50 protein-coding genes and 1 tRNA gene (2 of these 51 only partly in view) are annotated in these 57,671 nt (G+C 29.4%); 28 read left to right on the top strand and 23 right to left on the bottom strand.

Translation table 11 applies throughout. The features are described 5' to 3' along the window. The 3 genes from ccsA to tsaD all read right to left on the bottom strand — a co-directional run. Positions 1–3,067: the 5' portion of a cytochrome c biogenesis protein CcsA gene (gene ccsA / locus BTO04_RS06330; RefSeq protein WP_087563698.1), read on the bottom strand. 68 nt of this gene lie to the left of the window's left edge; 3,067 of the gene's 3,135 nt are visible here — the first part of the coding sequence; its start codon is at positions 3,065–3,067; the stop codon falls past the left edge of the window. Positions 3,068–3,189: 122 nt separating this feature from the next. Continuing rightward, positions 3,190–5,046, bottom strand: coding sequence for an LTA synthase family protein (locus BTO04_RS06325; protein ID WP_087563697.1), 1,857 nt, complete (start codon positions 5,044–5,046; stop codon positions 3,190–3,192). 4 nt (positions 5,047–5,050) lie between these two features. Continuing rightward, the gene (gene tsaD, locus BTO04_RS06320; protein ID WP_087563696.1) at positions 5,051–6,076 is read right to left on the bottom strand and encodes a tRNA (adenosine(37)-N6)-threonylcarbamoyltransferase complex transferase subunit TsaD; all 1,026 of its coding nucleotides are present in this window, start codon (positions 6,074–6,076) and stop codon (positions 5,051–5,053) included. 210 nt (positions 6,077–6,286) lie between these two features. On the opposite strand from tsaD, the gene BTO04_RS06315 reads away from it, so the two are divergent. The 3 genes from BTO04_RS06315 to gap all read left to right on the top strand — a co-directional run bounded on the left by BTO04_RS06315 (position 6,287) and on the right by gap (position 12,912). Further along, positions 6,287–10,687, top strand: a complete 4,401-nt coding sequence (locus BTO04_RS06315) for a translocation/assembly module TamB (protein ID WP_232455963.1) — start codon at positions 6,287–6,289, stop codon at positions 10,685–10,687. Positions 10,688–10,902: 215 nt separating this feature from the next. After that, positions 10,903–11,886 (top strand): 6-phosphofructokinase, encoded by a 984-nt coding sequence (gene pfkA / locus BTO04_RS06310; protein ID WP_087563694.1) that lies wholly within the window; start codon positions 10,903–10,905, stop codon positions 11,884–11,886. Between the two features lie 24 nt (positions 11,887–11,910). Then, positions 11,911–12,912, top strand: a complete 1,002-nt coding sequence (gene gap / locus BTO04_RS06305; protein ID WP_087563693.1) for a type I glyceraldehyde-3-phosphate dehydrogenase — start codon at positions 11,911–11,913, stop codon at positions 12,910–12,912. 93 nt (positions 12,913–13,005) lie between these two features. Here the strand turns inward: gap and BTO04_RS06300 are convergent, their stop codons facing one another. Both BTO04_RS06300 and BTO04_RS06295 read right to left on the bottom strand, forming a co-directional pair. Beyond that, a complete protein-coding gene (locus BTO04_RS06300; RefSeq protein WP_087563692.1) occupies positions 13,006–13,389 on the bottom strand; it encodes a RidA family protein in 384 nt (127 codons plus the stop codon). A gap of 72 nt (positions 13,390–13,461) precedes the next feature. Further along, positions 13,462–16,017 carry a putative LPS assembly protein LptD gene (locus BTO04_RS06295; RefSeq protein ID WP_087565346.1) on the bottom strand — a complete coding sequence of 852 codons (2,556 nt, stop codon included), beginning with the start codon at positions 16,015–16,017 and terminating at the stop codon, positions 13,462–13,464. 218 nt (positions 16,018–16,235) lie between these two features. Here BTO04_RS06295 and BTO04_RS06290 point away from each other — a divergent pair, with 218 nt between their 5' ends. The 12 genes from BTO04_RS06290 (at position 16,236) to BTO04_RS06235 (ending at position 26,264) form a co-directional block, all read left to right on the top strand. Further along, the gene (locus tag BTO04_RS06290) at positions 16,236–17,321 is read left to right on the top strand and encodes an N-acetylmuramoyl-L-alanine amidase (RefSeq protein ID WP_087563691.1); all 1,086 of its coding nucleotides are present in this window, start codon (positions 16,236–16,238) and stop codon (positions 17,319–17,321) included. A gap of 54 nt (positions 17,322–17,375) precedes the next feature. Further along, positions 17,376–18,341 (top strand): MlaD family protein, encoded by a 966-nt coding sequence (locus tag BTO04_RS06285; protein WP_087563690.1) that lies wholly within the window; start codon positions 17,376–17,378, stop codon positions 18,339–18,341. 19 nt (positions 18,342–18,360) lie between these two features. Beyond that, positions 18,361–19,677 carry a (Fe-S)-binding protein gene (locus tag BTO04_RS06280; RefSeq protein ID WP_087563689.1) on the top strand — a complete coding sequence of 439 codons (1,317 nt, stop codon included), beginning with the start codon at positions 18,361–18,363 and terminating at the stop codon, positions 19,675–19,677. Positions 19,678–19,756: 79 nt separating this feature from the next. Next, a complete protein-coding gene (locus BTO04_RS06275) occupies positions 19,757–20,536 on the top strand; it encodes a (Fe-S)-binding protein (RefSeq protein WP_087563688.1) in 780 nt (259 codons plus the stop codon). 2 nt (positions 20,537–20,538) lie between these two features. Further along, positions 20,539–20,919 (top strand): SPOR domain-containing protein, encoded by a 381-nt coding sequence (locus BTO04_RS06270; RefSeq protein WP_087563687.1) that lies wholly within the window; start codon positions 20,539–20,541, stop codon positions 20,917–20,919. A gap of 236 nt (positions 20,920–21,155) precedes the next feature. Further along, positions 21,156–21,374 (top strand): hypothetical protein, encoded by a 219-nt coding sequence (locus BTO04_RS06265; protein WP_087563686.1) that lies wholly within the window; start codon positions 21,156–21,158, stop codon positions 21,372–21,374. A gap of 36 nt (positions 21,375–21,410) precedes the next feature. After that, positions 21,411–21,743, top strand: a complete 333-nt coding sequence (locus BTO04_RS06260) for a hypothetical protein (protein WP_087563685.1) — start codon at positions 21,411–21,413, stop codon at positions 21,741–21,743. An 11-nt stretch (positions 21,744–21,754) separates the two neighbouring features. Then, positions 21,755–22,681: a 1,4-dihydroxy-2-naphthoate octaprenyltransferase gene (gene menA / locus BTO04_RS06255; RefSeq protein ID WP_087563684.1), complete on the top strand. Its 927-nt coding sequence runs from the start codon at positions 21,755–21,757 to the stop codon at positions 22,679–22,681. A 9-nt stretch (positions 22,682–22,690) separates the two neighbouring features. Then, positions 22,691–23,203: an SRPBCC family protein gene (locus tag BTO04_RS06250; RefSeq protein WP_087563683.1), complete on the top strand. Its 513-nt coding sequence runs from the start codon at positions 22,691–22,693 to the stop codon at positions 23,201–23,203. 12 nt (positions 23,204–23,215) lie between these two features. Then, a complete protein-coding gene (locus BTO04_RS06245) occupies positions 23,216–24,253 on the top strand; it encodes an o-succinylbenzoate synthase (RefSeq protein ID WP_087563682.1) in 1,038 nt (345 codons plus the stop codon). A gap of 3 nt (positions 24,254–24,256) precedes the next feature. Then, positions 24,257–25,234: a CPBP family intramembrane glutamic endopeptidase gene (locus BTO04_RS06240; protein ID WP_087563681.1), complete on the top strand. Its 978-nt coding sequence runs from the start codon at positions 24,257–24,259 to the stop codon at positions 25,232–25,234. Next, on the top strand, positions 25,215–26,264 hold the full coding sequence (locus BTO04_RS06235) for an AMP-binding protein (RefSeq protein ID WP_087563680.1): 1,050 nt from the start codon (positions 25,215–25,217) through the stop codon (positions 26,262–26,264). The genes BTO04_RS06240 and BTO04_RS06235 overlap by 20 nt, the downstream gene beginning before the upstream one ends. A 5-nt stretch (positions 26,265–26,269) precedes the next feature. Here BTO04_RS06235 and BTO04_RS06230 read toward each other — a convergent pair whose 3' ends face one another. The 8 genes from BTO04_RS06230 to BTO04_RS06195 form a co-directional block, all read right to left on the bottom strand. Further along, positions 26,270–26,986 carry a YebC/PmpR family DNA-binding transcriptional regulator gene (locus BTO04_RS06230; RefSeq protein ID WP_087563679.1) on the bottom strand — a complete coding sequence of 239 codons (717 nt, stop codon included), beginning with the start codon at positions 26,984–26,986 and terminating at the stop codon, positions 26,270–26,272. Between the two features lie 685 nt (positions 26,987–27,671). Next, the gene (locus BTO04_RS06225; protein WP_087563678.1) at positions 27,672–29,618 is read right to left on the bottom strand and encodes a protein-disulfide reductase DsbD; all 1,947 of its coding nucleotides are present in this window, start codon (positions 29,616–29,618) and stop codon (positions 27,672–27,674) included. A 74-nt stretch (positions 29,619–29,692) separates the two neighbouring features. Next, positions 29,693–31,150: a DUF3570 domain-containing protein gene (locus BTO04_RS06220; RefSeq protein ID WP_087563677.1), complete on the bottom strand. Its 1,458-nt coding sequence runs from the start codon at positions 31,148–31,150 to the stop codon at positions 29,693–29,695. A gap of 19 nt (positions 31,151–31,169) precedes the next feature. Then, positions 31,170–31,382, bottom strand: coding sequence for a DUF4266 domain-containing protein (locus BTO04_RS06215; protein ID WP_087563676.1), 213 nt, complete (start codon positions 31,380–31,382; stop codon positions 31,170–31,172). Continuing rightward, a complete protein-coding gene (locus BTO04_RS06210; RefSeq protein WP_087563675.1) occupies positions 31,375–32,364 on the bottom strand; it encodes an FAD:protein FMN transferase in 990 nt (329 codons plus the stop codon). The genes BTO04_RS06215 and BTO04_RS06210 overlap by 8 nt, the downstream gene beginning before the upstream one ends. A gap of 25 nt (positions 32,365–32,389) precedes the next feature. After that, positions 32,390–32,830 (bottom strand): Rieske 2Fe-2S domain-containing protein, encoded by a 441-nt coding sequence (locus BTO04_RS06205; protein ID WP_087563674.1) that lies wholly within the window; start codon positions 32,828–32,830, stop codon positions 32,390–32,392. A gap of 281 nt (positions 32,831–33,111) precedes the next feature. Beyond that, the gene (locus tag BTO04_RS06200) at positions 33,112–33,552 is read right to left on the bottom strand and encodes a thioredoxin family protein (RefSeq protein ID WP_368356347.1); all 441 of its coding nucleotides are present in this window, start codon (positions 33,550–33,552) and stop codon (positions 33,112–33,114) included. 105 nt (positions 33,553–33,657) lie between these two features. Further along, positions 33,658–34,842, bottom strand: a complete 1,185-nt coding sequence (locus BTO04_RS06195) for a PepSY-like domain-containing protein (protein ID WP_087563672.1) — start codon at positions 34,840–34,842, stop codon at positions 33,658–33,660. Between the two features lie 144 nt (positions 34,843–34,986). Between BTO04_RS06195 and BTO04_RS06190 the strand changes: the two genes are divergently transcribed. The 4 genes from BTO04_RS06190 (at position 34,987) to BTO04_RS15725 (ending at position 39,776) form a co-directional block, all read left to right on the top strand. After that, positions 34,987–35,499, top strand: coding sequence for an RNA polymerase sigma factor (locus BTO04_RS06190; protein WP_087563671.1), 513 nt, complete (start codon positions 34,987–34,989; stop codon positions 35,497–35,499). Positions 35,500–35,533: 34 nt separating this feature from the next. Then, entirely contained in the window at positions 35,534–36,484 is a 951-nt protein-coding gene (locus tag BTO04_RS06185; RefSeq protein ID WP_087563670.1) for a FecR family protein, read from the top strand. Positions 36,485–36,490: 6 nt separating this feature from the next. Then, positions 36,491–38,800, top strand: coding sequence for a FecR domain-containing protein (locus BTO04_RS06180; protein ID WP_087563669.1), 2,310 nt, complete (start codon positions 36,491–36,493; stop codon positions 38,798–38,800). Positions 38,801–39,617: 817 nt separating this feature from the next. After that, positions 39,618–39,776, top strand: coding sequence for a transposase (locus BTO04_RS15725; RefSeq protein ID WP_087565345.1), 159 nt, complete (start codon positions 39,618–39,620; stop codon positions 39,774–39,776). Between the two features lie 128 nt (positions 39,777–39,904). On the opposite strand, the gene BTO04_RS06170 is transcribed toward BTO04_RS15725, so the two are convergent. Continuing rightward, a tRNA-Pro gene (locus tag BTO04_RS06170) sits at positions 39,905–39,979 on the bottom strand. 192 nt (positions 39,980–40,171) lie between these two features. On the opposite strand from BTO04_RS06170, the gene trxB reads away from it, so the two are divergent. Further along, the gene (gene trxB / locus BTO04_RS06165) at positions 40,172–41,119 is read left to right on the top strand and encodes a thioredoxin-disulfide reductase (protein WP_087565344.1); all 948 of its coding nucleotides are present in this window, start codon (positions 40,172–40,174) and stop codon (positions 41,117–41,119) included. A gap of 75 nt (positions 41,120–41,194) precedes the next feature. Here trxB and BTO04_RS06160 read toward each other — a convergent pair whose 3' ends face one another. Beyond that, positions 41,195–41,641, bottom strand: a complete 447-nt coding sequence (locus BTO04_RS06160; protein ID WP_087563668.1) for a KTSC domain-containing protein — start codon at positions 41,639–41,641, stop codon at positions 41,195–41,197. A gap of 234 nt (positions 41,642–41,875) precedes the next feature. On the opposite strand from BTO04_RS06160, the gene BTO04_RS06155 reads away from it, so the two are divergent. Beyond that, positions 41,876–42,646 carry an RNA polymerase sigma factor gene (locus BTO04_RS06155; RefSeq protein ID WP_087563667.1) on the top strand — a complete coding sequence of 257 codons (771 nt, stop codon included), beginning with the start codon at positions 41,876–41,878 and terminating at the stop codon, positions 42,644–42,646. Positions 42,647–42,654: 8 nt separating this feature from the next. Here the strand turns inward: BTO04_RS06155 and BTO04_RS06150 are convergent, their stop codons facing one another. The 8 genes from BTO04_RS06150 to BTO04_RS06115 all read right to left on the bottom strand — a co-directional run bounded on the left by BTO04_RS06150 (position 42,655) and on the right by BTO04_RS06115 (position 51,870). Continuing rightward, entirely contained in the window at positions 42,655–44,331 is a 1,677-nt protein-coding gene (locus tag BTO04_RS06150; RefSeq protein WP_087563666.1) for an AarF/ABC1/UbiB kinase family protein, read from the bottom strand. 10 nt (positions 44,332–44,341) lie between these two features. Next, positions 44,342–44,728 (bottom strand): hypothetical protein, encoded by a 387-nt coding sequence (locus tag BTO04_RS06145; RefSeq protein WP_087563665.1) that lies wholly within the window; start codon positions 44,726–44,728, stop codon positions 44,342–44,344. A 247-nt stretch (positions 44,729–44,975) separates the two neighbouring features. Continuing rightward, positions 44,976–45,341, bottom strand: coding sequence for an arsenate reductase family protein (locus BTO04_RS06140; RefSeq protein ID WP_087563664.1), 366 nt, complete (start codon positions 45,339–45,341; stop codon positions 44,976–44,978). Between the two features lie 20 nt (positions 45,342–45,361). Next, entirely contained in the window at positions 45,362–45,577 is a 216-nt protein-coding gene (locus tag BTO04_RS06135) for a hypothetical protein (RefSeq protein ID WP_087563663.1), read from the bottom strand. Between the two features lie 322 nt (positions 45,578–45,899). After that, entirely contained in the window at positions 45,900–47,696 is a 1,797-nt protein-coding gene (locus BTO04_RS06130; RefSeq protein WP_087563662.1) for an acyl-CoA dehydrogenase family protein, read from the bottom strand. A gap of 26 nt (positions 47,697–47,722) precedes the next feature. Continuing rightward, positions 47,723–48,913, bottom strand: a complete 1,191-nt coding sequence (locus tag BTO04_RS06125; RefSeq protein WP_087563661.1) for an acetyl-CoA C-acyltransferase — start codon at positions 48,911–48,913, stop codon at positions 47,723–47,725. Positions 48,914–48,991: 78 nt separating this feature from the next. Then, complete coding sequence (locus BTO04_RS06120) at positions 48,992–51,397, bottom strand: 3-hydroxyacyl-CoA dehydrogenase/enoyl-CoA hydratase family protein (protein ID WP_087563660.1); 2,406 nt, start codon at positions 51,395–51,397, stop codon at positions 48,992–48,994. Between the two features lie 14 nt (positions 51,398–51,411). Continuing rightward, complete coding sequence (locus BTO04_RS06115; protein ID WP_087563659.1) at positions 51,412–51,870, bottom strand: MarR family winged helix-turn-helix transcriptional regulator; 459 nt, start codon at positions 51,868–51,870, stop codon at positions 51,412–51,414. A gap of 177 nt (positions 51,871–52,047) precedes the next feature. On the opposite strand from BTO04_RS06115, the gene BTO04_RS06110 reads away from it, so the two are divergent. The 7 genes from BTO04_RS06110 to BTO04_RS06080 all read left to right on the top strand — a co-directional run. Continuing rightward, positions 52,048–52,977 carry an ABC transporter ATP-binding protein gene (locus BTO04_RS06110; RefSeq protein ID WP_087563658.1) on the top strand — a complete coding sequence of 310 codons (930 nt, stop codon included), beginning with the start codon at positions 52,048–52,050 and terminating at the stop codon, positions 52,975–52,977. Between the two features lie 4 nt (positions 52,978–52,981). After that, complete coding sequence (locus tag BTO04_RS06105) at positions 52,982–54,301, top strand: ABC transporter permease (RefSeq protein WP_087563657.1); 1,320 nt, start codon at positions 52,982–52,984, stop codon at positions 54,299–54,301. Between the two features lie 5 nt (positions 54,302–54,306). After that, on the top strand, positions 54,307–55,173 hold the full coding sequence (locus BTO04_RS06100; RefSeq protein WP_087563656.1) for a mechanosensitive ion channel family protein: 867 nt from the start codon (positions 54,307–54,309) through the stop codon (positions 55,171–55,173). An 82-nt stretch (positions 55,174–55,255) separates the two neighbouring features. Continuing rightward, positions 55,256–56,419: a sigma-54 dependent transcriptional regulator gene (locus BTO04_RS06095; RefSeq protein ID WP_087563655.1), complete on the top strand. Its 1,164-nt coding sequence runs from the start codon at positions 55,256–55,258 to the stop codon at positions 56,417–56,419. A 143-nt stretch (positions 56,420–56,562) separates the two neighbouring features. Then, positions 56,563–57,204, top strand: coding sequence for a peroxiredoxin (locus tag BTO04_RS06090; RefSeq protein ID WP_087563654.1), 642 nt, complete (start codon positions 56,563–56,565; stop codon positions 57,202–57,204). Between the two features lie 26 nt (positions 57,205–57,230). Next, complete coding sequence (locus BTO04_RS06085; RefSeq protein WP_087563653.1) at positions 57,231–57,539, top strand: co-chaperone YbbN; 309 nt, start codon at positions 57,231–57,233, stop codon at positions 57,537–57,539. Positions 57,540–57,541: 2 nt separating this feature from the next. Next, positions 57,542–57,671 carry the 5' portion of a hypothetical protein gene (locus tag BTO04_RS06080; RefSeq protein ID WP_087563652.1) on the top strand. The gene runs 125 nt beyond the window's last position, so 130 of the gene's 255 nt are visible here — the first part of the coding sequence; it begins with the start codon at positions 57,542–57,544; its stop codon lies beyond the right edge, outside the window.

Below are 57,671 nucleotides of genomic sequence, written 5' to 3'. Positions count from 1 at the left end.
AATAGAACACAGCAGTTGGTGTAATTACTCTATCTCCACTTGCGTAAGAATGCAAGCCAGATAAGTAGAAATTAACTCCAAAATAGGTCATCATTATAGAGAAATAGGCAATAATAGACCACAAATTAAATGTAAATCGACCACGTAAACCTGGTATTAAACGCATGTGTAAAACAAAGGCGTAAATCATAATAGAAATTAATGCCCAAGTTTCTTTTGGATCCCAACCCCAATAACGACCCCAACTTTCATTTGCCCACATTCCGCCAAGAAAATTACCAATTGTTAGCATAATTAAACCAACAGTAACTGCCATTTCGTTTATAACGGTAATTTCTTTAATGTTTAATTCAATTTTTTCTTTATTCTTTTCATTCGTAAAAATCATTAGGAATAAAGCGAAAATTCCAAGAATCATTGCCAATGAAAAAGGTCCGTAACTTGCAACAATAATAGAAACGTGTACTAATAGCCACCAAGAATTTAAAACAGGTTGTAAGTTTGCAATCTCTGGGTCTAACCAATTTTGGTGTGCAAATGCTAAAATAATTGCAGTTAAAAAAGTAGTTGCGGTTATTGTTAATGAAGATTTTCTTCCAAAGAATAAACCAAATAACATTGTTGCCCAAGCAACATAAATGATAGATTCATAAGCGTTGCTCCAAGGTGCATTACCACTAATAAACCAACGAGAACCTAATCCCATTGTATGAAAAATGAATAAGACAATTACAAAAGCAATTAATCCTTTTACAACTAAATTTATCCATTTTTTATTGTTAAAAATTTGAACGATTACAAATACAATTAACAGCAAACTTGCAAAACCATAATATTTAGAAAGTTTAACAAAAGGTTGAATTTTATTATAAGAAATCTCTAAATCAATTTTCTTTTCTGAAGGATGAACTGAAGCGCCGTATTTTTTCTGAAACTTTTTAATTCCGTTTAAAATCTGATTTGCTTTTGTGTAATCTTTTGTTTTTTTTGCTTCTTGTAAAAGCTGAATATAAACAGGCATAGATTGGCGTACAAAAACTGAATCTGTTGCTTTAAAACCAGCGGTAGAGGTTTCTGGTTGTGAAACCCATTTATTGTTTTCATCATTAGGAATTGGGTAAATTCTTAAAATACCACCACCAATTGCACTATATAATAAACCTACACGTCTGTCAATTTTAATTAAGTCTTTTTCAAATTTATTTTGAACATTTTTCTTTTGTGCTTCTGCAACGAGCTCTTTTATTCTATAAACACCCATTGGTGTTATAAAATCTGATAATCTTGCATATTTTGCAACTGCTGGTAAACTTAAAATTTCACGAATTTTAGTATTTCCTCTTTCTAAATAAATAACAGGAACTTCAAACCATAATCTTGGGTTTTCTATAATAGATAATAAAACCTGACTAGGTTGCATACCATTAAATGTTTCTGTCTTACTTACTTTTCTAACCAATTCAGAAGCAAAAGTATGTGCTGGTTTCATTCTACCTCCAGCATCTTGAATTACCAATTTGTTAAAGCTTTCTGCATGAGAAACAGCGACTAAATTTGCCTGTAAAATAGAATCTATCTGATTGTTTGTTATTCTGTTAGGTTCATGATTTGTTTCATGTTGAGAGAAACTGAAACTAGATAAAAAGATAGTTGCAACGATAGACATTGTAATTTTCTTTTTTCTAATCTTTTTTAACGAATTTTTTAAATAATCAAAGCGGGTGTTTTTTGCAAATAAAATGCAAATTAAACCGGTGTAAAGAAGTGAGTATCCTAAGTAGGTAATAAAAGTACCCCAAAAATCATGATTTACAGATAAGTGAGTCTCTTCTCTTTCTCCTGATAAATCATAACTAGATTGAAAGAATTTATATCCTTTATGATCTAAAATGTGATTCATGAAAATTCTAAAATCAAATTTTTCTTCGCCATCAATTACAGTTACTTCACTCGCATAAGAAGCAGCACTTTCAGAACCAGGATATTTTTCTAATTGAAAATCATTTAATTTTATACTAAATGGACTTTCAAGAACTTTTGCTCCATACCACATTCTAAAGTTTAAATCACCAATGCTAATTTCTTTTGCATTATCACTATTGCTATATTTTCCACCTGTAAGTTCTACACGTTTCGTTTCGTTGTTAGCTGTAATATCCAAAAATATTACATCAAGTTTTTTATCATCTTTTGGTCCGCTAATGGTTTTCATAATTCCTTTTTCAGCAGGTCTAGGAATAACAAATTGCAAACCAGCAATTGTATGAAGGGTTAAGTATTGAAAATTCTGAGCAGAATCTTTTGCTACTTTTCCTCTTTTTTGATCTGCCATTCTAAACCAATCTCCATCAGCCTTAGAAATCATTTTTAAATTTCCATTTTCATTTTTAAAGTTGATAGAAGCAGTATTGTCTTCAGTATCAAAACCAACTAAAATTCCATGTATATTTTGTAAAGTTCCTTTTTTAATCCAATGCTCATGACGCGATCCTTCTGAAGATTCAACAAAAAATAAATGTTCAACACCATTTTCATCTTCAACTAATTTTTTTTCAGCCCAAGGAACATAATCAACAAGATTCGCACTATAATTTGTGCCTCTAAAATCATCAGAAAAAGACCAAGAATTTTTTCCCCAAGCAGATAAAAGTATTTTATTATGAGTTGTTTTTTGTTCTTTATTGTTGTCTACAATAAGATTTACATACGTAGTTTCTGATAAAAAGGTATTGGTAGTTTCTCCTTCTTCTATCAACATAATTCCTTCGTAACCAATATAACGGGTAACTCCTGCACCAATAAGGATCAATAAAAATGCTGCATGAAACATAAAAACAGGCCACTTTTCTTTTTTGTATAAACGATATCTAAATATGTTTCCAAAAAAATTAATGACGAAGAAAATCATAATTCCTTCAAACCACCAAGAGTTATAGACTAACGCTTTAGAGGTTTGTGTTCCAAAGTCATTTTCAATAAAAGTAGCAACTCCCATTGCTGTAGCAAATAAAATAAATAAAAATGCAGTTAAACGAGTAGAATAGAGGATATTAAGAATATTTTTCATCCGAATTTGGTTCTTTTTAAAGTCTTGCAAAAATACGGATAAAACCAATAAAAACGATAGTAAGTGAGTTCTTTTTATTATATAAAAATGTTAAAAATAATAAAGATTATAATTTCACCTATCTATTTTCTATCCAAAAAATCTTGAAAAGCATTTTGTGTGATGGCTTTGCCTAAAGAATCTAATTTTGTAGCATTTTTACCTATTTTTAAAATAGGTTTGTTATTTATGTAATCAAAAACAAAAAGACTGTTTTCTGTAAGTGTACCAAACCCTTTATTAAAAATATAATGTGCGTATTGATTTTTAGATGTGTTAAAAATGTTTTTACTAAAAATAAACTCCTTATTATCTCCTTTTAGTAAATCTAACAAAGTGTAAGAGAAATCTACTTGGCTAGCAATAGTATTAATTTTAATTCCTTTTTTATGTAAAGCACCACCTAACCATAACATTGGTATTTTAAATTTTTTTGGAGAGTTAAAGGCTCCTTCATGTTTTGGAGACCTGTGTCCGTGATCTGAAAGAATAACAATTAAAGTATTTTTATACCAAGGTTGTTTTTTTGCGTTTTCTATAAAATTGCCAATCGTTTTATCTGTATATGCATGAGCACTTCTAAATTTATTTATCTCAGAATCTTTACCAAATTTATATTCTTTTGGAAACTCAAAAGGTTCATGACTTGAAAGTGTTAATGCAATTTTAAAGAAAGGCTCTTTTTGCTTTTCTGATAAATCTTTGGTAAAACGTTCCATGAAAACGTGGTCATGCGCTCCCCATTTAGAATTCCAATCTTTTTCTTCAAATTCACTTCCGTCTATAATATCTGTAATTCCAGCATTTCTTAAATAGGTATTCATATTACCAAAATTTAAATCACCACCATAATAAAAAGAAGTTTTGTAGCCTAAATCAATCATTTTTTTAGGTAACATTGGTAAACTTCTGGTTTTGTTAGGCATTTTCATAACGCTTGTATTTGGCTGTGGATAATAGCCACTTAAAATAGCAGGAATTCCTTTATCTGTTCTATCTCCGTTTGCATAAAAATTGGTAAACAGAATTCCTTCTTTAGAAAGTCTATTTAAATTTTCTGTTACATTAGGTTCTCCACCCAAAGCGCCAACAACTTTAGCTGTTAAACTTTCCCATATGATTAAAATTACATTTGGTTTATCAGTATTTAAAATAGGATCTGTTGATGAAATTAAAAGTTCACTTCTAGTTTTGTTTATAATTTTTTTAGCAACTTTTGTCTCAAAATTTTTATAAGGATTTTTACCATCTCTTCTGTGAGTTAAAGCATTAGAAAAGTTCCATATAAAATTGATCGAAGCATGATTTGCAAACATTTTATCAGAAAAATAAACATTACTCTGGTTTACAGGAATGGTCTGAAAACCACCTCGAACAGGAATAATTAAAGTAGCCGCAATTACTAAAAATAAAGGTGCTTGTAACCAACTCCCTATTGTTACTTTTTCTATTTTCTTGTTAATGGTGCTGTTAAACAATTTAATAAAAATAGAAGAACTTATCAATAAAAAAATACCACCAGAAATCATTTGAAAAGTAGTGGTAGAAGCTACCATAATTTCAGGAGTATTAAGATAAGTAAGTAAGGTTGCATCTAAACGAATTCCCCAAGATTGATATAAGCCAGCGTCAATAATTAATAATATATTAATAAATATAATAATTAGAAAAGTGTACCATTTTATAATTTTACCAATATTTTTTGATAAAAAAAACACAGTAAAAATCATTAATAAAAACGGAATAAAACATAAATAAGCAGCAAAAGAACTATCTAAACGGAAACCGTATAAAAAAGTTTTTAGAATAGTTGTAATGCTTAACTCTTGAGTTTTATCAAAATAAAAAAGTAAAAAAAAGAGACGCGCAAAAACAAAATAACCAATCCATAAAAGGAAATAGTTAAGATTAAATAAAAGTCGGTTTTTAAAATTTTTCATACGTTTATTCTGTAACTTTTAATCGTGCTTTTGCTGTTACAGAAATATCTGAATACTCATTATTTAGATATTTCAAATACCCCGTAATGGCAATCATAGCTGCATTGTCTGTTGTGTATTCAAATTTTGGAATATAAGTTGTCCACCCAAAATGTTTTTCTGCTAATAGTAAACGATTTCTAATTTCTGAATTTGCAGAAACTCCACCAGCAATTGCAATATGTTTTATACCCGTTTGTTTAACAGCATTTTTTAATTTATCCATTAAAATTTCTACAATTGTATATTGAATAGACGCACAAATATCGTTTAGATTTTCTTCTATAAAGTTAGGGTTTATTCTTTGTTGTTTCTGAATAAAATATAAAATTCCGGTTTTTAAACCGCTAAAACTAAAGTCTAAATCACCTACTTTTGGTTTTGTAAAAGAATATGCTTTTGGGTTTCCTAGTTTTGCGTTTTTATCAATTAAAGGACCTCCGGGATAAGGTAAGCCTAAAATTTTTGCCGACTTATCAAAAGCTTCACCAACAGCATCATCTATAGTTTCACCTAAAATTTCCATTTCAAAATGATTGGAAATTTTTACTATTTGTGTATGACCTCCACTAATTGTTAAACAAATAAAAGGAAAAGGAGGTTTTTTAGTTCCTTCTTCATCTATAAAATGTGCTAATATATGAGCTTGCATATGGTTAACATCAATCAACGGAACTTGTAAGCCTAAAGCCAACGATTTTGCAAAAGAGGTTCCTACCAATAAAGAGCCCATTAATCCTGGTCCTCTAGTAAAAGCAATTGCAGATAAATCTTCTTTTTTAATATTAGCCTGTTCTATAGCTTGTTGTACAACAGGTACAATGTTTTGTTGATGAGCTCTTGAAGCTAGTTCTGGAACGACACCTCCATATTTTGAGTGTACATCTTGGTTTGCAACCACATTACTTAATACTTTTGCATCACAAATTACAGATGCACTTGTGTCATCGCAAGAAGATTCTATCGCTAATATGTAAACTGGTTTTTCCATTAAAAAGTTCATTTAATGCAAAATTAAGTATAATTTTATCTTAGCGATACTTTTTTAGGAATAGAAATTTAATTGTTTGTTAAATTTGCACGTTCTTTGTATGAATTGGCATTATTTTTGAATAAAAATCGTAGCACATTGTACTCTCTTTAAAAATAAATTGTTATCAAAAAATCTGGAAAAAAAACACTAAAAAGTATAGGGTACATTGTGCTCTTTTTGTTGTTGATTAGTATTCTACTTTCTATACCAGCTGTACAAACTAAAATTGGTGCATTTGCAACCAATAAAATTAATGAAGATTTTGATGTTAATCTAACAATAAAAAAAATAGATTTATCATTTTTAGGAAGCGTACAATTAAAAGGTGTTGAAATTAGAGACCATCATAAGGATACTCTAATTTTCGCTAATAATCTGACTACATCGTTATTAAGTGTTAAAAAAATTCTAGATAGCAAGGTGTTACTAAAAAATATTTCTTTAGAAGGTGCTTATTTTTATATGAAAACATATAAAGGTGAAAGTCAGGATAATATGGCTATTTTTATTGATCAGTTTCAAAAACGAAAACCTAAAGACTCACTTGCAACTCCTTTTGTTTTAAGAGCTTCTAATGTATATGTTAGTGATTTAGATTTTAAATTAATTAATGTAAATAAGAAAGATTCAATATTATTTTCTGCATTACATACAGGAGGTAATTTACAAGATTTATCAATTGTTGGACCAGATTTTTCTTCAAATATTAGAGGACTATATTTTACTGATAATCATAATTTAGAAGTAACAAATTTAACTACAGATTTTACCTATTCTAAAACTGCAATGCATTTTAAGAAGACTAGGTTGCAAACAAAAAAATCAGACATCTATGCTAATATTGATTTTACGTACAAAAGAGAAGATTTAGTAGACTTTAACAACAAGGTAAATATTAAAGCCACTTTTGATAAAAGTAAAATTGCTGTTTTAGATTTAAAGAAATATTATAATGAATTAAGTGGTAATGATTTTATAAAACTTTCTGGAAATCTAAACGGAAAACTAAATAATTTCGACTTAAAAAATCTTAATTTATCATCTGGTAAAGGGATAAGAATTATTGGAAACTTATCATTTGTAAATGCTATTAATCCTGAAAAGGGTTTTGTTTTTGAAAGCGATTTAAAAAATTTAACAGCAACCTATAGAGAATTAAAAGACATACTTCCAAATGTGTTAGGGAAAACCCTTCCAGCAGAGTTTGACAAATTAGGGAAGTTTGTATTAGCGGGTAAAATAAAGGTTACTCCAAATCAAATGTTGGCAAATATAAATGTGCGATCTGAAATAGGTTCTGCAGTTTCAGATCTTCAGATAACAAATATAGATGATATTGATTTTGCTAAATATAGTGGAGAAATTGCTTTAAAAAATTTTGATGTTGGTGTGTTTTTTAACAACCCAATATTTGGTAAAACATCTTTAGATGGTAAAGTTAATGGAAGCGGCTTTAGATTAGCTAATATAAATACCTCTTTTATCGGTGCTATTTCTGAGCTTAATTTTAAAGGTTATTCTTATAAAAAGATTGTGGCAAATGGGCAGTATCAAAACAATAAATTTGATGGAGATATCGTTATTGATGATCAAAATTTTAAAATGAACTTTAATGGTTTGGCTGATTTGTCTTCAGAGGTTCATAAGTTTGATTTTAAATCTGATATTGAGTATTTAAACTTAAAAGAAACGAACCTTTTTACAAGAGATAGTATTGCTGTCTTAAAAGGGGCTATAGATTTAGATGTAGAAGGAAATACATTTGATGATATTACAGGAAAAGCAACTTTTAACAATGTTTTATATACCAACCAAAAAGAAGAATTTATTTTTAAAGAATTTAATGTATACTCTTCATTAAAAGATAGTATTAAAACAATAGAGGTTGTTTCAGAAGATATTGCAAAAGGGTATCTTACTGGTAAGTTTTCGTTTTTAGAATTGTTGCCAGTTGCGCAAAATGCACTAGGAAGCATATATGCAAACTATACACCTTATAAGGTTGAGAATAATCAATTTTTAGATTTTAATTTCACTATTTACAATCAAATTATAACGGTTTTTTTTCCTGATATTTCTATAGATGATAATACTTTAATTAAGGGGAAAATAAAATCTAATAAAAACCAACTGAAACTTACTTTTTCATCACCAAGAATAGCTATTTATGGTAATGAGATAAAAGATATTTTATTAAGAACGGATAATCAAAATCCGCTTTATAATTCACATTTAACAGCCTCAGAAGTAAATACAAAATATTATAACGTAACTAAATTGAATCTATTAAATAGGACTCAGAATGATACATTGTATTTTAAGTCAATTTTTAAAGGGGGTAAGGATAATAATGAAGACTTTAATTTAGATTTTTTCTACACATTTAATCCAGAAGGAAAATCGGTTGTTGGTTTTGAAAAATCATCATTTAAACTTAAAGAAAATATTTGGAAAATTAATCCAGAAAATTTAAATAGTGATAAAATCACATTTAATTTAAAAACAAACGATTTCAAATTTAGTCAGTTTAAATTAATTTCTGGAGAACAAGAAATAGAATTTAATGGAAGTTTAAAAGGTGAAACAGAAAAAATTTTATTGGCAGATTTCACCAAAGTTAAATTAGGTAGTTTCTTACCCAAAATAGATAGTTTAGCTTTAAAAGGAAGGCTGTCTGGAAATCTAGACTTTGTCCAAAAAGAAGGAGTTTATAGCCCTGAAGGCTTAATGGTTGTAAAAGATTTTGAAATAAATAACTTTAAACAAGGTGATTTGTTTATAAATATTAAAGGAGATAATTCTTATGAAAAATACTTAGTAGATTTATCAATTAATAATGAAAAAGTAAAAAGTATTGCAGCTACGGGGTCTTTAGATTTTTCTGCAAAAAGGCCTTTAATAGATTTAGATGTTTATTTGGAGGAGTTTGGTTTAAATGCATTTAGTCCTTTAGGTAAAGATGTTTTATCATCTATAAGAGGAACCGCTTCTGGAGATTTTACTTTACGTGGGTTTTTAAGTAACCCAGAAATGGAAGGAATCTTAAGGCTAAGAAATGCGGGTTTAAAGTTCCCTTATTTAAATGTAAATTATGATTTTGAAGGAGAATCTATTATTTTGTTACAAGAGCAATCTTTTATTTTGGAAGACTTTAAGCTCTTAGATACAAAGCATAAAACTAGCGGTAAGTTAAGTGGGAATATTTCTCATTTAAACTTTAATCAATGGTTTTTAGGTATAGAAATTGAGAGCGATAACTTGTTAGTCTTAAATACAAAAAATACTGAAGAAGCAATGTATTATGGAGCTGCTTTTATAGATGGTACAGCAAGCATATCAGGATTAACAGATCGATTAACAATAGAAATAAATGCTAAAACGCAACCAGGTACTGTTTTTGTAGTTCCTTTAAAAGATGTAGAAACTGTAGATAATTACGGTTTAATCCATTTTAAATCAAAGGAAACTCTTGTTAACAGAGCGCAAAAGGAGATTGCAATAGAAGCTTTAAAAGGGTTGTCTTTAAATATAAATTTAGATGTTACAAAAGATGCAACTGCACAAGTTGTTATAGATGAGGTTTCTGGAAGTCAGTTAAGTGGGAATGGAACAGGAAACCTTCGAATTGAAATAAATACACGAGGTAAATTTAATATGTTTGGAGATTATACTTTAGATAAAGGAGTTTATGATTTTAAATATGGAGGTATAGTTAGTAGACCATTTGTTATTCAAAAAGGAGGAGCAGTTTCTTGGAACGGAAATCCTTATGAAGCAAATTTAGATGTTACAGCAATTTATAAAACGAAAGCAAATCCCGGAGTTTTATTAGAAAATTTCAACTCAAATAGAAATATAGAAATAGATTTAGTAACAAGAATTACTGGTGGATTGTTTAGTTCTAAACAAGACTTAGATATTCAGTTACCAAATGTAGACCCCTCAATTGCAAGTGAATTGGAATTTATTTTAAATGATAATAATGTTAATGAGAAAACAACGCAATTTATATCATTATTAGCTTTTGGTAATTTTGCGAACTTAGACAAAGTAAATTTTGATGCAAATGCAACACTTACCGGAACAGCTTCAAGTGCTGTTGCATCCGCTTTTTCAAGTTTATTAAATAGTCCTGATAGTAAATTTAAATTAGGAGTAGATTATCAACAAGGTCAAAGTAATAATGACATAGATAGGTTAAATACAGATAATCAGGTAGATGTTTCTGTAAGTACACAGGTAAGTGATCGAGTAATCATTAATGGAAAAGTTGGAGTTCCTGTTGGTACAAAAACACAATCTAGTGTTGTTGGAGAAGTAAAAGTTGAGGTATTGCTAAATAAAGAAGGAAACTTTAGAGGAGTAATTTTTAATCGCCAAAATGAAATTCAATATTCAACAGAAGAAGAAGGCTATACTCAAGGAGTTGGGCTTTCTTACCAAGTTAACTTTAATACTTTATTGGGTTTATTAAAGAAAATTGGTCTTCACAAAATAGCGAGACCCACTTTTAAAAAAGATACCTTAAAAAAGGTAAAAAACGATTTAGATAATTTTGAAGGAAATTAAATAGCTTTCTTTTTTAATTAAACTATTTTTTATTACTTTCTACTTCATCGTCAAATTTAAGCTTCAAGAAAATTAACATAAAATTAATTAACTATTATATAAATTTGTTAAAAATGAGCTGTTTTTCGATTTCAAAATAATAAGAATTACTCTAAAACGATTTCGTAAGTATTTTATTTTAAACGATTTTAAAGCATTAATTTTACATCATAAATATGAAGAAAATAAAAAAAATAGCAGTTATGACTTCTGGAGGAGATGCTCCAGGAATGAATGCCGCAATTAGAGCAGTAGTTAGGTCTTGTGCCTATTATAGCTTGAGTTGTGTAGGTATATATAGGGGGTATGAAGGTCTAATTGAAGACGATCTTATAGAACTGAATGCAAGAAGTGTTCATAACATTATTAACAAAGGAGGAACCATATTAAAATCTGCTAGATCAACTGAATTTAGAACGAAAGAAGGAAGGCAAAAAGCCTATGATAACTTAGTAGAACGTGAGGTAGATGCAATGGTTGTAATTGGCGGTGATGGTTCATTTACAGGAGCAGTAATCTTCAATGAAGAATTCGGCTTTCCAGTAATTGGAATACCAGGTACTATTGATAATGATATTTTTGGTACTTCTCACACTTTAGGGTATGACACAGCGCTTAATACAGCTGTTGAAGCAATTGATAAAATTAGAGATACAGCATCTTCACACAATAGATTATTTTTTGTTGAGGTTATGGGGAGAGATGCTGGTTTTATCGCTTTAAATGCAGGTGTTGGAGCAGGAGCAGAAGAAATCTTAATTCCTGAAGAAGACTTAGGATTAGATAGAATGTTAGAGTCTTTAGAAAGAAGTAGAAGAGCAGGGAAGTCGTCAAGTATTGTTGTAGTGGCAGAAGGTGATAAATCTGGAAAAAACGTATATGAATTAGCTAAATACGTTGAAGAAAACTTGCCAGAATATGATGTAAGAGTTTCTATTCTTGGTCATATGCAAAGAGGAGGTTCCCCTTCTTGTTTCGACAGAGTTTTAGCAAGCAGATTAGGAGTAAAAGCAGTAGAGTTACTATTAGATGGGCAAACTAATTTAATGGTAGGTTTAAAAGATACTGAAATAATTAGTACAGATATAAAGGAAGCAATTTCTGGAGGACATACAATTAACTATGAGCTTTTAAGAATTTCTGATATTATAACAACTTAAAGTAATTAAATAAAAATTAGTAAGATGATTAAAATAGGAATTAATGGATTTGGTAGAATTGGAAGATTAGCTTTCAGATCTGCAGTGAATAGAAAAGACGTACAAGTAGTAGCAATTAATGATTTATTAGATGTAGATTATTTAGCGTACATGTTAAAGTACGATTCAGTTCATGGAACATTTGATGGAACTGTTGATGTAAAAGACGGTAAATTAGTTGTAAACGGAAACGAAATTAGAATTACAGCAGAAAGAAACCCCGCAGATTTAAAATGGGATGAAGTTGATGCTGAATATGTAATTGAATCTACTGGATTTTTCTTAACTGAAGAAACTGCTGGAAAACACCTAGAAGCTGGTGCTAAAAAAGTAGTATTATCTGCTCCATCTAAAGATCATACACCAATGTTTGTAATGGGTGTAAATAATACAGAATTAAAAGCTGATCAACAGATTTTCTCTAACGCATCTTGTACAACGAACTGTTTATCACCTATTGCTAAAGTATTAAATGATAACTGGGGAATCTCTGAAGGGTTAATGACAACTGTACATGCTGCAACTGCAACTCAAAAAACGGTTGATGGTCCTTCTATGAAAGATTGGAGAGGTGGACGTTCTGCTATTGGTAACGTTATTCCTTCTTCTACAGGAGCTGCTAAAGCTGTTGGAAAAGTAATTCCTGCTTTAAATGGAAAATTAACTGGTATGGCTTTTAGAATTCCTACAATGGATGTTTCTGTTGTAGATTTAACAGTCAAATTAGAAAAACCAGCTACGTATGCAGAAATTTGTGCTGCTATGAAAGCTGCTTCAGAAAGTGGACCTATGAAAGGTGTTTTAGGATATACTGAAGATATGGTAGTTTCTCAAGATTTTGTTGGAGATACTCGTACTTCTATCTTTGATGCTAATGCAGGTATTGCTTTAAATGATAACTTTGTAAAAGTTGTTTCTTGGTATGATAACGAAATGGGTTATTCAACTAAAATTGTTGATTTAATTGAATACGCTGCTTCTTTATAATATAAAGAATTTAGATATAAAAAACCCTGCTAGTTTTAAAACTAACAGGGTTTTTACTTTTTATTAAATACTATTTTGTTTATTAATAATTACCTAGTATTTAACTGCTATTGCACTAATTTCAACATTTACAAACTTAGGTAAGTTAGCTACCTCAACTGTTTCTCTAGCAGGCGCAGTTTCTTCATTAAAATAAGTTCCATAAACTGCATTTATTTCAGTAAAGTTATTCATGTCTGATATAAATATTGATGTTTTAATGACGTTTTCAAAAGTCATCTCTGCTGCAGCTAAAACTTCTTTTAAATTCTCCATTACTTGTTTCGTTTCTTCTTTGATCGAATCTAAAACCAACTCTCCAGTTGTTGGGTTTATAGCAATTTGGCCAGAAGTATATAGCGTATTCCCACTTAATACAGCTTGATTATAAGGCCCTATTGGAGCAGGTGCTTTACTTGTTGTTATTATTTTTTTCATGTTTTTATAAGTTTCAAAGTTGAAAATTTTTCATTTTTGCTAACTGCTAACTGCTAACTGCTAACTGCTAATTTAAAACAATCTATCTGCAGGTTTGTTTTTGTCCCATTTTAAATCACTTAAAACAGAAGATTTTACACCAATAAAAAAGGTGTAGGAAGAGTTTGTTCCAAAAGGAACCCAGTTAAAGTTAAATTGCCAACTATCTAAGTCTCTTGTAAAATTAAACCTAGAAAAGGTAAATGCGCCATCTTTAATATCATAACCAGAAGAATAACCCATTTTCCATTTTGGAGATAATTCTACATTACCACTAAACATAAGACTATGTATACCAATTTCACCACCATCAACTCCATTATTTCTATAATTAGTAGAATAGGCTAAGTTTACAGACCAAGGTATTTTAGCATTATATAATTCTTCTTTTTTATCTTTATTATCCTTACTAGAATTAACATTGTTTCTTCCTCCAGATCTATCTGTAGGATTTATATCTGCGCCAATTACATCAACATTATTTTGCGCCCCATTTCCGTTCTTGTTTTTTTCTTTGTCTTTATCTTCACCAAAATCAGTACTAGAAATAGAATAATTTGCCGTTAAACTAGCATTTGTTAACCTTAAAACATTAGGGTTAAATTTATTAATTCTAGATCCACTTTCATTTACTTGATAAGGGTCAAAAGAACCACTTAAATTAACTGCTAATTTATCTTTAAACAATCTTGTTCCTGTAGAAAAACTTACTGGAGACCACCTTAAACTATCAGCTGCAATATTATAAGAACTATTAAAATTTAAATTGTTTAAAATTGTTATTTTTTCCTCCTCTTCATCACTGTCAGGATCTTTAGGAGCAACCTTGGCTTCTAAAACATTGTTTAGTGAAATTCCTATAGAATTACTTATTCCAGAAGAAGGGGTGCCATAAATCCCTTGGTCAAAGACAGTATATTCAGCCAAGTCTAAAGGGTCTGTGCTTTGTTGTACTTCTTTAATATATTTATCTTTAAAATCGGGTCTGTAGGAATAAGAAATAGAAGGCCTAAAAGTATGTCTTATCGCTTTTAATCTTCCTTTTTTAAAATTAAAAGTACCATATATATTAGTAGACAGACTCATACCTGTATTATATTCTCTGTAACTTTTAAATCCTCTTAAAGTATCTGTAACAACAACATTGTCTGTAACATCATACTTTTTTTGAATGTAATCAAACTGCCAAGTTTCTTCATAACTAGCACTTGGTGATAACGTAAAAAACTTAAAGAGTTTAATGTTGGTATTGGTTCCTGTTCTGTGTAGCATTCCAGCTCTTGCAGTTTCAAACATTTTTTTTGTAAAAAACTCATCATCATCTGTATTAACTAAATACTGACCTTGTAATGTGTAATTAAATCCCATTTTTTGAAGGGGAGTTTTCTTAATACCACCTTTTCCTGTAAACGGATATATTCTATTCATGTTTACCGTTAAAGAAGGTAAAGTCATGGTGATTTTTTCTGTATTTGTATTTTGTTGATGAGTTGCTGTTAAACTCATATTAAAAGGTGTACCAACAAAAGTTTTACTATAATTAACAGAAGAACTTAACGTATTTGTTTGAGTCTGAGAAACATTTTGCTGATTTAAAGATTCTCTAAAAAACTTACTACTACCTAAGTTTACAGAAGCCGAAAATCTTGAGTTGGGACTGGCTTTAGAATCTTGACTATGAGACCACCTAATATTATAATTGTTAGATTTACTATAGGAATCAAAACCTCTAATTCCGCTAATGTTGTTTTCAAAATTAAAACTAACGCCACCACTAAACTTATACCTTTTATTGTATTTTGATGAGGTTCTAATACCCCAACTTCCATTGGAGTAGATATCTCCTTGTAGTGTTAAATCCAGATAATCACTAATTGCAAAATAATAACCTCCATTTTGAAAACCAATTCCTCTGCGACTACTTCCTGTATCAAAAGCAGGAATTAAAAAACCAGAAACACTAGTTTCTGTCATAGGGAAATAAGCAAAAGGTAAAAATAATGGAGTAGGAACATCTGCTAAAACTAAATTACTTACACCTACTATAATTTTTTTTCCTGGAACTAGTTTTGCCTTATCTGTAGTGATATAATAATCGGGATTATCTTTCTCAGAAGTTGTAAAACGTATTTTTCTGATAAAAATAGTAGAATCATTAACACGTTTTGTCTTTTCTCCATAGGTAAACATTTCACCTTGTTTGGTTTTTAGGCCATAAATTAAAGCACGTTTACTTTTAAAGTTATAGATCATAGAATCCTGTTCAGACTCTTCACTGCCTTGTTTAAAAATTGGTCGTTGAGTATAACCTGTACTATCTTTTATTCCTTTAGCAAAAAGTGTGTTTTTTTTATAATCAATAATTATAATTCCGGCTTTTAAATCAATATCAGTATATACAATACTGGCTTCGTTATATAGTGTAACTGTTTTTTCTTTAGCGTTTTGTATCGTGTAGTCTTTTGCTACATGCAAAATAATATCTTCTATACTTTCTTGTGGTTTAATAGAGTCTAAAGCAATTGTATCCGTTTTCTTTTTCGCCAAAGAATCCTTTTTCATCTTGAATAAAGAATCTTTTTTTTGCATAAAAACAGTGTCCTTAATACCTAAAGCTATTACTGTTTTTTTTAGAGGTTTTATATCTTGCGTAAAACCTATTTCTATAAAAAAGAAACAGAAAAATAAAAGTATGTATGATAGGTTTGTTTGCAATGCTATAAATGCTATTTTTGTATAAAAGTAAAAATATGGTTCAATATTTGAAGCACCAAATTTAAGATACCAAAATTAGTTAAATTTTATTGATGCATTTCCAACAAAACCACAAATTTAATATCAAAACAAAAAATATAGCTGTTTTTTTCTGCTTGTTCTTTTTTTTGACGAGTTCTTCTTCCTCTTTTTTTGCACAGAAAAGGTACACAGTTGTTATAGATGCAGGTCATGGAGGTAAAGACCCTGGGAATTTAGGGAATAATTATAAAGAGAAAAATATTGCATTAAAAGTAGCTTTAGCTGTTGGTAATAAATTAGCTAAGAATAAAGATGTAAAAGTTATTTATACAAGAAATAAAGATGTTTTTATAGATTTATGGAAAAGAGGAGATATTGCAAATCATGCTAAAGCAGATTTATTTGTTTCTATACATTGTGATTCTCATACAACGAGTGCTTTTGGGGCAGGAACTTTTGTTCTTGGTTTACGTGGTAATAAAAAGAACCTTGAAATCGCAAAAAGAGAAAATGCAGTAATCCTTTTAGAAGACAACTATATAGAAAGGTATAAAGGGTTTGACCCAAATTCTGCTGAGTCAGTTATAGGTTTGTCTCTTTTACAAGAAGAAAATTTAGATAAAAGTTTGGCAATTGCAAGTTTAATTCAGAATAATTTTGCTTTCAAATTAAATAGAAACAATAGAAAAGTAAAACAAGATAATTTTCAGGTTTTAAGAGAAACGATTATGCCAAGTGTTTTGGTAGAATTAGGCTTTCTAACGAATAAGAAAGAAGGAAGATTCTTGAATTCTAAAAAAGGGCAGGACCAAATGGGAAATGCTATTTCAGATGCTGTTCTAAATTATATTAGTAATTTAAAACTGAATACTGTAGATACTACTATAGAGATTGCAAATAGTATTGAATATAAAACACAAATTGCATCAGGAAAAAATAAGATTCCAACTAAACCTTATAACTTTAAAGGATTAAAAAATGTACAAAGAGTTAAAATAGGGTCTTTTTACAAGTATTATTATGGTGTAACTTCTAAATATAATACAGCAAAACAATCTTTAAAACAGGCTAAAAATAAAGGTTATAAAACAGCTTTTATGGTTGCTTTTAAAAATGGAGAAAAAATCTCTGTTCAGGAGGCTATTAAAATGCAGTAATTTTGGTGGCTTCTCCCAATAATTATTAGTAATTTTGTTGTTAAATTTTTATTCATGTCTAAAGAATTAAAAACAGGAATTGTTGCGGTATTAATTATTGCTATTTTTGTATGGGGGTATAATTTTCTAAAAGGTAAAAACTTGTTAGACCCAAATTCACGTCAATTTAAAGTTGAGTATAGTAATATTGGTGGTTTAAGTAAGGCTAGCTTGGTTACAATAAATGGATTAAAGGTTGGTAAAGTAGATAAAATTAAATTTAATAAAGAAAATGATAAAAAAGGTCATTTAGTTGTTAGTTTTTCTATGGATAATGATTTTCAGTTCTCTAAAAACAGTGTTGTTAAAATATATTCGCCAAGCCCTTTAGGAGGTTCTAATTTAGCGATTATACCTGATTATGAAGGGGAAACTGCTGTTTCTGGAGATCTACTTAAGGGCGAAATAGAATCTAGTTTATTTACATCAATTGGAGAGAAGCTAGATCCACTTCAAGAAAAATTAGAGCGTGTAATTGTTAGTGCAGATTCATTATTTAAGAACATCAATAATGTACTAGACTTAAAAACTCAAAAAAGTTTAAAAACATCTGTAAAAACATTAGAGTATACATTGTTTGATATTAAAAAAAGCGTACATACTGCAAGTGGTATTTTAGATTCTACAGCTGTAGATTTAAAAGAAACTATTAGAAATACTAGATATATTACTGAAAACTTAGCTAAAGTTTCAGATACATTAGCAAATTCTAATATCGGTGGAGTTATTAGAAAATCAGAAATTACATTAAATTCAGTAAATACTATTTTAGATGGTATTGATAAAGGAAAAGGTTCTTTAGGTAAATTTGTAAATGATAATGCGATGTATGATAATTTAACAAATGTTTCTAAAGAATTAGAATTGTTGTTAAGAGAAATGAAATTGAATCCTAAAAGATTTGTGCATTTTTCTTTATTTGGAAAAAGGGCAAAACCTTATGATCCAAAGAAGAATGAAAAGAATGAGACAAGTCAATAATAATTTATAAAACACTAATATGCAGTATTTACCAAACATGTTTTTTGCCTTAGCACTTATTGTGGGAATTGGTTTTTTTGTGATGAATATTCGCAAATTGTTTAGAAACATCAAATTAGGTAAAGATGTTAATAGAACAGATAAGAAACCAGAAAGACTAAAAAATATGATAAAGATTGCTTTAGGGCAATCTAAAATGGTAAGAAGACCACTCTCAGGGTTTTTACATATTATTGTTTATGTAGGTTTTGTTATTATAAATATAGAAGTTTTAGAAATTATTATTGATGGATTGTTTGGAACTCACAGAATATTTCAAGGCTTTTTAGGTGATGGTTTTTATGGCTTCTTAATTGCAACTTTTGAAATTTTAGCAACGCTAGTTTTTGTAGCAGTAACTGTTTTCTGGTTAAGAAGAAATATTGCAAATATTAAACGTTTCTTAAGTAAAGAAATGAAAGGTTGGCCAAAAAATGATGGAAATAACATTCTTTATTTTGAAATGGTTTTAATGTCTTTGTTTTTAATAATGAATGCAACAGATATTTCATTTCAACAAGCAGGAGTTGGAAATCCAATAAGTCAATTTCTTACACCGCTATTTAATAGTTTTTCTCCAGAAGCAATTCATACTATAGAAAGAACTACTTGGTGGATTCATATTTTAGGGATTTTAGTTTTCTTAAATTATTTATACTATTCAAAGCATTTACATATTTTATTAGCTTTCCCAAACACCTATTTTGCGAACCTAAACCCTAAAGGACAGTTTACAAATTTAGAATCGGTAACAAACGAAGTTAAATTAATGATGGATCCAGATGCAGATCCTTATGCAATGCCAGAAGAAGGAGCAGAAGAAACGGTACCAGAAAAATTTGGCGCTTCAGATGTTGCTGATTTAAATTGGGTTCAATTATTAAACGCTTATACGTGTACAGAGTGTGGACGTTGTACTTCTGCTTGCCCTGCAAACCTTACTGGTAAAGAGTTGTCTCCTCGTAAAATTATGATGGATACAAGAGATCGTTTGGAAGAAGTTGGGAAGAATATAGATGCAAATGGAGGAACATTTAAAGATGATGGAAAACAATTATTAAACGATTATATTTCACCAGAAGAACTTTGGGCGTGTACAAGCTGTAATGCTTGTGTTGAAGAATGTCCTGTAAATATAGATCCACTGTCAATTATTATGGATATGAGAAGGTATTTAGTTATGGAAGAAAGTGCAGCGCCACAAGAATTAAATATGATGATGACAAACATCGAAAACAATGGTGCTCCTTGGCAATACAACCAACAAGACAGGTTAAACTGGGCAAATGAAGAGTAAGATTAATTTTTAATTTTAAGTTTTTAATTATTAGTTTAAATAACTAAACACTCAAAATTTAACACTCAAAACTAAAGATATGAACGTACCAACAATGGCAGATATGATGGCTCAAGGAAAACAACCAGAAGTGTTGTTTTGGGTTGGGGCAGCAGGAAGTTATGATGATAGAGCAAAAAAAATATCAAGAGCATTTGTAAAAATTCTTCATCAAGCTAATGTAGATTTCGCAGTTTTAGGAACAGAAGAATCATCTACTGGAGATGCAGCAAAAAGAGCAGGAAATGAGTTTTTGTTTCAGATGCAAGCAATGATGAATATTGAAGTTTTAAATGGTTATGAAGTAAAGAAAATTGTTACTTGTGATCCACATTCATTTAATACTTTAAAAAATGAATATCCAAGTTTAGGTGGTAAATATGAAGTTTTTCATCACACACAATTTCTTCAAAATTTAATTTCTGAAGGGCGTTTAAAAATTGATAATACTACATTAAAAGGTAAGAGAGTAACATTTCATGACCCTTGTTATTTAGGAAGAGCAAATGAAGTGTATGAGTCTCCAAGAAATTTAATTAAAAGACTTGGTGTTAATTTAACAGAAATGAAGCGTAACAAATCTACAGCTTTATGTTGTGGAGCAGGAGGAGCGCAAATGTTTAAAGATGCTGAAAAAGGAGATAAAGAAATTAATGTTTTAAGAACAGAAGAAGCCTTAGAAACCAAACCTCAAATTATTGCAACGGGCTGTCCTTATTGTAATACAATGATGACAGACGGAATTAAATTCAAAGAAAAAGAAGCTGAGGTTCTAGTAAAAGATATTGCAGAATTAATTGCAGAAGCTAATAATTTATAATTATGAAAAAATATTTAATAGTACTTGTTTTTGGCTTGTTGTTCTTTTCTTGTGAAAAAAAAGAGATTAAAAATAAAACGGTTAAGGATGTGAATTCTATTTTAAAAGATTCAATTAAAGAAGCTGTAATTGAAACAAAAAAAATCTCTGAACTTATTTTTACAGTTCAAGTAGCAGCTTTATTAAACAAAAACTCTTCATTTAATAAAATAGAAAATATTAAAATTTATAATGAAGGAAATTTAATAAAATACAGATTTGGAGCATTTACAACTTATAATGAAGCTAAAGAATTTAGAAAATCCATTTTAACTAATTATCCAGATGCTTTTGTGCAGGCGATAAAAAATGGAGAACCAATCAAAATTAATGAGGCTTTATAATAATTAATGTTTTATTCTAAAATGATAAAAAACTACATAAAAGTAGCGTGTTTAATAACTTTACCTTTACTTGTTTCTGGAAATTACGGGCAGTTTTTTAGAAACCAAACCAATTATTAACACAACTAGTTTTCCTTATTATATTACAAACATCACTTTTGGAGTATAACTCAAAGAAAAACAAGTTAAAGATATTGCAATTAATTACAGAAGTAAATCATTTATAGTCTATATATATGCCAGTAATAAAAGAACAAGATTTAGGAGAATTATATTCAGAACTAGATAGCCTAAAAGTAGAAAAAGAAAATCTACAAGCAGGTTTTATAGATTTAAAAATGAAATCAACAAAAATAGAAAAGCAAAATAAGAGAAACATAATTCTTCTTATTATAGCAGCAATACTACTTGTAGGGTTGTTTGTGTTTTTGTATTTTAATTATGAAAAAAACTAATTCAGCTCTCAATAAAGCAGAAGAAAAGCAACTGGTTTGTTAGATAGTATTCAAAAATTAACTCCATTAGTTTCTAATATAAATAAAGCGGAGGTTTTATATACAATACAATTGGGTGTTTTTAAGAATCTAGATGTAGAATTTAATAATAATGAAAACACTAATTTTAGAGAGGTTCTAACAGAAAAAGGAAACGCATATCAAATAGGTGCTTTTACAAGATATAAAAAGACAACAAGTTTTAAAGAGGAAATTAAAAAAATAGGATTAAAAGATGTTTTTTTAGTTCCTTATTATAGAGATAAAGAAAGAATTGGCATTAAAGAAGCATTAAGGTTAAGTAATGAGGAAGAGTTTATTAAAGATTAACAAATAATTTTATGCTTAAAAACTACATAAAAGCAGCACGTTTAAGAACTTTACCTTTATCGGTTTCTGGTATTATTGTAGGTAGTTTTTTAGGGAATCAGGTCTTTTATGATAATTCTTTAATAAATCAAAAGGCTACTTTATTATTCTCGCCAATTTTTTGGTTAGCAATTTTAACAACAATTGGTTTTCAAGTATTATCAAATTTTGCAAATGATTATGGAGATGGAATAAAAGGTTCAGATAAAAATAGACAAGGTGAAGCAAGAATGGTTTCTTCTGGAGCAATTACTCCAAAACAAATGAAATTTGCAATGATTGTAACTACAGTTATTACATTAATTGTTGCTTTATTTTTAATTTATACAGCTTTTGGTAAAGAAGATTTTGGGTATTCAGTTTTGTTTTTCCTCTTAGGAATTGCTTCAATTGCAGCAGCTATAAAATATACAGTTGGTAATTCTGCTTATGGTTATAGTGGTTTTGGTGATGTTTTTGTATTTCTATTCTTTGGTTTATTGAGCGTTGTTGGAAGTTATTTTTTATATACAAAATATATTCACGTTACTATTTTTCTTCCAGGGTTTTCAATTGGTTTATTAAGTGTTGCGGTATTAAATTTGAACAATATGAGAGATCAAATTGAAGATAAAAAAAACAGCAAGAATACATTAGTGGTGAAATTGGGAAGTCAAAAAGCAAAAGTATATCACTTTTTATTAATTATTTTTGCGTTAATATTTGCACTTCTTTATTCAGTATTACATTATAAATCACCAATTCAATTTATTTATTTAATTGCATTTATTCCTTTATTTAAAAATATGATTGTTGTAGCAAAGAACATTATTTTTTCTGAATTAGATAGTGAGTTAAAGAAAGTAGCATTGAGTACATTTTTGTTTGCCGTTTTTTTTGGAATAGGACAAATCCTTTAAATATAATTTATGAAAACAATAAAAATAATTTTAGGTATTATTACTGCGTTTGTTGTCGTTTTTCTTGTTACTGGTCTTCTCATAAAAGAAACCAATTACGAAGCTCAAATAGCAATAAATAAGCCAATAAATGAGGTTTTTAAAACCTTTAATAATATAGAAAATATTAAAAAATGGATTCCAGAAGTGATCTCTTTTGAAGTTGTAAAGATTACTCCTGGTATAATAGGAAGCATTTATAAGATTGCAGTCCAAAATCAAGGTCAAGAAATTACAATGACTGAGAAAGTAATGGCTTATGTGCCTAATGAGAAAGTAACATTATTTTTTGATGCTGAAAATATGTTAAAGAAAGATGATTATACCTTTACGGAAAAAGAGGGTATAACTACGATTAAATTAAGTGCATCTTGTAAAAGTGATTCTTTTATTATGGCGTGTGTTTTTCCTTATTTTAAAGGAACTTTTAAAAAACAAGACCAAACGTATTTGAATAATTTTAAAGCATTTGTAGAAAAATAATAAATTTTTAGTTTGATAAAAGCTTCTTATAAAAAATACATCCTCAATTTTAAAAACCCAAGTGGCACTTCACGTGGCGTTTTAAAAACGAAAGAAACTTGGTTTATTATTTTAGAAGAAAAGAATAAAATTGGTATAGGAGAAACAGGCTTATTTATTGGTTTAAGTATAGATGATGTTCCTAATTATGAAGAAAAACTTAATTGGGTTTGTAAAAACATTGATTTAGGATTATGTTTTTTATTAAAAGAACTCATAGACTTCCCCTCAATACAATTTGGATTAGAACAAGCTTTCTTATCCCTAAAAAGTAAAACTTCCTTTGAATTATTCCCTTCAGAATTTACACAAGGAAAAGAATCAATTCCTATTAATGGTTTAGTTTGGATGGGAGATTCCTCTTTTATGAAAAAACAAATAAAAGAGAAGTTAGCGCATGGTTTTTCTTGTATTAAAATGAAAATTGGAGCCATTAATTTTGATCAAGAAATTGCTTTGCTAAAATCAATAAGAAAAGAGTTCTCATCTAATGAAATTGAATTAAGAGTAGATGCAAACGGTGCATTTAAACCACAAGATGCACTAAAGAAATTAGAGCAATTATCTTTGTTAGGGATCCACTCCATAGAACAACCCATAAAACAAGGTCAGTTGCAGGAAATGGCAGCACTGTGTTTAAAAACACCATTGCCTATTGCATTGGATGAAGAATTGATTGGTGTGTTTTCATCCGAAGAAAAAAAGCAATTATTAGCAACCATAAAACCACAATATATTATTCTAAAACCAAGTTTAATTGGTGGTTTTTCTGGAAGCAAAGAATGGATTAATTTAGCAGAGAAAAATAATTGTGGTTGGTGGATAACTTCTGCTTTAGAAAGTAATGTTGGTTTAAATGCAATTGCACAATTTACTTTTACTTTGCAAAGTAAAATGCCACAAGGTTTAGGAACTGGTGGCTTATTTACTAATAATTTTGAAAGCCCTTTAGAGGTTAATAATGGGACTTTACAATATAATAATCCCGAAAAATGGAATTTTAATTTATAGAAAATGAATTTTATACAACAAGCATTTAAAGGGAAAAATGAATGGTATCATTGGGTAATTACTCTTCTTTTAATTTTCTTTGGATGGCAAGTTTTAGGTGTTTTGCCTTTAATGACAGTTGCTTTTATGCATTCTGTAGATATGGGGGAGTTTACAAAAGCTTCTGCAGATAGTTTTATGACATTGGGAATTAATAGTAATCTCTTTCTGTTTTTGATGGTGTTAATGTTTTTTCTAGGTTTAATATTTCTCTTTATTGGTGTAAAATACGTTCATAAAAGAGCTATAACTTCATTAGTAACAAGTAGAAAAACGATTGACTGGAAACGTTTTTGGTTTGGTTTTATCACCTGGGGAGTTTTGGCATTTGTTATGATTGTTTTAGGAATTTTATTATCACCAGAAGATTTTATTTGGAATTTTAAACCCGTTCCGTTTTTTACTTTAGTTGCAATTTCGTTGCTATTTTTACCATTTCAAACTAGTTTTGAAGAGCTGCTTTTTAGAGGTTATTTTATGCAGGGTTTAGGGACCTTAGCAAAAAATAGATGGTTCCCTTTAATCTTTACTTCAGTAGTTTTTGGGTTACTGCATGGCGCCAACCCTGAGGTAGAAAAACTAGGTTATATTTCTATGGTTTTTTATATTGGAACAGGTTTGTTTTACGGAATTACAACTTTAATGGATGAAGGAACTGAATTGGCGCTGGGTTTACACGCAATAAATAATATTGTTGCTGCATTTTTTGTAACAACAAATTGGACCGTTTTTCAAACGGATGCCTTATTTATAGATACTTCTGAACCATCTGTTGGTTGGGAAATGTTTTTTCCTGTATTGGTTTTATATCCGTTAATGTTATTGTTTTTTTCTAAAAAATATGGATGGAAAAACTGGAAAGAAAAACTAATAGGAAAAATTGAAAAACCTGTTACTTTAAAAGAGAATTATAGCATTTTAGATGAAATTGGAACAGAATAATATTCATACGTCTTTTCAAATAAACGGAAAATCATTTTCGTCGGTTGATGCGTTGCTAAATTATACGAAAACAATCTCTGAAACTATTTATCAGTTTTTAACTGATTGGTTTTCTGACGATGATTTTATTTGCGTAAAAACATCAGGATCTACCGGTAAACCGAAGTTGATTAAGTTGCAAAAAGTAAACATGATAAATTCTGCATTGGCTACTGGAATTTTCTTTGATTTAAAAGAAAATACAACAGCTTTATTGTGCTTACCTACAGAATACATTGCTGGTAAAATGATGTTGATTAGAGCCATTGTATTGGGCTGGAAATTAGATGTGATTGAGGCCGATTCTTATCCTTTAAAAAACAGTAATAAAGTGTATGATTTTTCTGCAATGGTAACATTGCAATTAGAAAATTCATTAGACAGGCTAGAAAAAGTTAAAAAGTTAATTGTTGGTGGAGGAGTCGTTGCTAAAGAACTTCAGAATAAACTAAAAAGTAAAACTACTCAAGTTTTTGCTACCTATGGAATGACGGAAACAATAACACATATTGCAGTTAAAAAGCTAAACAATTTAAAAATAAAACCTGCTTTTTATCACGTTTTACCAAACGTAACTATTTATAAAAATGAGGATAATTGTTTGGTGATTGACGCTCAAAAAGTAGCAGAAGAAATTATTTTCACAAATGACGTTGTAGCATTAATTTCTGATACAGAATTTGAATGGTTAGGTAGGTTTGATAACGTAATTAATTCTGGAGGAATTAAATTGCATCCAGAGAAAATAGAAGAGAAGTTATTAGAAATTATTGAGCAACGTTTTTTTGTAGCAGGAATTCCTGATAAAAAATTAGGAGAAAAGCTGGTTTTGGTTGTTGAAGGAAATCATCAAAATATTAGCTTTAAAAATGCTAACCTTTCTAAATTCGAAGTTCCAAAAGAAATTTATTTTGTTAATGAATTTATAGAAACTGAGACAAAAAAAATCCAACGAAATAAAACGTTGGATTTGATAAGTTTTATAAGATAGAAATTCTACATTTCCATAGAATGATATACGTTTTGTACATCATCATCTTCTTCTAATTTTTCTAATAATTTTTCAACATCAGCTTGCTGTTCTTCATTGAGTTTAGTGGTTGTAGTTGGAATTCTTTCAAACCCAGAAGATAAAATTTCCACATTCTCTCCTTCAAAGTAAGTTTGTATCGCTCCAAATTGTTCAAACGGTGCATAAATGATAACTCCTTCTTCGTCATCAAAAACTTCTTCAACTTCAAAATCGATAAGTTCTAATTCTAATTCTTCTAATTCAATGGTAATATCTTCTTTTTTAATAGTGAACGTACAAACATGATCAAACATAAAAATAACGGAACCAGAAGTGCCTAAGTTTCCATCACACTTATTAAAAGCAGATCTAACATTGGCTACTGTTCTGTTGTTATTATCCGTTGCAGTTTCTAAAACAAGTGCTATTCCGTGAGGTGCATAACCTTCAAAAAGTGCTTCTTTGTAGTTTGCAGTGTCTTTATCTGTTGCTTTTTTTATCGCTCTTTCTACATTCTCTTTAGGCATGTTTGCAGCTTTTGCATTCTGCATAACAGCTCTTAACCTAGAATTTGAATCAGGATTTGTACCACCATCTTTAATAGCCATAACAATGTCTTTACCAATTCTAGTAAAAGTTTTTGCCATTGCTGACCATCGTTTCATCTTACGTCCTTTTCTAAGTTCGAATGCTCTACCCATTTTTAGTGATTGTTTTGTGTAAAAATTAATATTGTAGCAAATGTAAAAAATTAGGAAGTTGTATCACAACTTTTCTATAACAGTTTTTAGCCTGTGTGGTAGATTGATAACTAAACCGCCACTATATAGTAAAATCATTATTTTAGGAAAAAGACTAAAATAGTTTGAATCGGATTGTAGATCTAATGGTTAAATTGAAATAGGGTGTTTAGATGAAACGTGTTTAACAGGGTTATAAATTTAAATTCATTAAAACCCGTTATATACAGTCAAATATTTATTATTAATTTCTTTTTTATTACCGCTGTAATTTACAAAATCCATTCCTTTTATAAATTGATGAGGCTATTTGTCTAAACACTCTTTTATTATGTTAAGAACTAAAAACATAAGGCTTAATGATTTTGAAAAAATTTATTTCCTCATTTTCAGGAACTAATTTTTCTTAAAAAAAACTCTTCTAATTACTCTAATACTCTCTTCTGATTTTTCGAAAAAAAAACTAAATTATAGTCTAATTCTTTAATAATTTTCAATCTTTTAAATTCATTTTTTCTTCATGTAAAATAATAATTAGTAACTAAAGTTTTTTTGTTGTCCGCGTTTTTTTTCTATTTTATTGAGTTGTCTAAATTATATTAGATTTCACTTTTTTTTCTCACTCACTTAAAATTTGATTACACTCTTAATTTTTTAAGCTATCTGTCAACCAATTATAATATTCATCTGTAGAAGTATATTGTTTTACTTCATTCAGTATTTCTAATTGATTACTCATCGTTACATAATAGGGTTGAGAAGCTGTTTGAAAATTGAGGTATTGAAAAGTGGACCATTTATCTCCAATAGTTTCTATAGATTTTAAATGATTCTTATTCAACTTAACTTTAAATTGATCTTCTTTAGGTAATTCTTTTCTATCATCGATATATAATGAAATTAATACATATTCATTTTTTAAAACTTCATATACTTTTGGATTGCTCCAAACATTTTCTTCCATTTTTCTGCAATTAACACAAGCCCAACCTGTAAAATCTAATAATATAGGTTTGTTGGTTGCTTTTGCAAACGCAAGACCTTTATCAAAATCTTTAAAACAATTTAAACCTAAAGGACAATCTGATTCTTGTTCATAAAGACTATAAAAAGTTGGAGGAGGAAAACCAGCTAATAACTTTAAATGTGAGTTTTTAGTAAGTCCAGTTCCTAGATAAATTACAAAAGCAATTATTAAAACTGCAAATGAAACTTTTGGAAAACTGAATTTCTTTTTACCATCATGAGGAAATCTAATAAAACCAAAGAAATATAAAGCCATGAGTAAGAAAATTACCATCCAAATTCCAATAAAAATTTCTCTTTTTAAGATTCCCCAATGAGAAACTAAATCAGCATTTGATAAAAATTTAAAGGCTAATGCAAGCTCAATAAAACCTAATACTACTTTAACAGTTGTTAACCAACCACCTGATTTCGGTAGTGATTTTAAAAGATTAGGGAATAGCGCAAAAAGTCCAAAAGGTAATGCAAGTGCCAATCCAAACCCTGTCATTCCTGCTGTTAATTGAAATGCGCCTCCATCACTTGTAAGTGAGCCAGCAAGTAAAGATCCTAAAATGGGTCCTGTACACGAAAACGAGACTAATGCAAGGGTTACTGCCATAAAGAAGATACCAATAAGACCACCTGTACTTGATGCAGCATCCATCTTATTGGACCAAGAACTAGGAAGTGTTAATTCATAATATCCGAAAAACGAAAAAGAGAAGAAAATAAAAATCACAAAGAAGATAACATTCAACCAAATATTGGTTGATATTGTATTTAAAATTTCAGGATCTACCGAATCTAAGAAATGAAAAGGTATGCTTAATGCAACATAAATTACTACAATAAATACCCCATATAGTACCGCATTTGTAATTCCTTTACTTCTAGTTCCTGATTGTTTTGTAAAAAAAGAAACAGTAAGTGGTATCATGGGAAATACGCAAGGAGTTAACAGCGCCACAAGACCTCCCAAAAAACCAAGGACAAAAATTTTCCACAAATTACTTTCTAAAGTAATTTCTTCTGAACCAGATTGTAAACGTTCTTTATGCTTTAAATCTAGCAACAAACTATTTGAAAGTAGTTTACTTTTTTTATCTAGGATTACATTCGTAAGAACCATTTTACTTCCATCTAAATTTAGGGTAAAATATGCTTCTTTATTAATGCAAACTTCTTTACAGGCTTGATAATCTAGTTTTATAGATATTTTTTTGATATCCTTATTTAGGATTTTTATCCGTTGGATAAATTCAGCTTTATTAAGAAAATAGGTTTCATTTACCTCAAAAACATTACTGTAAGCCGAAATTGTTTTGCTCTCTTTGGCAGCGCCAATAAGTTCATAATTTCCATCTAAATTCTCAAAAGAAAGCACTGAAGGCAAAGAGCCAGCTTCATTTGTAAATTGTGAGAATACATGCCATTCTTTATCAATAGTTCCTGTTATAATAACATTATATTCAGTATCAGAAACTTTTTCAACTTTAGAATCCCATTTAACGGGTTTAATTATTCCTTCTTGTGCATTTAAGGTAAGACTAATAAGTGTAATTAAAATTATTACTATTTTTTTCATTTTTAGGTGTGGTATTTAAACCTACTTGATTTAACAATCAAAAGGTAGCGTTGTTTTTATAAAAAACAGAGAAGTTAATCCATTACAAATTTTAAGGCAACATTTATGACATTAGAACCAAATGCGGTATCTCTATCATATTTATAATATTTTAAGTCGATACTCTTTAATCCAAATTGCCATATATGAGATTTTGCGAAAATATCTGTGTATGAAAACCCAAAACTAAACTGATTTGAATTAAATGCTGAAAGATCGTAATCTGAAGTATAGTATTTATCTGTAGATAAATGTTGATCATAAGGTGCAAAATAATTTGCTGCTGTTTGTGTATAAAACCTATAAGAAGGATATAATGTAAATTTGTCTGACACTTTTATAGGAATTTCTAGACTAGCTGTATGAGATTTTAAACCCCAATCGTCAAAATAATAACGATAATAGGTTCTTACAACAAAAGTTTCATTTATATAATAATTAAATCGCATTCCAATTGGAGTTTTAAATCTACTAGTTGGCAATCTTTCAATATCATCTGCTAATTGAAAAACATCTTTATTGTTGCTTGAAGTGTAGTTTGAGATACTATTTGCATTACCAATGTAATAATTTGCTACATCTTTAAAATAAACTCGCTGTAACGGGTTCGCTAACCAACCCTGTTGATTTACCACATCTAAGAACAATGATATTTGCGCGTTTTGACTTAATATCTGTGAAAAACTTAGAGAAGCTGAATATGTATTTCTAGATTTATCTTGTATAATATTAAATTCACCTCCTAAAGGTTTCCAACTAGTACTTGCATTTCCATTTTGGTTTAAAATAGTAATTCCATTAAAAAAGCCTTGACTTAAATCTCCATTTACCAACTTAAATGATTTTAATTCTGTTGGATAAATACCGCTCCAATTATCAATATATACTTTAGTACTGATACCCAAAGTAGTGTTTTTTTTGTTGAATTGTTTTAAGATTCCATCACCAAAACCTACAGAAGTATAATCATATTCTGAGGAAAAAGAAGCATTTACATTCCAGCTAAAATCTCTATCATTAGAAGTATGTGAATAATCGGCACTTATGGTTGACCAAACATCGCTTTTAGAAGCACCAGATGAAGCAACCCAAGGACTACCAATAGTGTTTGCTGCTACAGCCCTACTTTTGTCATCGTAATCATCATCGTCATCGTCATCATCGTATCCGTTTCCAGAAGCTCCAGTAGAGTCGAAAGGATTTCCATTACTAGAAGAAGCAGAAGTATACGCAGAAATTCCTGCATCAATGGTTAAAACATCGTCTGCATTTATTGGTAAACTTATAATTATTGATGAAGCGATGTCTGTTAAAAATTCATTTCCTATACCTCCTGTAACAGAAGCATTATCTCCATTTTGCACATAGTAACTCGCTAAAAAATCTACTTCTGTAGTTTCTAAAATACGTTTTTTATATACTTTTGTTGCATCTTTTTGAGCAGAAATAGTTTGTATAAAAAAAAGTGCAACTAGTATAAAAGAATATTTCATAATATCATTATTTTTTTAATTAATTACAACCACAGCCACCACCAGATTTACCACCATTTGCACCTGCAGCTCCTTCACGATATACTTGAGCAATAGTTTCATATCTACCAACTTTTTTTTGAGCCAATGCCATATCTGGATCATTAATTTTTATTTTTTCATAATCTTTAACTGCAACACATGAACTTGCAAACAGAATTAAACCTATAAGAACTAAACTTTTTTTAATCATTTTTTATCGTTTTTAATTGTATGTTTTTAGATGTAATCATTTTATTATTCTCATTAACAATAATGCATTCAACACCTTTTAATTGGTTTATAAAATTTAACCCAGTTTCTGCACCCATTACAAAAACGGAAGTAGCTAATGCATCTGCTAATTCTGCTGTTTTTGTAAAAATTGTTACACTTAGAACACCGGTAGCAGGATACCCTGTTCTTGGATCTATTATATGTGTATATAAAACGTTATTGAATTTTACATATTTTTCATAATTACCTGAGGTTACCACTGCGCTATTATTTACAGGCATCCAAGAAAATACTTTCTCTTTATTTAATGGGTTTACAATTGCTACTAACCATTCTTTACCAGTAGGTTGTGTTCCCCAAGCATTTAAATCTCCTGAAGCATTAATAATACCAGAAGTTACTCCTGATTTTTGCAATAATATTTTTGCTTTATCAGCCGCATATCCTTTTCCTAGTGCACCAAAACCAATTTTCATTCCTTTTTTCTTCAGAAATACAGATTGATTTTTTTCATTCAAAACTATATTTTGATAGCCTACTTTTTCAACAGATTTTTTAATAATATCTTTAGAGGGCATTTCTGTCATGCTTCCATCAAAAAACCAAACATTATCCATTGAAGCGTAACTAATATCGAAAGCACCATTTGTAAGTTTAGAAATTTTTAATGCTCGTTTTATGAGTTGAAATAATTCTACACCTACTTTTACAGGTTTTATTCCTGCATTTCGATTAATCTCTGATGTTTGTGAATTTTTATCCCAAGAAGAAATTAATTTTTCGATTCTTGTAATTTCTATAACTGCTGTATTTATTTGTCTATTTGCAGTCATAGAATCTTTTGCAACTAAAGTAATCTCAAAATGACACCCCATAAGTTTAAGTGTTTTCTTATAGGGCTGCTGACCATAATTTACTAAAGAAAAAAACAAGGCAAATAAAAAGATTGGAGCTTTCATATTATTTTAAAATTTTAAACAAAAATTAAGCTGTAATGCTTAAGATGTTACCATCTAATGAAGTATTGTAAGTTGTTAGATTATTACTTCCTTTACTATTTAGACCACTTCCTGCTAAATTAAACCGAGCTGAATGCTCTGTACAATAATATTCATTATTCCTAAAAATAATTTTATCTCTAGGTTCATGACTACATCTTACAGTTGCTGCTACATAGTTGTCAGATAAGTCTTTTGCAACAACAATATTATTTTTAATTAAGTACCCACCATTATTTTTTAAAGCACTTGATGAAGCTGCAGACAGGTCTATAGTTAAAAACGCACCTGTTACGGGGTCTGGGTTTAGGGCAATATCATCTGGAAACATATCTCCATTATCATTTGTACAGCCACCTAAACAAGAGAAAGTTATCGCGAATGCAGCACCTGCTCCAATTGATTTTAAAAATTCTTTACGATTCATAATATTTGAGTGTTTATTTTTTTACTACTTTTAAATGTTCTTTAGAACTTATACAACTTCAAAACAAAAAAAACCACTTTTTATATTTGTTATTATTTTTACGTATTAACCAAACATTGTTTACAATTCTATCTTGGTTCGTCTGTAAGTTCCAGTTAACATTATTTTCTTTTGTGAAAATAATAGCTGTATCTGTCCAAACAGTTTTACTATTTAATTAGTTTACAGTTAGTATAAGTATTCGAAAAGTGAATAATATGCATATCTGCTTCATTTTTATGCTATTTAATAAATGCGTTTATTTCTTTGATATACTTTTCTGGGGTAGTTTTTTTATAGCTTGTTTCACCGAGCAATTTTCCTTCACTATTTAAGATAACCACAAAAGGAAAAATACCATTCTTATTATATACCTCGAATAATTTTCCGTTTGCTTCTGATTGTTCTTTTGATAAAGTGTTTTTCTTCCTTCTAGGAAAATCTGCTTGTAGCATTACAAAATGCTCTTTAGCATAGGTTTTAAAAGTATTGGTACTCCAAACCTCGCGATCTAGTTTAATACAAGGAGCGCACCAGTCTGACCCTTGAAAAACCAATATGATGGTTTTGCTCTCTATAGTTGCTGTCTTTTTTGCTGCTTCAAAATCTGTTTTCCATTCTTGAGCATTTATTGAAGAAGGAAAAACTATAATAAACATAATAGTAACTAATATTCTCATCATTTTATTTTTTTATCGAAAGCAACCACGTTTATTTATAATGATAGTTGCTTTCGAGATTTTTAATTAATTCTGTTATTGTCTGTTTTCATTAAGGTGTTTTAAAAATTAGTTTCCTATCGATAAAAAATTACCATCTTGATCAAAATACAATTCAACGCCATTACTCAGAGATACCTCATAGTTCCCATTACTTTCAATTTCTGCCTCAGTTATTGTTGCGTTTGGATAATTTTGAGTGATGTAATCTAATATAATTTGTGGAAGCGAAGCAGGGTCTATATTAGAGCTATCATTGTCGTCATTCCCGCCGTTATCATCATTGCCTGTCATTAAAAAATCACCGGTACTGTTAAAATATAATTCAACTCCATTACTTAGGGACACTTCATAGTTCCCATTACTTTCAACTTCTGCCTCAGTTATTGTTGTGTTAGGATAATTTTGAGTGATGTAATCTAATATTGTTTGAGGAAGCGAAGCAGGGTCTATATTAGAACCATCAATTCCGTTTCCTCCATTATAATCTTCATCAGAATCATTGGTGCCATCGTTATCATCATCACTATCTTCACCATCATCAGTACCGTCATTATCAGAATCTGAATCTGTATAATCAGGGGTTCCATCATTATCAGAATCATCATTTGTAAAATCTCCGTCACCATCATTATCTTCATCTTGATCTAATTGCCCATCATTATCAGAGTCTGTGTCTTGGTAGTTTGCCACACCATCATTATCTGCATCATCATTTGTAGAATCTCCATCATGGTTTGCATCTTCTTGTGTATCTAAAGCACCATCATTATCATCATCAGTATCAGTATAATTTGGTATGCCATCATTATCTGTATCATGGCTATTTATAGTGTCCTCAAAATCTGCTTCACTACTAATTGTCTCTTCTGTACCATCATTTCTTTTTACCGTGAAAGGAAATGCTATACCATCTATATAATTTGATGTTGTAATAGTTGAAGCTACTTTTGCTAACTCAGTAATATCATTTACAACTACTTCAGTTCCGTTATTATATGTAAGTGTTATTGGGTACACAAAATCGAAACCAAAATCGAATTCAATACTGCTTTCTGGGTTTGTTGGGTTATTAAAAGAACCATCGCTTTTTACATGAGTTTTAACACCTTCTATAACTGTATTTGCAGTTATACTTTTTGCGGATTCTGTGGGCTCTTCATATGGGGCTAAAGTTCCGTTGTCATTTTGAGAACAAGAAAAGAATACGGCTACCATTGCTAAGCTTAATAAGTTGATTTTTAAATTTTTCATTTTTAATGATTATAAATTGCTAATTAATTTTTATGTTTTGTTTATTGAATATTCAGATCTAATACAATAACATTCTAAAATACCCTACCAGAAATGTTGTTTTTTTTTACATAACTTTGAAAACTTAATGAATACGGCTGTTAAATGAATAATGATTTAAAGAATGTATGTAATGAAAAAGTATTTGAAAGTATTTTTAATACGCATGCAAAAAACCTTAAACGATTTGTCTTTTCTAAAACACGAGATGCAGATATAGCAGAAGACATTATACAAGATACTTTTGTTAAAATTTGGGAGGATTGTGAAAAAGTACTATTTGATACGGTTAAAAGCTATCTGTACACGATTGCTAATAATTTATTCCTTAACATAATTAAGCATAATAAAGTAGTAAATGCACATCAAAAATTATCGATCAAAGAAAGTACTAATGAGTCTCCTGAGTTTATAATGTTAGAAGAAGAGTTTTTAATTAAACTCGAAAAAACAATTGCAGATTTACCTAAAATTCAACGCGAAGTATTTTTATTAAATAGAATAGAAAAAAAGAAATATAAAGACATTGCAGAACAATTAGGAATTTCTGTAAAAGCAGTTGAAAAAAGAATGCATGGTGCATTATTGGTTTTAAGAGAGAAAATAGGTAATATTTAAAAGTAGGGTTTTTTTAAAATTAATTGTATTAGTAATGAAAAAAGGTAAAAATATTGAAATGAACACTACTCAAAATGATAAAGATGTGTTTTTAGCCCAGTGGTTAGAAGGAGAAATTTCTGATGCAGAGCTAAAAGAACTAGTCTCTGAAGAAGATTATAAAGCTTTTAAAAAAATAAAAGTAGGAATAGATGTGTTTGTTGAAATTGAAAAACCCTTAGATGTTACATTTAACAGTATTAAAGAGAAAATAAAGGTAAAAACAAACAAAAAGCCAAAAGGTAAAATCATTAATTTATACGCTAAAGTTGCGATTGCTGTTGCAGCTTCATTAGTTTTATTTTTTAGCATCAATAATTTTTTATTTAATAATGATGTTGATTATCAATCTAATTTTGGAGAACAACAAATAATTGCTCTTTTAGATGGTTCTGAAGTTATATTAAATGCAAAATCTCAACTGACCTATAACAAGAAAAATTGGAAAACCAACAGAGAAGTCTTTTTAAATGGAGAAGCGTTTTTTAAAGTGAAAAAAGGTAGCAAGTTTACAGTAACTACACCTAATGGAACTGTTACAGTTTTAGGAACACAATTTAATGTAAATACTATTAAAAACTTTTTTGATGTTGTTTGTTATGAAGGTAGCGTTAAGGTTACAAGTAATAATATAGAACATATAATTACTCGAAATCAAGCGGTGAGGAATAACAATGGTTTAACTGCATATACCCCTAATCTTCAAAATGAAAGACCATCATGGGTTTCTGGTCAAAGTAGTTTTAAAAGTGTACCACTTTCTATTGTAATAGATGCTTTGCATAAACAGTTTAACATCGATTTTGATAGCGCTTCTATTGATGACTCTATTGTTTTTACAGGTAGCTTTGATAATAAAGATTTAAATGTTGCATTGGCTTCTGTTTTTGAGACAGTTAACGTTAAATACTATATCACAGGAAACAAAATAAAATTATCTAAATAGAGTTTTATGAAAGCTATATTATTAGCATTATTTTTAATACTATACTCAACGTTAGCTTTTTCTCAAGAAGAACCTTCTATTCTAATTAACTTTAAAAATGTACCTGCTACAGAAGTTATACAAATACTAGAGAAAAAATTTGATGTCAAAATATCTTATTTAGATGAATCTATAGAAAACAAAACGGTTTCTTTAAATGAAAAACAACGTACACTAAAAGAAATACTTTTTGAGCTTTCAGCTATTTTAAATATTAAATTTAAGTTTATAAATGAACGTTATATTATAATTAATCAAAAAGATACAACCGAAAAGATATTAGAACAATTAAGTGAAGTAATTATAAAAAGCTATCTAGCTAATGGTATTTCAAAAAGTAAAAATGCAACCTATACTATTAAACCAAAAAAGTTAGACATTTTACCAGGTTTAACAGAGGCCGATGTATTAGAAAGTATATTAGAATTACCAGGAGTAATAAGCCCTAATGAAACAGCTACTGGACTTCATGTTAGAGGTGGTACTCCAGACCAAAACCATATTATTTGGGATGATATAACCATGTATCATACAGGACACTTATTTGGTATGATCTCTCCTTTTAACCCTTATATAACTAAAAATATTACTTTTCATAACAAAGGTACAAATCCACGATTTGGAGAGAGAATTTCTAGTGTAATTGAGCTCTCTAGTAATAATGAGGTTGTTTCTAAAACACATTTTGGTTTTGGTTTTAATGGTATAAGTGCAGATGCAAATATTGAGGTGCCAATAGTAAAGGATAAATTAAGTGTATTAGTTTCTTTTAGGAGGTCTTATGAAGATTATTACGAAACTAAAACTTTTCATAAACTCGAAGATAAGGTCTTTCAAAATACTTCAATTGAAGACAATGATATATCTGAAGAAGATTTCAATTTTAAAGATTATAACTTAAAATTAAACTATTTTTTAAATGAAGAGAACTCATTTTCTTTTAGTACTATTCATATTGATAACGACTTAGATCACGTCTATAAAGATTTAAATAATACGAATTCAAATCAAGATGTGTTAGATCGAGAAAATGATGGCTATAGTCTAAATTGGAGAAAATCATGGAGTGAAAACATTTCACAAAAAACAAAGATTAGCCATTCTAATTATGGATTAAGTTATAATTTTATAACAAATAAGAATGGTAGCCAAGTTTCAGATTTTAATAAAGAGAATACCATAAAGGAAACTAATTTTTTAACTGAGTTTTCATTAGAAACTGAAAAGGCAAACTTATTTAACTTTGGTTATCAATCTTCTTTTAAAAATGTAAAGTATTCTTTTATTGAAACAAAAGATTTACGCTATATTTTAGATAAAAATAATTCTAAAGTCGACACATATTCCATCTTTGGAAATTTTTCAAATAGAAATTTCAAATATTTTGATTTTGATATAGGTTTAAGAGCAACTTATTATAACCAATTAAATGCTTTTAGATTGGAACCAAGATTATTGTTGTTAAAAAATATCACCCAAAATTTAAAATTTCAATTTTCGGGAGAAATTAGAAATCAAATTATTAGTCAAATAGAAGAAACCGTTTTAAGTGATTTATCTCTTGAAAATAAACTTTGGCGATTAGCAGATGGTAATACAGCTCCCATAATAAATAGCAAACAAATTTCTGCAGGTTTTTTATATCAAAAAAATAAATGGAGTTTTGATATTGATACTTATATAAAAAACACCTCTGGAATAACTTCACTTTCTTTAGGTTTTCTAAGTGCAGGAAATAATAGGTTTCATAATGGTAGACAGAAAATATTTGGAACAGATATTTATGTAAAAAAAGATTTTAACAGAATAAAAACATGGATTAGTTATTCTTTTACAGATATTAAGAATAAATATGATGGTATAAATGATAATAAATACTTTACTTCTAGTAATGAAATAAGGCAAGCTTTATCTACTTCTATAGCTTACAAAACTAAAAATTTACAAGTTGCTTTAGGTTGGAAATGGCACACAGGAAAGCCCTATACAATTTCAAACGTAGACCCAAATGACAATAGTATTGTTTTTGATGAAATTAACACAGGAAAGCTTCAAAATTATCATCGTTTAGATCTTTCTTCATTTTATATTTTTTCTTTTAGTAAAGACTCTCGTTTAAAAGGGAAGATAGGCTTTTCAATAAGGAATGTTTATAGTCAAAAAAACCATATTGGTAGAGATTATACAGGGAATAACATACCAAATGACCCGATTTTGGTTTTAGATAAATATGCCGTTAATTTTGTGCCGAACTTTTTATTTAGGGTAGATTGGTAATATGTTATTAATCTATAATTAGTAAAACTCGTTTTAAAATAAGCAAGTATTTTTTTTATGTTTTCAATGTTATATTGTTTACCTATTTCTAAAGGTTGCTTATCATAAGCACTTCACAAAATAATTCCCATTCTCTAAAAAGTAATAATTTTCTATAGAAGAAAAGTAAGTTGCTGATATTAAATATATCTGGATGACATAGAATTTAAGATAATTTATATTTACGCTTTGCTGCATTTTAGTTGCTTTAATACAATTACAAATTATATTAATGTTATCGCTTTCCATTCCTAAGTTTGAGAGAAACTGTTTCGCAATTATTTTACTTTCGGCTTGGTCATTTTTTTATGCTATAGAAAATTATGTATCGTAAAACCTAGCTGTAATTATTAACAAACTTGTATCAATTAAATTAATGTATATGAGTATTTTAAATTTTGATTCACCTCTTTTGTATGCTTAAGATTGTGAAAATTCAACGATTCACATTTACTAATAAGTAGGAAATTATTTTAAATTTTCAACTTAAAAATGAGAACTAAAACCAATTATATATTCTTTACTTGTGAAAAAGTTGAAAATATAATTAAGAATGGAATAAAATAAATATTCACTAGAAGTAGATACTTACTTTATAAGCCTACCAGTAAGTGGGCTGAAAACCAATCCTAAAGGGCCAATATCTTATTTGATAAGTATTTCGATGTAGAAAAAGAATACAAATTATGTCAAAACATTTTTTGAATATTTAATAATACTAAAAACAAAACTTCTGCAGTAATAAGACTGGCCAAATGGGGCGAAAAAGTAAGACAAGCTGCTTTTAAAAGTTTTAACTTCATCGCTAGAACAATATCAATCTCTAGTCAAAAATATTCTAAACTATTTTGATGATCGAAGCACAAATGCTTTAACAGAATCTTTCAACGCAAAGATAAAGGCATTTAGAGCACAACTTAGAGGGGTAAAACTATAGAATTCTTCTTTTTCAGACTTGCAGTTTTTTTTAATAATTCCAAAATTCTACAACTTTTAAACTTGATCCGTTAAAATTACAGGGTTTTGTAAATGAAAAAAACTCCAGAAATGAATCTGAAGTTTTAGTCGGGGTGGCAGGATTCGAACCTGCGACCTCCTCGTCCCAAACGAGGCGCGATGACCGGGCTACGCTACACCCCGAAATTGATTGCTCAATTTTGGACTGCAAATATACACCCTTTTATTAAAATAACAATACTTCTTTTGAATATTATAGAACTAAGAATTCTTTATTAAAAATAATTATATTTTCATTGTTAAAACTTATAAACATTCGCTTTTAGAAGTATGAAAAAACTTTATTTTTACACAATTAAAAATAGATACAAAGTTATGTCAGATAATATTGAAAAAATAAAATGTTTAATCATTGGTTCAGGACCTGCAGGCTACACAGCAGCTATTTATGCGGCTAGAGCAGATATGAAACCAATAATGTATACAGGAATGCAAATGGGTGGGCAATTAACAACTACTACTGAAGTTGATAATTTTCCTGGGTATTCTGAAGGTACAGATGGAACTGCAATGATGGAAGATCTTAAAAAACAAGCAGAACGTTTTGGTACTGAAGTTCGTTTTGGTTTGGTTACTAGTGTAGATTTGAGCGATGAAATTGGTGGTAAGCATAAAGTAATTGTTGATGAATCTAAAGAAATAGAAGCAGAAACAATTATAATTTCTACAGGAGCAACAGCAAAATATTTAGGTATAGAAAGTGAACAACGTTTAATTGGTGGTGGAGTTTCTGCTTGTGCAACTTGTGATGGTTTTTTCTATAAAGGTCAAGATGTTGTGGTTGTTGGAGCGGGTGATACAGCTGCAGAAGAAGCAACTTATTTATCTAATATTTGTAGTAAAGTTACAATTTTGGTACGTAAAGACTTTATGAGAGCATCTAAGGCGATGCAACATAGAGTTACTAAAACTAAAAATATAGAAGTATTATATAATACAGAAATTGATGAGGTTCTTGGAAGCAATGTGGTAGAAGGCGTAAGGGTTATTAATAATAAAACAAAAGAAACTACAGATATTTCTGTAACTGGAGTTTTTATTGCAATTGGTCATACTCCAAATTCAGACTTATTTAAAGGTGTTTTAGATATGGATGAAACTGGATATTTAATTACAAAAGGGAAGTCTACAAAAACAAATTTACCTGGAGTTTTTGCAGCCGGTGATATACAAGATAAAGAATACAGACAAGCAGTTACTGCTGCAGGTACAGGTTGTATGGCAGCGTTAGATGCAGAGCGCTATTTAGGTGCTTTAAAATAGGTTTTTTACTTTATATATAAAAAAAAAGAGATTGCGAAAGCAATCTCTTTTTTTTATGAATTATAAGAATCAATATTAAACCGTTACTGAAGCTTTCATTGATTTTCTGTAAGTAAAAGAATTAAAAATATTTCTCTTACCAAAATTGTTCATTGATTTTGCGTTTACAAATTTTCCGAAAAGTATTTTGCTAACACCAAAGTATTCGTATTTATTTCCGTCTGTAAAAGTAACTTCTAACAACATACTTTTATGATGCCAATCTGAAACTTGAAACTCTGTAATTGTAGTTTTATAAGCCTCTAAATTAGCTTCTTTCGTTTCTGGAGCAATGCTTACCAAAAAATGATACCCATCTATAATTTGAGTACTTACTATTTCTGCTTCTTCTTTTTTTACTTCATCAGTAAATTTATCTGGATGCCATTCTTTTACCAAACCTCTGTAGGCAGTTTTTAATTCTTTTAGGTTGATAGGACCTTCTATTTTAAAAAGCTTTTTATATTCCTTAATACGTTTCATTTATGCTGTTTTCAAATTGCGTGCAAAAGTAGTATAATTATCTGATATATAAAGAAGTAATTTTCTTTAATCATTGTATTAATATATTCTTGAAATAAATTGGTACTAAAACATTGGGTATCGATTATTTATAATGCACTTTTCTTGATAATTATCATTAATAGTAAAACTGATTTTTATCATTTTTTTACTCCTTTGTTGTTTGCATCTTTATAGGAACAAAAAAGTATTATTATGAAAAATAATGTTTCTTACTCCCAAAATAAAAAGGAGTTTCGTCTATTTGTAACTGAATCATTTTCTAGTTTAATTAAACTAAAAGAAGAAGATAATCAAACTTCTTTTAACAAATTGGTTTTAAAAATCTTACCTGAAATAAGAAAGTATGTAAATCAAAGATTAAATACTGCAATAAAAAAAGGACATTTTTCTAAAAAGAAATATAAAGCAGATGATTTTATAGATCAACTTTTTATAATATTATATGATAATATTGAGGAGGTTGAAAATGAAGAAAACTTCTATTTCTGGTTATTTAAAAAAACCAATGAATTGTTAGAAGATACAATTGTAGAAGAAGAGTTTAACGATATTTTCTTTGAAAATATAGATGATTATTCTAGACCAGAATGGGATGAAATGCAAGAGAAATTTAGTACAGATGGAGATGGAGATTTATTAATGATTGAAGAACTAGATGATTTTTCTTATAATCATAATGACTATAGCTTAAATCATGTTTTTGTAGAGGATAACGAAAAAGGTTTGATAGAAGACCTAGATAAAGAATTAAGTGATGATCATATTAATGAACATATAGAATTGGTACTACACAATATGCCTTCAGAAATGAGAATTGTTTTCTACTTGTATACAAATCAAAAATTGAAAATTGAAGAAATTGCAGCAGTACAAAAGAAAAGTATTAATGAGGTTAAAAAACTTTTAAGTGATGCGAAAAAAGTATTGCAAAGAAGTTTATTTAACAGATATTCTAGTAATTAATAACCTTTTTAATAATGATTTTTCCTAAAAACAGAAAAGATAATGTAAAGACCTAGTAAAGCAGATGTTAAAAACCCAATAGCACCTAATAAAGGAATACCATTAATTAAAGGAGGCATTTTTGCGATAACTAAAATCGAAGAACCAATAGATAAAGCAGCAATTATTATGGCAAATACCATACGATTAGCTGCTTTGCTAGTTGCATCTTGAAACTCCTTAAGCCCTTTGTGTTCATGGATAACTACTAATTTCCCTTCTTTAATTTTATTTAAAATTGTGTCAATATCACCTGGTAGATGATCTATAAGCGTACCCATGTCTTGAAAACGTGTTACATTCTTTTTAAAGAGTCTTTTAATATTAAACTGTTTTCGTGTAATCTTAGAAATATAAGGTTGTAAATTATCGGTTATATTAAACTCAGGATCTAGTTTAAGGCCAACTCCTTCAATAATTATTAAAGCTCTAATAAGCATATATAAATAATGTGGTACAACTATTTTGTTTTCATATAAAACACTTTTAAAGTTAGAGAGTACATCTCCTAATTTTATGTTTTGTATAGAAGTATTACTAACTCCTTCTATTAATTCATAGATATCATACTCTAATTTTTTATAATCAGAAATCTCTATTTTTACTGCAATTTTTTCTAAAACTGAAATAATTTTTTTAACATTTTTTTGCATGAAATAAAGAAGGAAGTCACCTAAATAATCTTTATCTTTTGGCATAATTGTTCCCATCATACCAAAGTCTATAAAGCAAATTTGTTTAGTTTTTGGAAGAATAAAAATGTTTCCAGGATGAGGATCTGCATGAAAAAAACCAAAATCTAATACCTGTTTCAAATATAAATCTACACCCACTTTTGCAATAATAACAGGGTCTATGTTTGAGGAATTTAAAATGCCATTTTCAGATACTTTAATGCCATCAATAAATTCCATACAAATTAATTTATCTGTACATAAAGAGAGATATACTTTTGGAACATAAATAACAGTATTGCCTTGAAAATTTTTGGCAAAACGCTTCATGTTATTTATTTCTCTTAAAAATCGAAGTTCTTCTCTAATGCTTTTTTCAAAAGAACTAACAATTTGTAATGGTTGATAAGCTTTTGCCTGAATACTATGTTTTTCTAAACTTTTAGCAACTTGCGTCATTACTAAAATATCTGCCTCAATTATTTTAACAATATTAGGACGTTGAATTTTAAGTACTACTTCTTCACCAGTTAATAATTTGGCTTTATGAACTTGAGCAAGAGATCCTGCAGCTAGAGGTAGTGGATTTATATACTCAAAATGTTCTGAAACTGTAATATTCAACTCTTTTTCAATAGCTTCATTTATATTAAAATGATTTGTTTCAGGAACTTTATCTTGTAGTTTTTTTAATTCCTTAATTAGATCTGGAGGCAAAAGATCTTCTCTATTACTAAATATTTGACCCAATTTTATATAGGTTGGACCCAATTCTTCTAAAACCATACGAATACGCTCATATTTAGAATATGAAAGCGATTTTTGCGTGTCTGGATGGTCTTTAAGATAACTATTAGGAACCAGTTTTTTAAGTTGCTTAGTAGCCATAACATTTTTAAAGCCATACTTTGTGAGTACAGTAAAAAGTTTGTTATACCTTTTAATTTCCGTTTTATTAGGAATTCTAACCATAAAAAATAGTTTACATATATTTTTCTAAAGATCTAAAAAACGTTTTTTTAAGTTCAGAATAGATATGTCTTTGGTTTTCTATTCTATTTCTAAAAACATCGTGTATTTTTACAAATTTGATATCCAAAACATCCACGTTTTTTTTACTTTGTCCTGCAATTCTGGTTTCATGTTCTTCAATATCTTCAAGCATGTTTTCAATAGTTTCATGATGAAGTATAAATTCGTTTTGATAATGTTCTAGTTGAGAAAGAACATCTTTGTTCGTCCAACGTGTTACAATTTCGCTTAGCCTGTTTTCAAAGAATTTTAACTCATCTTTCCAAAAGGCAAGCTCTCCTTTCCATTGTTGATGTTCAAAATGCATACTCGAATTGTATATAACTTCTTTTTCCATGATATTATGTATTTAGAAAACAATTATTTACTTATTAATCAAAGGTTTAAAATTAAAGTCAGAATAGAAATGACTTAAATCACTTTTGATAAATTAAACCCATTAATAAGAAGTTGTTTTTTTACGACGAATGGCCTCTTTTTTGAAAATTTGACTAATTATCACCCAGAAATAATACAGTTTCATGTGTTTTTCTAACATGATTTATTTTTGACTCTTTTTTCTTGCTGCTATTTTTTAATACTAATTATATTTTTATAATATCACTAGGGGTTTCTACTAAAATGGTAATATCACCTCTTAAAGCAATTGGTTGTTTCATAATTTCAGGATTTTTTTGTATCATTTTTATCCAATCATTTGTAGAGAAATCATGATGTTCAAAATTAGATTTATAAGATGAATGTTCTTGATTTACTAAGTCTGAAACATTTAAATTTAATCTATTAGCAAGTTCAATAACTTGAGTTCCTGTTATTTTGTTCTTTAATAAATCAATTTCTAAAATAGGTAAACCCTCTGCTTTAGCATAAGCCAGCGTTTTTTTTGCTCTTACAGATTTAGAATGATAAAATAAAGTAATTTGTTTTTCTGATGTAGCTATTTCTCCCATACTATTAATTTTAAATTGTATTATTTATTCGATTTACGTGTCTCTAAATGATGACGTAATAATTGCTTTAAACTCTCAAGATATTCTTGCATCACTTCTGCATTCAAATGAGGATGATTAACAAAAGGAATTGTCATTGGGTTTTCATCTAATGACCTGTATAACTCTGGGTAATTAGTTTCAATGTCTGTGGTAAGTTGTGTGATTTCTGTTAAAATGGTGTTTAGCTTTTTCATAATCAGTACTATTTCATTACTAATAAATATTTTGTTTAGTTTATAATTCAATCAAGTTTTTTTCAAGAAAATGCATAAACAATAGTACTCTTTTTTATAGTAAATCAAAATGACCTTAATCAGTTGATGAAGAATTGTTTACAGTAAAAAAAAAGACCCTCAATAAAGAGGGTCTTTTAAACAAGCAATTCAATTCTATAACTGTGATAAGTTCGTAGAAATTTTTAAATATTTTATTCTTTATTAGTCAGCCTGAGCAAGTTGAAAAAGTTTTTTATCTTTCAAAAAAACGTAACAAACTCAGTTTGACATTAAGAGATTTTTAGAAGCAGTATTTATTTTCTGCTTTTACTTTTTCTGCTATTTCATCACGTAAATCTACAATATCTGGATAGTTTGCATATTTAGTAAAACGCTTTAAGCCCATTAACATCATACGTTGTTCATCACCTTCAGCAAAAGAAATAATACTTTCTTTTCCTTTCTCTTCAATAATATCTACTGCGTGATACAAGTATAATTTAGACATTGCAATTTGTACAGATTGAGAGTCTTCACCAAAACGTTTTACGTTTTTCTCAGTTCTTAAAATTGCAGATTCAGACATGTATATTTCAATTAAAATATCTGAAGCAGCAATTAATAATTGTTGATGTTTCTCTATTTCTTGACCATATTTTTGAAGTGCAGCGCCTGCAACCATTAAGAAGGTCTTTTTCATTTTAGAAATCATTAATTTTTCTTCAGAAAACAATGCTGAAAAATCTGGCGTATCAAAAGAAGGTATTCCCATTAAGCTATTTGCAACTTCTGTTGCAGGACCTAAAAGATCTACATGACCTTTCATTGCTTTTTTAATCAACATTCCAACAGAAAGCATTCTGTTTATTTCATTTGTCCCTTCGTAAATTCTAGCTATTCTGGCATCTCTCCAAGCAGATTCCATAGGCGTTTCTTCAGAGAATCCCATTCCTCCAAAAATTTGGATTCCTTCATCTGCACAACTTTGTACATCTTCAGAAACAGCAACTTTTAAAATAGAACATTCAATAGCATATTCTTCTACACCTTTTAATTCTGCATCTTGATGTGTGTTACCAGCCGCTACTCGTAAATTGATTCTATCTTCAATGTCTTTTGCTGCTCTGTAGGTTGCAGATTCACCAACATATGTATTGGTTGCCATTTCAGCTAACTTTACTTTAATAGCACCAAAATCTGAAATAGGAGTTTTAAATTGTTTACGTTCATTTGCATAATTTACTGCATAAGAAATAATTCTACGTTGAGAATCTAAACACGCACCCGCTAATTTAATACGACCAACATTTAAAGCATTCATGGCAATTTTAAAACCTTCACCACGACCAGCTAACATATTTTCTACAGGAACAATAGTATCATTATAAAATACTTGACGCGTAGAAGAAGCACGAATACCTAATTTGTGTTCTTCTTCACCCATTGTAATTCCGTTTGGATTTTCTTTGTCATACTCAACAATAAATCCAGTAATATTTTTATCGTTTTCAATACGAGCAAAAACAATCATTAAACTACAAAAACCTGCGTTTGAAATCCACATTTTTTGTCCGTTAATTTTATATGATTTTCCATCAGCAGTTAATGCTGCAGTCGTTTTTCCTGAATTGGCATCAGAACCTGCACCAGGCTCCGTTAAACAATAAGAACCAAACCACTCACCAGTAGCTAATTTTGGAACGTATTTTTGTTTTTGTTCTTCGGTTCCGTATAAAGTAATTGGCATTGTTCCAATTCCTGTATGCGCACCAAAAGCGGTACTAAAAGAACCGGTTCCACTAGAAATATAATCACAAGTTAAAAGAGTAGAAACAAACCCCATTCCTAATCCACCATAAGCTTCAGGAACTGCTACGCCTAAAAACCCAAGTTCACCAGCTTTACGCATAGTTTCTTCAGTAAGTGCAAAATCTTTTGCTTCAAAACGAGCTTTGTAAGGAATGATTTCTCTATCATTAAATTCCATTACAGCTTCTTTCATCATTTGTTGCTCCTCAGTAAAATCTTCTGGAGTAAAAACGTCTTCACAGTTTGTTTCTTTTACAAGAAATTGACCACCTCTTAATAATTCTGCCATTTTTTGTTTGTTTTAATTTTTTGTTATTATTTAAGGAATTCAAATATACCAGCAGCACCTTGTCCTGTTCCAACACACATTGTTACCATTCCGTATTTACTTTTCATATCGCGTTTACGCATTTCATCAAATAATTGTACAGATAATTTTGCACCTGTACAACCTAAAGGATGTCCTAATGCAATTGCACCACCATTTACATTTACAATGTCTTGGTTTAGATTTAATTCGCGCATAACAGCTAAAGATTGAGAAGCAAAAGCTTCATTTAATTCAATCAAATCAATATCACTTTGTTGTAAACCTGCTTGTTTTAAAACTTTAGGAATTGCAGCCACAGGACCAATTCCCATAATTCTTGGCTCAACACCAGCAGCAGCATAATTTACAACTCTTGCAATAGGCTCTATGTTTAATTCTTTTACCATTTCTTCACTCATCACCATAACAAAAGCAGCACCATCACTCATTTGCGAAGAATTACCTGCAGTAACACTTCCTCCAGCAGCAAAAACGGGACGTAATTTATTTAGTATCGCTGTTGAAGTTCCTTTTCTTGGACCTTCATCTTTAGTTACTGTGTATTTTCTATTCGCTTTTTTACCATTAGCATCTAAATAAGTTTCTTCTACTTCTATAGGAACAATTTGATCTTGAAAACGATTTTCAGCTTGTGCTCTTAAAGCTTTTTCATGAGAATTAAATGCAAACAGATCTTGATCTTCTCTAGAAATCTTAAATTGATTAGCAACTGCTTCTGCAGTATTTCCCATTCCCCAATAATAATCTGCATGACCCGCTTTAACGGTATCGTAATTTAATTCTGGTTTAAAACCTGTCATAGGAACAGAACTCATACTTTCTGCGCCACCTGCAATAATACAATCTGCCATTCCTGCTTGAATTTTAGCTGATGCCATTGCAATAGTTTCTAGTCCTGAAGAACAAAAACGATTTACAGTTACACCAGGAACATCCACAGAATTTAATCCTATTAGAGAAATAAAACGTGCCATGTTTAATCCTTGAGCACCTTCTGGCATTGCATTTCCTACAATTACATCATCTATACGTTTTACGTCTAGATTAGGTAATTCTTTCATCATATGTTGAATGGTTTCTGCACCCAATTCATCTGCTCTTTTAAATCTGAAAACCCCTTTTGGAGCTTTCGCAACTGCAGTTCTGTATGCTTTTACTATATATGCTGTTTTCATTTTTTTATTGATTTTTAGATTATTTGATTTTTAGATATGTAGACCGCTAATAATTGAGAAATCTATCATTCTAATAATCTAATTTCTTAAAGGTTTACCCGTTTTTAACATATGTTGAATTCTCTCTAACGTTTTACGTTCTGTACAAAGTGATAAAAACGCTTCTCTTTCAAGATCTAGTAAATACTGTTCTGAAACCATTGTTGGTTCAGATAAATCTCCACCAGCCATTACATAAGCTAACTTATTGGCTATTTTTTGATCGTGTTCAGAAATATATTTAGAATGCTCCATAGAATCTGTTCCTACTAAGAACATACCTAAAGCTTGCTTACCTAATATTTTTACGTCGTTACGTTTTACAGGTTGTGTGTAACCACTTTCTGCCATTAATTTGGCATGTGCTTTTGCAGTAGCAATTTGTCTTTCTTTGTTTACAACAACAATATCTTTTCCTTTTTGAAGCAAGCCTAAATCAAATGCTTCATAAGCAGAAGTAGATACTTTTGCCATACCAATAGTTAAGAAGTTTTCTTGTAAAATGTTAAGCTCAACATCTCCTTTATGAAAAATGTCTGATGCTCTTAAAGCCATTTCTTTAGAACCACCACCACCAGGAATTACACCAACTCCAAATTCTACTAATCCCATATATGTTTCTGCAGCAGCAACAACTTTATCAGCATGTAAAGAAATTTCACATCCACCACCTAAAGCCATTCCATGAGGAGCAGAAATTGTTGGTATAGATGAATAGCGCATACGCATCATTGAATCTTGGAAATACTTAATTGCCATATTCAATTCATCATATTCTTGCTCTACCGCCATCATAAAAATCATACCAATATTAGCACCAACAGAAAAATTAGCAGCTTGATTACCAACAACGAGACCTTGAAAGTCTTTTTCTGCCAAATCAATTGCTTTGTTTAATCCTGCTAAAACATCGCCACCAATTGTATTCATTTTAGATTGGAACTCTAAGTTTAAAATTCCGTCGCCAATATCTTCAATTACAACACCAGAGTTTTTCCAAACTTCGCTTGTTTTTCTAATATTATCTAAAATGATAAATGAATCTTGACCCGGTTTTTTTACTTGAGATTTAGATGGAATGTCATAATAATAAGTGGCTCCATTTTTTACTGAGTAAAAAGAATCGTTATTATTTAGCAACATTTCAGAAACCCAAGGAGCAATTGTATGTCCTTCAGCTTTCATAATTTCAACACCTTTGGCAACACCAATGGCATCCCAAATTTGAAAAGGTCCATGTTCCCAACCAAAACCTGCTCTTAAACCATCATCAATTCTGTACAATTCGTCAGAAATTTCTGGAATTCTATTTTGAACGTATGCAAACATTGCTGCAAAAGATTTTCTGTAAAATTCCCCAGCTTTATCTTTTCCTGCAACTAAAACTTTAAATCTGTCAGCAACATTATCTATTGTTTTTGTTAATTCTAAGGTTGCAAATTTTGCTGATTTTTTCTCTCTGTATTCTAATGTATTTAAGTCTAATGTTAAGATATTTCTTTTACCACTAGCATCTTTTGTCATTTTGTAAAAACCTTTGCCAGTTTTACTTCCTAACATTTTGTGGTCCATCATATGGTTCACAAAATCAGGAATTACAAACTGCTCTCTCATTTCATCTTCTGGGCAATTGTCTTTTACGCCATTCGCTGTATGTACTAAAGTATCTAAACCAACAACATCAATAGTTCTAAATGTTGCAGATTTAGGACGACCAATAACAGGTCCTGTTAATTTATCTACTTCCTCAACTGTTAATCCCATTTCCTTTACAACATGGAATAAACTCATAATTCCAAAAATTCCAATTCTATTTCCAATAAATGCAGGTGTATCTTTTGCTAAAACAGCTGTTTTTCCTAAGAATTTATCACCATACATCATTAAAAAATCTGTAACTTCTTCTTTACAGTTAGGCCCTGGAACAACTTCAAATAATTTTAAATATCTAGGAGGATTAAAAAAGTGAGTAACTGCAAAATGTTTTTGGAAATCTTCACTTCTGCCTTCATTCATAAACTTGATAGGAATCCCTGAAGTGTTTGAAGTAATTAAAGTACCTGGAGTTCTAAACTTTTCAATTTTTTCAAAAACAGATTTTTTAATATCCAAGCGTTCTACAACAACCTCCATTACCCAATCTACATTTTTAATCAAATGCAAATCATCATCAATATTACCCGTAGTAATTCTGTTTGCAAATTTTTGATTATAAATAGGAGAAGGTTTCGATTTTAGAGAAGTTGTTAAAGCATCATTTACTAAACGATTACGTACAACTTTGTCTTCTAATGTTAATCCTTTTGCTTTTTCTTTGTCATTTAATTCTCTTGGAACAATGTCCAATAAAAGAACTTCTACGCCAATGTTGGCAAAATGACATGCAATTCCGCTTCCCATTATTCCAGAGCCAACTATTGCTACTTTTTTAATTCTTCTAGTCATTAGTCTTATTTGTTTTATACTGCTTTATTATTGATATTTTCATAAATATCTCTCTCTGCAATCAATTTATTAATTGTTGTTGTTACTTTAAAGAAACCTTCTAAGTCTTTTTCAGAAACGTTTTTTCTTACGGTATCGTTAAACTGTATTACATGACCTTTAGAAATTTTGCGCATTTCTTTGCCATATTCTGTTAGTTTTATGATAACACTTCTGCCATCATCAGGGTTTTTCTCTCTAGAAATAGCGCCTTTATCTTCCATCGTTTTTAAAATTCTAGAAAGACTTGTAGGTTCCATTCCCATTAATGGACCTAAAGCTGTAGAAGGAGTTCCTTTTTGTTTATCAATATTTAATAAAACAAAAGCTGTAGCCATTGTACTATCATGCTTTGCAGCCCTTTCATTATAAACTTTTGCAACAGCTTGCCATGTTGCTCTAAGTTCATGATCTATTGATTTTAATTTTTCCATTGCCACAAATATATAAAAATTTATTATGCACGCATAGTAAATTGCAAAAAAGTTATGCGTGCATAGTAAATTTTAACATAACGCATACTGTAACGTTTTGTTAGTTTTTTATACTAATACCTATAAAATATGTAAGTTTGTAATAAAAATAGGCTTTCAGAAAAACGATAAATAGCAATGAACAATTTATTAGAAATTAACAATGTTGTAAAAAAATATGGGGATTTCACAGCATTAAATGATGTTTCCATTCATATACCAAAAGGAAGTGTTTTTGGCTTATTAGGACCAAACGGAGCAGGGAAAACATCGTTAATTAGAATTATAAATCAAATTACAATGCCAGATAGTGGTACTGTTATATTAGATGGAGAGGCATTAGCACCAAAACATACAGCACAAATTGGGTATTTACCAGAAGAACGTGGTTTGTATAAAAGCATGAAAGTTGGTGAGCAAGCATTGTATTTAGCACAGTTAAAAGGGTTGTCTAAAAGTGAAGCTAAAAAACGATTAAAATATTGGTTTGATAAATTTGACATTTCTGCTTGGTGGGATAAAAAGATAGAAGAACTTTCTAAAGGAATGGCGCAAAAAGTACAGTTTATTGTTACTGTAATGCACAATCCTAAGTTATTAATTTTTGATGAACCTTTTTCTGGGTTCGATCCAATAAATGCACAGTTAATAGCAAAAGAAATTTTACAATTAAGAGATGAAGGAGCAACCGTAATTTTTTCAACACATAGAATGGAATCTGTTGAAGAAATGTGTGATGAAATTGCTTTGATAGATAAATCTAATAAAATTTTAGATGGAAAACTAGATGACATTAAACGTCAGTTTAGAACAAATACATTTCAGGTTGGCCTAGAAACTTCAAACCCAAAAGGAGTAGAAGCAATACTAAGAGAGCATTTTGATGTTTTTCCTGCAGATTTTAAAATGTTAGATAAAGGGTTAAGATTAAATATAAAACTTACAAAAAATCAATCTTCAAATGAACTATTATCCTTTTTAAGTAATCAAGGTCAAGTAGAGCATTTTGTAGAATTAATTCCTGATGCGAATGAAATTTTTATTCAAGCAGTAAATAAAAATAATTAAAAAGATGAGTAAGTTAAAATTAATTATACATAGAGAATTTATTGCAAAAGTTAGAAACAAATCATTTATAATGATGACTTTTTTAAGTCCGTTACTAATGGTTGGTATGGGAGCTTTGGTTTTTTTCTTAATGGAAAAAAATGATGAAAAAATAAAGAATATCGTTTATGTAGATAATTCTGAATTATTTACAAAAGACGATTTTAAAGACACAAAATCTATTCATTATTCAGATTATACAGCTTTAGGAATAGAAGAAACTAAAAAGAAAGTAGAAGATGGTAGTTATTATGGAGTGCTATATATTCCTAAAAATGACAGTTTAGAATTGTTGGCTAAGTCTATAGAGTTTTACTCTAAAGATTCTCCTGGAATGTCTGTGATGAGTTCTTTAGAAAATAAAATTGAGACAAAAATTAGAAATGAAAAATTAAATAATTTTGGTATTGATTTAGAAAAAATAAAAGCATCTAAAATAGCAAGTGATATAAAGATGTTTAACTTTTCTGGAGAGGAATCCTCAAAATTGATAAACGGACTAAAAATAGGAGTTGGTGCAATTGCAGGTTACTTATTAATGATGTTTGTAATGATTTATGGAACTTCAGTAATGAGAAGTGTAATAGAAGAAAAAACAAGTAGAATTATTGAGATTATAGTCTCTTCAGTAAAACCATTCCAACTAATGTTGGGTAAAATTATTGGCAATGCTTCTGCAGGTTTGCTACAATTCTTTATTTGGGGAATTTTATTATTAGTGATTGGAACTATAGCTTCATCAATATTTGGAGTAGATGTTGTGGAAATGCAAACAGCTAAAGTGCCAGCAGAGCAAATGGAGGCTATAAAAGCTGCAGCAGGAGTAGATAAAATGCAATTAGTTATTTTAGAAATTTTAAAATTACCATTATTAAAAATGTTTGTCTTATTTATCTTTTATTTTTTAGGTGGTTTTATGTTATACAGTTCACTTTTTGCAGCAGTTGGTGCTGCAGTAGATAATGAAACTGATACGCAACAATTTATGTTACCAATTATGTTGCCATTAATTTTGGGAGTTTATGTTGGTTTTGCAACTGTTATAAATGATCCTCATGGTTCAATTGCAGTGCTGTTTTCTCATATTCCGTTTACAAGTCCAATTGTAATGTTAATGAGAGTTCCTTTTGGTGTTTCTTGGTATGAATTGGCAATATCAATGGCGTTATTATTGGTTACCTTTGTGTTTATGGTTTGGTTAGCAGCTAAAGTTTACAGAGTTGGTATCTTAATGTATGGTAAAAAGCCTACCTATAAAGACTTGTATAAATGGTTAAAATATTAAATTAAATGCAAAATGTAGTATATGAAGTCAAGGAAGATATTCTTGATCAAATTAAGGATTTTTTAGGGTATACTTTTACATTTAGTGATAAGGTAAGTGTTTCTATAAAGACAGTTTTTGTTGTAATTGTAGCACTTATTATTGCTTCATTTGTTTTAAAATTTATTAGAAAAATTGTCACTAGAAAATTGCCTGAAAATGATAAACAAAAATTTGGCGCCGTTTTTAGTTATTTAAAGTGGTTGGTATATGTAATTATTTTCTTGGTTACTTTACATTCTTCTGGAGTAAATGTGACTACGGTTTTTGCAGCATCTGCAGCACTTTTAATTGGTGTTGGTTTAGCATTACAAACGTTGTTTCAAGACATTATTTCTGGAATTTTTATTTTAGTAGATCAATCTGTTCATGTTGGAGATATTATTGAGTTAGAAGGTAAAGTAGGTAGAGTTATAGATATTAGATTAAGAACTACTAGAGCAGTGACTATAGATAATAAAGTTTTGATTATTCCTAATCATTTGTACTTAACAAATATTCTATACAATTGGACAGAAAACGGAACACAAACAAGAGAAGTAGTAAATGTTGGTGTGGCTTATGGTAGCGATATTCAGCTTGTAAAAAAAATATTATTAGATATAGCAAATACAAATAACACGGTTTTAGAGTATCCAAAACCAACCGTTTTATTTACAGAGTTTGGAGATAGTTCGTTAAATTTTCGTTTAGTTTTTACACTAAATAATAGTTTTGAAGCGCGCTTTACTCAAAGTGATATTCGTTTTGAAATTGATAGAATGTTTAGAGAAAATAATGTAACAATTCCATTTCCTCAAAGAGATGTTCATATTTTTAATAGTGCTGATTAAAAGAAATATTCAGAAAAAACATCCGATTAAATAAAATAGATAAAGAAAATAATAAACAATAATTTTTCAAAAAACATAAAAGATGTCAAAAATCTTAATCATAGAAGATGAAGCTGCTATTAGAAGAGTTTTAAAAAAAATTATTTCAGAAGAAAATGATGCCTATAATGTAGAAGAAGCAGAAGATGGTTTGTTAGGGATTGAAATGATAAAAAACAACGATTATGATTTGGTTTTATGCGATATTAAAATGCCGAAAATGGATGGTGTTGAGGTATTAGAAAAAGCAAAAAAAATAAAACCAGAAATTCCAATAGTAATGATTTCTGGCCATGGAGATTTAGATACAGCAGTTAATACGATGCGCTTAGGAGCATTTGATTATATTTCTAAACCGCCAGATTTAAATCGACTTTTAAATACCGTTAGAAATGCTTTAGAAAACAAAGTGTTAGTTGTAGAAAATAAAAGACTAAAGAAAAAGGTTAGCAAAAACTATGAAATGATTGGTGAGAGTGCTGCTATTTCTCATATAAAAGATATCATAGAAAAAGTTGCTGCAACAGATGCAAGAGTTTTAATTACAGGTCCAAATGGAACAGGAAAAGAATTAGTTGCTCACTGGCTACATGAAAAATCTGATAGAGTAAAAGCGCCAATGATTGAAGTAAATTGTGCTGCAATTCCTTCAGAATTAATAGAAAGTGAATTGTTTGGTCATGTAAAAGGTTCTTTTACAGGAGCAAATAAAGACAGAGCAGGAAAGTTTGAAGCGGCAAATGGAGGTACAATCTTTTTAGATGAAATTGGAGACATGAGTTTGTCTGCTCAAGCAAAAGTTTTACGTGCTTTACAAGAAAGTAGTATTTCTAGAGTTGGTTCTGATAGAGATATAAAAGTAAATGTTAGAGTAATAGCAGCTACTAATAAAGATTTAAAAAAAGAAATAGCAGAAGGTAGGTTTAGAGAAGATTTATACCACAGATTAGCCGTTATTTTAATTAATGTTCCTGCGTTAAATGAAAGGAGAGAAGACATCCCTTTATTAGTAGACTTTTTTACTACTAAAATATCAGAAGAACACGGAACTCCAAGAAAAGGATTTTCATCAGAAGCAATTAAACTATTACAAGAATATGATTGGACAGGTAATATACGTGAATTACGTAATGTAATAGAGCGTTTAATGATTCTAGGAGAGAAAGAAGTTTCTGCAAATGATATAAAACTTTTTGCCGGGAAATAAATAGAATCTATTTTTAATTACAATAACTATAAGAAAAGTTGATACAAACATAAAAAGTTTGCATCAACTTTTTTATTTTAATGTCTTTTATGATTATATATTTGCTACTTGAAAATAAATATTAATTAAAATAAAATTATAATATGGCTACATTAGTAGGTAAAACATTCCCAAATTTAAGCGTTGATGCAATGAATGAAATGGGAGACACTTTTAAATTAAATATTTTAGAAGAAGCAAAAAATAACAACAAAAAAGTATTATTATTTTGGTACCCAAAAGATTTTACTTTTGTTTGTCCAACAGAACTACACGCTTTTCAAGCAGCTTTAGGAGAGTTTGAAAAAAGAAATACAATTGTTATTGGTGCATCTTGTGATACTCCAGAAGTGCATTTTGCTTGGTTAAGTACTTCAAAAGATAACGGAGGAATAGAAGGTGTTACTTACCCAATTTTAGCAGATAGTAACAGAAATTTATCATCTGTTCTAGGTATTTTAGATATTACAAATGAAACTTTTGATGAAGAAACACAAACGATTCAAGTAGAAGGAGACAATGTTACTTACAGAGCAACTTACTTAATTGATGAAGAAGGAACTGTTTTTCATGAAGGAGTTAATCATATGCCAGTTGGTAGAAATGTAAATGAATTTATGCGTTTAATTGATGCGTATTCTCATGTACAATCTCATGGTGAAGTTTGTCCAGCAAATTGGGAAGAAGGTAAAACAGCGATGCAACCTAATGCAAAAGGTACAGCAGCATATTTAGCTTCTAATTAATAAATAATTTTTAATCCGTAATTAAGATGGTACAAGAATTAAGTCAAGATAATTTAGCAGAAATAATTGCTGGTAATAAAACAGTAGTTGTACAATACTCAGCAACTTGGTGTGGAAACTGTAGAATTATGAAACCAAAATTCAAGAAGTTATCTTCAGAAAATGAAGAAATTGTTTTTGTAATAGCAGATGCAGAGAAATTTCCTGAAAGCAGAAAGTTAGCAGATGTAAGTAATTTACCAACTTTTGCCACTTTTGTAGGTGGTAAGTTTGTAAATCAGACACAAACAAACAAGTTTGAAATATTAAAAGACTTGTTAAACGAAGTTATTTAATTATGAAATTACCTGTAATAAAACACTTAACTAATTTTATTGAAGAAAACGATCAAGATTACGTTTTAGAAACAATTGAAACATTGGAAGCTTTAACAGAAGTTCCGTCTTTAAAAGATGAAGAACTAGATG

Source organism: Polaribacter sp. SA4-10 (genome assembly GCF_002163835.1).
In the GTDB taxonomy this organism is placed as follows: Bacteria; Bacteroidota; Bacteroidia; order Flavobacteriales; family Flavobacteriaceae; genus Polaribacter.
The sequence above is the reverse complement of the archived record's forward strand: the minus strand, read 5'-3'. Positions and strand labels throughout refer to the sequence as shown.

What these genes read in the sequence shown, in the direction of transcription:
- BTO04_RS06325 (WP_087563697.1), bottom strand. Translation starts at nt 5,046, where the DNA reads ATGAAAAATTTTAAAAACCGACTTTTATTTAATCTTAACTATTTCCTT.
- tsaD (WP_087563696.1), bottom strand. Translation starts at nt 6,076, where the DNA reads ATGGAAAAACCAGTTTACATATTAGCGATAGAATCTTCTTGCGATGAC.
- pfkA (WP_087563694.1), top strand. Translation starts at nt 10,903, where the DNA reads ATGAAGAAAATAAAAAAAATAGCAGTTATGACTTCTGGAGGAGATGCT.
- gap (WP_087563693.1), top strand. Translation starts at nt 11,911, where the DNA reads ATGATTAAAATAGGAATTAATGGATTTGGTAGAATTGGAAGATTAGCT.
- BTO04_RS06300 (WP_087563692.1), bottom strand. Translation starts at nt 13,389, where the DNA reads ATGAAAAAAATAATAACAACAAGTAAAGCACCTGCTCCAATAGGGCCT.
- BTO04_RS06295 (WP_087565346.1), bottom strand. Translation starts at nt 16,017, where the DNA reads ATGCAAAAAAAAGATTCTTTATTCAAGATGAAAAAGGATTCTTTGGCG.
- BTO04_RS06290 (WP_087563691.1), top strand. Translation starts at nt 16,236, where the DNA reads ATGCATTTCCAACAAAACCACAAATTTAATATCAAAACAAAAAATATA.
- BTO04_RS06285 (WP_087563690.1), top strand. Translation starts at nt 17,376, where the DNA reads ATGTCTAAAGAATTAAAAACAGGAATTGTTGCGGTATTAATTATTGCT.
- BTO04_RS06280 (WP_087563689.1), top strand. Translation starts at nt 18,361, where the DNA reads ATGCAGTATTTACCAAACATGTTTTTTGCCTTAGCACTTATTGTGGGA.
- BTO04_RS06275 (WP_087563688.1), top strand. Translation starts at nt 19,757, where the DNA reads ATGAACGTACCAACAATGGCAGATATGATGGCTCAAGGAAAACAACCA.
- BTO04_RS06270 (WP_087563687.1), top strand. Translation starts at nt 20,539, where the DNA reads ATGAAAAAATATTTAATAGTACTTGTTTTTGGCTTGTTGTTCTTTTCT.
- BTO04_RS06265 (WP_087563686.1), top strand. Translation starts at nt 21,156, where the DNA reads ATGCCAGTAATAAAAGAACAAGATTTAGGAGAATTATATTCAGAACTA.
- menA (WP_087563684.1), top strand. Translation starts at nt 21,755, where the DNA reads ATGCTTAAAAACTACATAAAAGCAGCACGTTTAAGAACTTTACCTTTA.
- BTO04_RS06250 (WP_087563683.1), top strand. Translation starts at nt 22,691, where the DNA reads ATGAAAACAATAAAAATAATTTTAGGTATTATTACTGCGTTTGTTGTC.
- BTO04_RS06240 (WP_087563681.1), top strand. Translation starts at nt 24,257, where the DNA reads ATGAATTTTATACAACAAGCATTTAAAGGGAAAAATGAATGGTATCAT.
- BTO04_RS06235 (WP_087563680.1), top strand. Translation starts at nt 25,215, where the DNA reads ATGAAATTGGAACAGAATAATATTCATACGTCTTTTCAAATAAACGGA.
- BTO04_RS06230 (WP_087563679.1), bottom strand. Translation starts at nt 26,986, where the DNA reads ATGGGTAGAGCATTCGAACTTAGAAAAGGACGTAAGATGAAACGATGG.
- BTO04_RS06225 (WP_087563678.1), bottom strand. Translation starts at nt 29,618, where the DNA reads ATGAAAAAAATAGTAATAATTTTAATTACACTTATTAGTCTTACCTTA.
- BTO04_RS06220 (WP_087563677.1), bottom strand. Translation starts at nt 31,150, where the DNA reads ATGAAATATTCTTTTATACTAGTTGCACTTTTTTTTATACAAACTATT.
- BTO04_RS06215 (WP_087563676.1), bottom strand. Translation starts at nt 31,382, where the DNA reads ATGATTAAAAAAAGTTTAGTTCTTATAGGTTTAATTCTGTTTGCAAGT.
- BTO04_RS06210 (WP_087563675.1), bottom strand. Translation starts at nt 32,364, where the DNA reads ATGAAAGCTCCAATCTTTTTATTTGCCTTGTTTTTTTCTTTAGTAAAT.
- BTO04_RS06205 (WP_087563674.1), bottom strand. Translation starts at nt 32,830, where the DNA reads ATGAATCGTAAAGAATTTTTAAAATCAATTGGAGCAGGTGCTGCATTC.
- BTO04_RS06200 (WP_368356347.1), bottom strand. Translation starts at nt 33,552, where the DNA reads ATGATGAGAATATTAGTTACTATTATGTTTATTATAGTTTTTCCTTCT.
- BTO04_RS06195 (WP_087563672.1), bottom strand. Translation starts at nt 34,842, where the DNA reads ATGAAAAATTTAAAAATCAACTTATTAAGCTTAGCAATGGTAGCCGTA.
- BTO04_RS06190 (WP_087563671.1), top strand. Translation starts at nt 34,987, where the DNA reads ATGAATAATGATTTAAAGAATGTATGTAATGAAAAAGTATTTGAAAGT.
- BTO04_RS06185 (WP_087563670.1), top strand. Translation starts at nt 35,534, where the DNA reads ATGAAAAAAGGTAAAAATATTGAAATGAACACTACTCAAAATGATAAA.
- BTO04_RS06180 (WP_087563669.1), top strand. Translation starts at nt 36,491, where the DNA reads ATGAAAGCTATATTATTAGCATTATTTTTAATACTATACTCAACGTTA.
- trxB (WP_087565344.1), top strand. Translation starts at nt 40,172, where the DNA reads ATGTCAGATAATATTGAAAAAATAAAATGTTTAATCATTGGTTCAGGA.
- BTO04_RS06160 (WP_087563668.1), bottom strand. Translation starts at nt 41,641, where the DNA reads ATGAAACGTATTAAGGAATATAAAAAGCTTTTTAAAATAGAAGGTCCT.
- BTO04_RS06155 (WP_087563667.1), top strand. Translation starts at nt 41,876, where the DNA reads ATGAAAAATAATGTTTCTTACTCCCAAAATAAAAAGGAGTTTCGTCTA.
- BTO04_RS06150 (WP_087563666.1), bottom strand. Translation starts at nt 44,331, where the DNA reads ATGGTTAGAATTCCTAATAAAACGGAAATTAAAAGGTATAACAAACTT.
- BTO04_RS06145 (WP_087563665.1), bottom strand. Translation starts at nt 44,728, where the DNA reads ATGGAAAAAGAAGTTATATACAATTCGAGTATGCATTTTGAACATCAA.
- BTO04_RS06140 (WP_087563664.1), bottom strand. Translation starts at nt 45,341, where the DNA reads ATGGGAGAAATAGCTACATCAGAAAAACAAATTACTTTATTTTATCAT.
- BTO04_RS06135 (WP_087563663.1), bottom strand. Translation starts at nt 45,577, where the DNA reads ATGAAAAAGCTAAACACCATTTTAACAGAAATCACACAACTTACCACA.
- BTO04_RS06130 (WP_087563662.1), bottom strand. Translation starts at nt 47,696, where the DNA reads ATGGCAGAATTATTAAGAGGTGGTCAATTTCTTGTAAAAGAAACAAAC.
- BTO04_RS06125 (WP_087563661.1), bottom strand. Translation starts at nt 48,913, where the DNA reads ATGAAAACAGCATATATAGTAAAAGCATACAGAACTGCAGTTGCGAAA.
- BTO04_RS06120 (WP_087563660.1), bottom strand. Translation starts at nt 51,397, where the DNA reads ATGACTAGAAGAATTAAAAAAGTAGCAATAGTTGGCTCTGGAATAATG.
- BTO04_RS06115 (WP_087563659.1), bottom strand. Translation starts at nt 51,870, where the DNA reads ATGGAAAAATTAAAATCAATAGATCATGAACTTAGAGCAACATGGCAA.
- BTO04_RS06110 (WP_087563658.1), top strand. Translation starts at nt 52,048, where the DNA reads ATGAACAATTTATTAGAAATTAACAATGTTGTAAAAAAATATGGGGAT.
- BTO04_RS06105 (WP_087563657.1), top strand. Translation starts at nt 52,982, where the DNA reads ATGAGTAAGTTAAAATTAATTATACATAGAGAATTTATTGCAAAAGTT.
- BTO04_RS06100 (WP_087563656.1), top strand. Translation starts at nt 54,307, where the DNA reads ATGCAAAATGTAGTATATGAAGTCAAGGAAGATATTCTTGATCAAATT.
- BTO04_RS06095 (WP_087563655.1), top strand. Translation starts at nt 55,256, where the DNA reads ATGTCAAAAATCTTAATCATAGAAGATGAAGCTGCTATTAGAAGAGTT.
- BTO04_RS06090 (WP_087563654.1), top strand. Translation starts at nt 56,563, where the DNA reads ATGGCTACATTAGTAGGTAAAACATTCCCAAATTTAAGCGTTGATGCA.
- BTO04_RS06085 (WP_087563653.1), top strand. Translation starts at nt 57,231, where the DNA reads ATGGTACAAGAATTAAGTCAAGATAATTTAGCAGAAATAATTGCTGGT.